Source organism: Pseudomonas sp. FG35, assembly GCF_057809295.1.
In genome coordinates this window covers 283,830-340,928 of sequence record NZ_JBMDJR010000006.1, presented here as the reverse complement: position 1 = coordinate 340,928, position 57,099 = coordinate 283,830, and the positions used below count along the sequence as shown (strand labels likewise).

Annotated in this window: 51 protein-coding genes and 1 pseudogene (2 of these 52 running past the window's edge); 34 read left to right on the top strand and 18 right to left on the bottom strand. The window is 62.6% G+C overall.

The features are described 5' to 3' along the window. Window positions 1-769 carry the 5' portion of a ParA family protein gene (locus ACODTD_RS14935; protein ID WP_064382864.1) on the bottom strand. It extends 2 nt beyond the left edge of the window, so only the first 769 of its 771 coding nucleotides appear in the window; its start codon is at window positions 767-769; its stop codon straddles the left edge of the window (only 1 of its three bases is visible, at window position 1). 369 nt (window positions 770-1,138) lie between these two features. On the opposite strand from ACODTD_RS14935, the gene ACODTD_RS14930 reads away from it, so the two are divergent. The 21 genes from ACODTD_RS14930 to ACODTD_RS14830 are packed head-to-tail and all read left to right on the top strand — an operon-like array spanning window position 1,139 to window position 19,574. Beyond that, window positions 1,139-1,864, top strand: coding sequence for a beta-ketoacyl synthase chain length factor (locus tag ACODTD_RS14930; protein ID WP_489104970.1), 726 nt, complete (start codon window positions 1,139-1,141; stop codon window positions 1,862-1,864). Next, window positions 1,840-2,649, top strand: coding sequence for a lysophospholipid acyltransferase family protein (locus tag ACODTD_RS14925; RefSeq protein ID WP_041475120.1), 810 nt, complete (start codon window positions 1,840-1,842; stop codon window positions 2,647-2,649). Before ACODTD_RS14930 ends, ACODTD_RS14925 begins: the two co-directional genes overlap by 25 nt. Continuing rightward, on the top strand, window positions 2,630-2,890 hold the full coding sequence (locus ACODTD_RS14920; protein ID WP_007952344.1) for a phosphopantetheine-binding protein: 261 nt from the start codon (window positions 2,630-2,632) through the stop codon (window positions 2,888-2,890). The genes ACODTD_RS14925 and ACODTD_RS14920 overlap by 20 nt, the downstream gene beginning before the upstream one ends. A gap of 9 nt (window positions 2,891-2,899) precedes the next feature. Beyond that, a complete protein-coding gene (locus tag ACODTD_RS14915; RefSeq protein WP_007947135.1) occupies window positions 2,900-3,154 on the top strand; it encodes an acyl carrier protein in 255 nt (84 codons plus the stop codon). Further along, window positions 3,151-3,696 carry a COG4648 family protein gene (locus ACODTD_RS14910; protein WP_011332105.1) on the top strand — a complete coding sequence of 182 codons (546 nt, stop codon included), beginning with the start codon at window positions 3,151-3,153 and terminating at the stop codon, window positions 3,694-3,696. Before ACODTD_RS14915 ends, ACODTD_RS14910 begins: the two co-directional genes overlap by 4 nt. Continuing rightward, the gene (locus tag ACODTD_RS14905) at window positions 3,693-5,372 is read left to right on the top strand and encodes an ApeI family dehydratase (RefSeq protein ID WP_489104969.1); all 1,680 of its coding nucleotides are present in this window, start codon (window positions 3,693-3,695) and stop codon (window positions 5,370-5,372) included. The genes ACODTD_RS14910 and ACODTD_RS14905 overlap by 4 nt, the downstream gene beginning before the upstream one ends. Then, the gene (locus ACODTD_RS14900; protein WP_011332103.1) at window positions 5,365-6,099 is read left to right on the top strand and encodes a glycosyltransferase family 2 protein; all 735 of its coding nucleotides are present in this window, start codon (window positions 5,365-5,367) and stop codon (window positions 6,097-6,099) included. The genes ACODTD_RS14905 and ACODTD_RS14900 overlap by 8 nt, the downstream gene beginning before the upstream one ends. Beyond that, window positions 6,096-7,043 carry a lysophospholipid acyltransferase family protein gene (locus ACODTD_RS14895; RefSeq protein WP_221615506.1) on the top strand — a complete coding sequence of 316 codons (948 nt, stop codon included), beginning with the start codon at window positions 6,096-6,098 and terminating at the stop codon, window positions 7,041-7,043. The genes ACODTD_RS14900 and ACODTD_RS14895 overlap by 4 nt, the downstream gene beginning before the upstream one ends. Beyond that, window positions 7,024-8,568: an HAL/PAL/TAL family ammonia-lyase gene (locus ACODTD_RS14890; RefSeq protein WP_201817132.1), complete on the top strand. Its 1,545-nt coding sequence runs from the start codon at window positions 7,024-7,026 to the stop codon at window positions 8,566-8,568. Before ACODTD_RS14895 ends, ACODTD_RS14890 begins: the two co-directional genes overlap by 20 nt. Further along, window positions 8,561-8,986, top strand: coding sequence for an acyl-CoA thioesterase (locus tag ACODTD_RS14885; protein ID WP_201817131.1), 426 nt, complete (start codon window positions 8,561-8,563; stop codon window positions 8,984-8,986). Before ACODTD_RS14890 ends, ACODTD_RS14885 begins: the two co-directional genes overlap by 8 nt. Next, the gene (locus tag ACODTD_RS14880; RefSeq protein WP_201817129.1) at window positions 8,983-9,585 is read left to right on the top strand and encodes an outer membrane lipoprotein carrier protein LolA; all 603 of its coding nucleotides are present in this window, start codon (window positions 8,983-8,985) and stop codon (window positions 9,583-9,585) included. Before ACODTD_RS14885 ends, ACODTD_RS14880 begins: the two co-directional genes overlap by 4 nt. Beyond that, window positions 9,569-11,908: an MMPL family transporter gene (locus ACODTD_RS14875; RefSeq protein ID WP_489104968.1), complete on the top strand. Its 2,340-nt coding sequence runs from the start codon at window positions 9,569-9,571 to the stop codon at window positions 11,906-11,908. The genes ACODTD_RS14880 and ACODTD_RS14875 overlap by 17 nt, the downstream gene beginning before the upstream one ends. Next, on the top strand, window positions 11,905-13,065 hold the full coding sequence (locus ACODTD_RS14870; protein WP_489104967.1) for a cation:proton antiporter: 1,161 nt from the start codon (window positions 11,905-11,907) through the stop codon (window positions 13,063-13,065). Before ACODTD_RS14875 ends, ACODTD_RS14870 begins: the two co-directional genes overlap by 4 nt. Continuing rightward, complete coding sequence (locus ACODTD_RS14865; RefSeq protein WP_489104966.1) at window positions 13,052-14,299, top strand: NAD(P)/FAD-dependent oxidoreductase; 1,248 nt, start codon at window positions 13,052-13,054, stop codon at window positions 14,297-14,299. The genes ACODTD_RS14870 and ACODTD_RS14865 overlap by 14 nt, the downstream gene beginning before the upstream one ends. Then, window positions 14,296-15,021, top strand: a complete 726-nt coding sequence (locus ACODTD_RS14860; protein ID WP_127796691.1) for a class I SAM-dependent methyltransferase — start codon at window positions 14,296-14,298, stop codon at window positions 15,019-15,021. The genes ACODTD_RS14865 and ACODTD_RS14860 overlap by 4 nt, the downstream gene beginning before the upstream one ends. Continuing rightward, on the top strand, window positions 15,021-15,503 hold the full coding sequence (locus tag ACODTD_RS14855) for a hypothetical protein (protein ID WP_108559220.1): 483 nt from the start codon (window positions 15,021-15,023) through the stop codon (window positions 15,501-15,503). Before ACODTD_RS14860 ends, ACODTD_RS14855 begins: the two co-directional genes overlap by 1 nt. Next, entirely contained in the window at window positions 15,500-16,696 is a 1,197-nt protein-coding gene (locus tag ACODTD_RS14850; protein WP_489104965.1) for a beta-ketoacyl-[acyl-carrier-protein] synthase family protein, read from the top strand. Before ACODTD_RS14855 ends, ACODTD_RS14850 begins: the two co-directional genes overlap by 4 nt. Further along, complete coding sequence (locus ACODTD_RS14845; protein WP_011332093.1) at window positions 16,693-17,157, top strand: hotdog family protein; 465 nt, start codon at window positions 16,693-16,695, stop codon at window positions 17,155-17,157. Before ACODTD_RS14850 ends, ACODTD_RS14845 begins: the two co-directional genes overlap by 4 nt. After that, window positions 17,150-17,878, top strand: coding sequence for a 3-ketoacyl-ACP reductase FabG2 (locus ACODTD_RS14840; RefSeq protein WP_011332092.1), 729 nt, complete (start codon window positions 17,150-17,152; stop codon window positions 17,876-17,878). Before ACODTD_RS14845 ends, ACODTD_RS14840 begins: the two co-directional genes overlap by 8 nt. Then, the gene (locus ACODTD_RS14835; protein WP_074689577.1) at window positions 17,878-19,113 is read left to right on the top strand and encodes a beta-ketoacyl-ACP synthase; all 1,236 of its coding nucleotides are present in this window, start codon (window positions 17,878-17,880) and stop codon (window positions 19,111-19,113) included. The genes ACODTD_RS14840 and ACODTD_RS14835 overlap by 1 nt, the downstream gene beginning before the upstream one ends. 20 nt (window positions 19,114-19,133) lie before the next feature. After that, entirely contained in the window at window positions 19,134-19,574 is a 441-nt protein-coding gene (locus ACODTD_RS14830; protein WP_489104964.1) for an excinuclease, read from the top strand. Between the two features lie 48 nt (window positions 19,575-19,622). On the opposite strand, the pseudogene ACODTD_RS14825 reads toward ACODTD_RS14830, so the two are convergent. Next, window positions 19,623-19,742 (bottom strand): annotated as a pseudogene (locus ACODTD_RS14825) (helix-turn-helix domain-containing protein); the annotation flags it as partial. 32 nt (window positions 19,743-19,774) lie between these two features. Here ACODTD_RS14825 and ACODTD_RS14820 point away from each other — a divergent pair. Next, window positions 19,775-20,212 carry a hypothetical protein gene (locus ACODTD_RS14820; protein ID WP_064382846.1) on the top strand — a complete coding sequence of 146 codons (438 nt, stop codon included), beginning with the start codon at window positions 19,775-19,777 and terminating at the stop codon, window positions 20,210-20,212. Here ACODTD_RS14820 and ACODTD_RS14815 read toward each other — a convergent pair whose 3' ends face one another. After that, window positions 20,213-21,109, bottom strand: a complete 897-nt coding sequence (locus ACODTD_RS14815) for a LysR family transcriptional regulator (RefSeq protein ID WP_039766450.1) — start codon at window positions 21,107-21,109, stop codon at window positions 20,213-20,215. A 178-nt stretch (window positions 21,110-21,287) separates the two neighbouring features. On the opposite strand from ACODTD_RS14815, the gene ACODTD_RS14810 reads away from it, so the two are divergent. Then, window positions 21,288-22,502, top strand: coding sequence for an MFS transporter (locus tag ACODTD_RS14810; protein ID WP_489104975.1), 1,215 nt, complete (start codon window positions 21,288-21,290; stop codon window positions 22,500-22,502). Between the two features lie 69 nt (window positions 22,503-22,571). Here ACODTD_RS14810 and hemE read toward each other — a convergent pair whose 3' ends face one another. The 11 genes from hemE to ACODTD_RS14755 all read right to left on the bottom strand — a co-directional run bounded on the left by hemE (window position 22,572) and on the right by ACODTD_RS14755 (window position 38,333). After that, on the bottom strand, window positions 22,572-23,639 hold the full coding sequence (hemE, locus tag ACODTD_RS14805) for a uroporphyrinogen decarboxylase (protein ID WP_007952372.1): 1,068 nt from the start codon (window positions 23,637-23,639) through the stop codon (window positions 22,572-22,574). Between the two features lie 190 nt (window positions 23,640-23,829). Then, window positions 23,830-25,248, bottom strand: a complete 1,419-nt coding sequence (locus ACODTD_RS14800; RefSeq protein WP_007909438.1) for an FAD-dependent oxidoreductase — start codon at window positions 25,246-25,248, stop codon at window positions 23,830-23,832. Between the two features lie 33 nt (window positions 25,249-25,281). Then, window positions 25,282-29,727, bottom strand: a complete 4,446-nt coding sequence (gene gltB / locus ACODTD_RS14795) for a glutamate synthase large subunit (protein WP_201817100.1) — start codon at window positions 29,725-29,727, stop codon at window positions 25,282-25,284. A gap of 353 nt (window positions 29,728-30,080) precedes the next feature. Continuing rightward, window positions 30,081-31,682 carry an AAA family ATPase gene (locus ACODTD_RS14790; protein WP_011332083.1) on the bottom strand — a complete coding sequence of 534 codons (1,602 nt, stop codon included), beginning with the start codon at window positions 31,680-31,682 and terminating at the stop codon, window positions 30,081-30,083. Between the two features lie 10 nt (window positions 31,683-31,692). Continuing rightward, window positions 31,693-32,793, bottom strand: a complete 1,101-nt coding sequence (aroB, locus tag ACODTD_RS14785; RefSeq protein ID WP_201817093.1) for a 3-dehydroquinate synthase — start codon at window positions 32,791-32,793, stop codon at window positions 31,693-31,695. Between the two features lie 152 nt (window positions 32,794-32,945). Continuing rightward, window positions 32,946-33,464 carry a shikimate kinase AroK gene (gene aroK / locus ACODTD_RS14780; protein WP_011332081.1) on the bottom strand — a complete coding sequence of 173 codons (519 nt, stop codon included), beginning with the start codon at window positions 33,462-33,464 and terminating at the stop codon, window positions 32,946-32,948. A gap of 4 nt (window positions 33,465-33,468) precedes the next feature. Next, the gene (locus tag ACODTD_RS14775) at window positions 33,469-35,547 is read right to left on the bottom strand and encodes a type IV pilus secretin PilQ (RefSeq protein WP_201817092.1); all 2,079 of its coding nucleotides are present in this window, start codon (window positions 35,545-35,547) and stop codon (window positions 33,469-33,471) included. Window positions 35,548-35,561: 14 nt separating this feature from the next. Beyond that, window positions 35,562-36,086 (bottom strand): pilus assembly protein PilP, encoded by a 525-nt coding sequence (locus ACODTD_RS14770; protein WP_197869308.1) that lies wholly within the window; start codon window positions 36,084-36,086, stop codon window positions 35,562-35,564. Beyond that, window positions 36,083-36,706 (bottom strand): type 4a pilus biogenesis protein PilO, encoded by a 624-nt coding sequence (gene pilO, locus ACODTD_RS14765; RefSeq protein WP_011332078.1) that lies wholly within the window; start codon window positions 36,704-36,706, stop codon window positions 36,083-36,085. Before pilO ends, ACODTD_RS14770 begins: the two co-directional genes overlap by 4 nt. Further along, complete coding sequence (locus ACODTD_RS14760; RefSeq protein WP_011332077.1) at window positions 36,703-37,269, bottom strand: PilN domain-containing protein; 567 nt, start codon at window positions 37,267-37,269, stop codon at window positions 36,703-36,705. The genes pilO and ACODTD_RS14760 overlap by 4 nt, the downstream gene beginning before the upstream one ends. Beyond that, the gene (locus ACODTD_RS14755) at window positions 37,269-38,333 is read right to left on the bottom strand and encodes a pilus assembly protein PilM (protein WP_011332076.1); all 1,065 of its coding nucleotides are present in this window, start codon (window positions 38,331-38,333) and stop codon (window positions 37,269-37,271) included. The genes ACODTD_RS14760 and ACODTD_RS14755 overlap by 1 nt, the downstream gene beginning before the upstream one ends. Window positions 38,334-38,550: 217 nt before the next feature. Between ACODTD_RS14755 and ACODTD_RS14750 the strand changes: the two genes are divergently transcribed. Continuing rightward, complete coding sequence (locus tag ACODTD_RS14750) at window positions 38,551-40,998, top strand: penicillin-binding protein 1A (RefSeq protein ID WP_201817091.1); 2,448 nt, start codon at window positions 38,551-38,553, stop codon at window positions 40,996-40,998. 201 nt (window positions 40,999-41,199) lie between these two features. On the opposite strand, the gene ACODTD_RS14745 is transcribed toward ACODTD_RS14750, so the two are convergent. The 3 genes from ACODTD_RS14745 to rpmE all read right to left on the bottom strand — a co-directional run bounded on the left by ACODTD_RS14745 (window position 41,200) and on the right by rpmE (window position 43,695). Then, window positions 41,200-42,468, bottom strand: coding sequence for a malic enzyme-like NAD(P)-binding protein (locus tag ACODTD_RS14745; protein ID WP_007952395.1), 1,269 nt, complete (start codon window positions 42,466-42,468; stop codon window positions 41,200-41,202). Window positions 42,469-42,652: 184 nt separating this feature from the next. Continuing rightward, on the bottom strand, window positions 42,653-43,435 hold the full coding sequence (locus tag ACODTD_RS14740; RefSeq protein ID WP_285357245.1) for a thermonuclease family protein: 783 nt from the start codon (window positions 43,433-43,435) through the stop codon (window positions 42,653-42,655). Between the two features lie 41 nt (window positions 43,436-43,476). Further along, complete coding sequence (rpmE, locus tag ACODTD_RS14735) at window positions 43,477-43,695, bottom strand: 50S ribosomal protein L31 (RefSeq protein ID WP_007952398.1); 219 nt, start codon at window positions 43,693-43,695, stop codon at window positions 43,477-43,479. 168 nt (window positions 43,696-43,863) lie between these two features. Here rpmE and ACODTD_RS14730 point away from each other — a divergent pair, with 168 nt between their 5' ends. The 10 genes from ACODTD_RS14730 (at window position 43,864) to ACODTD_RS14685 (ending at window position 56,659) form a co-directional block, all read left to right on the top strand. Beyond that, window positions 43,864-46,083 (top strand): primosomal protein N', encoded by a 2,220-nt coding sequence (locus ACODTD_RS14730; protein WP_285357247.1) that lies wholly within the window; start codon window positions 43,864-43,866, stop codon window positions 46,081-46,083. Between the two features lie 142 nt (window positions 46,084-46,225). Then, window positions 46,226-47,962 carry an arginine--tRNA ligase gene (gene argS, locus ACODTD_RS14725; RefSeq protein ID WP_011332071.1) on the top strand — a complete coding sequence of 579 codons (1,737 nt, stop codon included), beginning with the start codon at window positions 46,226-46,228 and terminating at the stop codon, window positions 47,960-47,962. A gap of 1 nt (window position 47,963) precedes the next feature. Continuing rightward, window positions 47,964-48,680, top strand: coding sequence for an SPOR domain-containing protein (locus ACODTD_RS14720; RefSeq protein ID WP_007952404.1), 717 nt, complete (start codon window positions 47,964-47,966; stop codon window positions 48,678-48,680). 257 nt (window positions 48,681-48,937) lie between these two features. Further along, the gene (gene hslV / locus ACODTD_RS14715) at window positions 48,938-49,468 is read left to right on the top strand and encodes an ATP-dependent protease subunit HslV (RefSeq protein WP_003196958.1); all 531 of its coding nucleotides are present in this window, start codon (window positions 48,938-48,940) and stop codon (window positions 49,466-49,468) included. 55 nt (window positions 49,469-49,523) lie between these two features. Further along, window positions 49,524-50,861, top strand: a complete 1,338-nt coding sequence (hslU, locus tag ACODTD_RS14710; protein WP_007952406.1) for an ATP-dependent protease ATPase subunit HslU — start codon at window positions 49,524-49,526, stop codon at window positions 50,859-50,861. Between the two features lie 76 nt (window positions 50,862-50,937). Beyond that, window positions 50,938-51,315 (top strand): gamma-butyrobetaine hydroxylase family protein, encoded by a 378-nt coding sequence (locus tag ACODTD_RS14705; protein ID WP_011332068.1) that lies wholly within the window; start codon window positions 50,938-50,940, stop codon window positions 51,313-51,315. 258 nt (window positions 51,316-51,573) lie between these two features. Beyond that, a complete protein-coding gene (gene phaC, locus ACODTD_RS14700; protein WP_011332067.1) occupies window positions 51,574-53,253 on the top strand; it encodes a class II poly(R)-hydroxyalkanoic acid synthase in 1,680 nt (559 codons plus the stop codon). Window positions 53,254-53,321: 68 nt separating this feature from the next. Beyond that, window positions 53,322-54,176 carry a poly(3-hydroxyalkanoate) depolymerase gene (gene phaZ / locus ACODTD_RS14695; protein WP_007952412.1) on the top strand — a complete coding sequence of 285 codons (855 nt, stop codon included), beginning with the start codon at window positions 53,322-53,324 and terminating at the stop codon, window positions 54,174-54,176. 151 nt (window positions 54,177-54,327) lie between these two features. Then, window positions 54,328-56,010 carry a class II poly(R)-hydroxyalkanoic acid synthase gene (gene phaC, locus ACODTD_RS14690; protein ID WP_011332066.1) on the top strand — a complete coding sequence of 561 codons (1,683 nt, stop codon included), beginning with the start codon at window positions 54,328-54,330 and terminating at the stop codon, window positions 56,008-56,010. Window positions 56,011-56,038: 28 nt separating this feature from the next. After that, window positions 56,039-56,659: a TetR/AcrR family transcriptional regulator gene (locus ACODTD_RS14685; RefSeq protein WP_007952414.1), complete on the top strand. Its 621-nt coding sequence runs from the start codon at window positions 56,039-56,041 to the stop codon at window positions 56,657-56,659. A gap of 70 nt (window positions 56,660-56,729) precedes the next feature. Here ACODTD_RS14685 and ACODTD_RS14680 read toward each other — a convergent pair whose 3' ends face one another. Further along, window positions 56,730-57,099: the final stretch of a phasin family protein gene (locus tag ACODTD_RS14680; RefSeq protein WP_221615516.1), read on the bottom strand. It continues 509 nt past the right edge of the window; the window shows 370 of its 879 coding nt (coding positions 510-879); its start codon lies beyond the right edge, outside the window; the stop codon is at window positions 56,730-56,732.

The following is a 57,099-nucleotide window of genomic DNA, read 5'->3' as shown; positions in this document are numbered from 1 at the left end:
AGGCGTCTTCGAGCAGGTTGTGCAGTTCGACGAACTGCTGCGTCAGCTTGTGCCGTGGATCGAGGTGGATCAGCGGCATGCTGGCCTGATGCGATTCGCGCATGCGCACTGAACTGGCGAGGTAGACCGGCAGCACCGGCAGGCCCTCGGCGATCAGTTCGTCGAGGATCTGCTGCGGCAGGCTGGCTCGGGCCTGGAACTGGTTGACCACAATGCCTTCAACTTCCAGGCCTTCGTTGTGGTCTTCCTTCAACTCGTCGATCTCGGCGATCAGACCGTACAGGGCCTGACGCGAGAAGCTGTCGCAGTCGAAGGGAATCAGTACCCGATCGGCGGCAATCAGGGCCGAGACCGCATAGAAATTCAGCGCCGGCGGCGTATCCAGATAGATCCGGTCGTAATCTTCCGACAACTCGTCGAGCAGCTTTCGCAGCTTGTTGATCTTGTGCTTGGCCTCAAGCTTGGGCTGCAGGTCAGCCAGCTCGGCGGTGGCGGTAATGATGTGGAGGTTGTCGAACGGCGTTTCGTAGATATCCGCCTGGTTCTTTTTCGAGAACGGCCCGGAAGACAGGGTCTGCTTGAAGAAATCGGCAATGCCCATCGGAATGTCATCACCCGTGAGCCCGGTCAGATACTGAGTGGAATTGGCCTGGGCATCAAGGTCGACCAACAGCGTGCGATAACCCTCGCTGGCGCTTACCGCCGCCAGATTGCAGGCAATGCTGGATTTGCCTACGCCACCTTTCTGATTGAACACCACGCGCCGCATGACAAAACCTCCGTGTATCAAAGAATGACCGAGTGTAGTGGTGCCCGGTGCCGATTCGCTACCTCGATGGACGCGGACTACAAAGTCAGGCGCCAATCTCCCAATGAATACGGCGCAAAGACACCCGTTGATCGCCGATTCGCCTGACAGACAGACACCCGGCAATCTGGATAATGGCCAAGTGACAGCTCATGCCGCGTACCATTCGGTTCATTTCGTCGTTCAAAATGTAACCAGCATTTGCTACACACTCGTCGCACCGGGATAATGCGCGCCACCCGGCGCCACGCGCCATGCCATTTCAGGCTAAATCAGCTCAGCGGCGACGTTGGCGAAACCGCGTCAACTCAGCCCGCAGGGGCGGGATAAATGTCCGTGATCAACTTCAACATCGCCCAATGGCGCGCCTGGGCTCCCGGGCTCGACAGTGTGGAAGCCTGGCAAGCCTGGAGCCGACAACCGGTCGTGCTCGAAAGCAGCGATGCCGCACCCGATGTGTCGTTTCTGCCGGCCATGCAGCGCCGTCGTCTCAGCCGTCTGGCGCGGATGGCGTTCAGTGTCGGCTGGCCGCTGGCCGACGGTCGGGAAAATCTGCCGCTGGTGTTCGTCTCCCGGCACGGCGAAACCCCGCGCACCTTTGAAATTCTCAGCGATCTGGCCAACGATCAGCCGCTGTCGCCGACCCAGTTCAGCCTGTCGGTGCATAACGCGATCATCGGCCTGTGGTCGATCATGCGCGGCGAAACCAGCGAAATGACCGCACTCGCCGCGGCCGGCGACGGCCTCGAACACGGCATGCTCGAAGCGGCGACGTTGTTGAACGAAGGAGCCCCGGCAGTGCTGCTGGTGATCACCGAGGAACAACCGCCCGAAGCCTATTCGACGTGGATCGACGACGTACCGTTTCCCTATGCAGTCGGGCTGTTGCTCACCGCCGGTACCGACTGGCGGCTGACCCTGAACAGCGCCCCCGAAGCACGGTCAAAAACGCAGTGGCCTCATGCGCTGAATCTGCTGCGAACCCTGCTCGATCAGCAACCCCATTGCCAACATGCCTGGAAGAATCGTCTATGGACCTGGCAACGCAACCCGTGATCGGAAAAAATCGCGATGCCTATTACTGGCGTCTGCTGGCGACTGCCACCAGCTTCGCCCTGTTCGGGCTCGGTGGTCTGTGCCTGCGCCTGCTGGTATTTCCATTGCTCGGTTTCCTGCCGGGCGACGCCATTGCGCACCGCGAGCGGGCGCGCCAGACCGTCAGTCGGCTGTTCTGGTTTTTTGTCCGCTTCATGGCCCGTACCGGCGTGCTGACCTACGACATTCAGGGCGCCGAACGTCTCGGCCGTCCGGGGCAGATGATCATCGCCAACCACCCGTCGCTGATCGATGTGGTGTTCCTGATCGGTCTGGTGCGCGGGGCCAATTGCGTGGTGAAGAAAAGCCTGTGGGAAAACCCCTTCACTCGCGGCCCGCTGCGCAGCACCGAATACATCAGCAACGACGGCAGCATGGACATGCTCGACGCTGCCGCCGGTGCCCTGCAAAGCGGGCAGACCCTGATCATTTTCCCTGAAGGTACCCGCACACAGCCGGGTCAGGCGCCGGCCTTTCATCGGGGGGCGGCGGCCATCGCGCTGCGCGGTGCGAAAATCGTCACCCCGGTAGTCATCAAGGTCAGTCCGACCACCCTGACCAAGGCCGAGCCCTGGTATCGCATTCCCGGTCGCCGCGTGCACTTCAGTTTTCACGTCGGGGCCGATATAGACCCACAGACTTTCGCCGCGCAGGGCCCCGCGCCTCAGGCTTCGCGCAAGCTCAACGACTATTTGCACCAATTCTTTATCAAGGAGCTCGCCGAAGATGAGCGATCTAAACCGTGACATCAAAGAGCTGATCATCGACGCCCTGGGCCTCGAAGACATCAGCGCAGAGGACATCGGCGACGACCAGACGCTGTTTGGCGAAGGCCTGGGCCTGGATTCCGTCGACGCTCTGGAACTCGGCCTGGCGATCCAGAAAAAGTACGGCATCAAAATCGACGCCGACGCCAAGGACACCCGCAACCATTTCTCCAACGTGGCGAGCCTTGCGGCGTTCGTCACGGCAAAACAGGCAGCTTGAGACCGGACCATGCAAACTCGTGACGACATCTTCAACACCCTGCGCGATGCCCTGGTCGAGCTGTTCGAACTGGACCCGGCCCGCGTGAGCCTGGAATCCAACCTGTATCAGGATCTGGAAATCGACAGCATCGACGCCGTCGACCTGATCGATCACATCAAGCGCCAGACCGGCAAGAAAATCGCCGCCGAGGAGTTCAAGTCGGTGCGCACCGTCAGCGACGTGGTCGAGGCGGTCTACCGTCTGGTTCAACCGGCGGCATGAGCCGACTGATCGGTCTCGGCCTGCTGCTGGCGGGCCTGCTGTATCCCTTTGCGGTGTATTTCGGCATGGAGCATTTCGCCCCATGGCAGTTCGGCCTGCTGCTGGGCGGCCTGTGGCTGGCCCGCGCGCTGACCGGCGAACGCAAGCCCGGCAGCCTGTGGATGGCCTTTGTGGCGATCGTGTTCTGCCTGCTGCTGGCGGTGTTCGACAGCCCTTTGCTGCTGCGTTGGTACCCGGTGCTGATCAGCGGCTTCATGCTGGTGCTGTTCAGCCTGAGCCTGAAATACGGCCCGCCGATGGTCGAACGCCTGGCTCGCCTGCGTGAGCCGCAACTGCCGCCCAAGGCGATTCGTTACACCCGCCAGGTCACCGTGGCCTGGAGCGTGTTTTTCTTTTGCAACGGTTTGTGCGCCGCCCTGCTGACACTGTGGGCGCCGCTGAACTGGTGGATGTTGTACACCGGTCTGATCTCCTACGGATTGATCGGCCTGATGTTTGCCATTGAATGGCTGATACGACAACGGGTAAGAGGTCGCCCATGAACTGGATAAAACTTGAGCAGCTGTTGCTCAAGGCCCTGCCGGCGCGCGCAGTAACAAGCGCACCGGCACTCGATCACGCACAACTGCGCGAACAGGCCCTGAGCCTGGCCGCCGGTCTGCAAGCACGCGGCGTGAAGCGTCTGGCGGTGCATCTGGAAGATGCCGCCGACCTGGCCGTCGCCCTGCTCGGTGCCTGGCGTGCCGGCGTCAGCGTGTTGCTGCCTTCGGATCTGCAAGCGCAGACCCGTCAGCGCTGGTCGAACGACGTCGATCTGTGGCTGACCGATCAGGCCGATGACGCTCGCCTGAGCGATCTGCAGCAACCGGCCCTGCCCGCCGCCGAACTGGATCTCGACCAGTGCCGCCTCAGCCTGTGCACCTCCGGCTCCAGCGGCGAGCCCAAGCGCATCGACAAATCCCTGCGGCAACTGGCCAACGAAGTCGAAGCCCTCGAACAGCTGTGGGGTGCGGATCTCGGTGAGGCCTGCATTCTTGGCAGCGTCGCCACCCAGCACATTTACGGTTTGCTGTTCCGCGTGCTGTGGCCGCTGTGCGCCGGGCGTCCGTTCCTGCGCAAGCAACTGGCCTTCCCGGAAGACCTGCAACGCGCCAGCCGCGAGCACCCGGCCTTCGCCTGGGTCGCCAGCCCGGCGCTGCTCAAACGCATGGGCGACAACCTCGACTGGCCAGCGCTGAGCGCCGTGCGCCGGGTGTTTTCCTCTGGCGGCGCATTGCCGGCAGACGCCGCGCAAAGCCTCTATCAGCGCCTGGGACAGTGGCCGACAGAAATCCTCGGCAGCTCGGAAACCGGCGGCATCGCCTGGCGTCAGGGCGAATCGTTGTGGCAGCCGTTTGCCGGTGTCGAGTTGAGCCAGGACAGCGACGGCGCCCTGCTGATCGCTTCGCCTTACCTGCCCGCCGGGCAGGTCGAACACACCGCCGATGCGGCGCGCATTCAGGCCGATGGCCGCTTTGAACTGCTCGGGCGGCTCGACCGGATCGTCAAACTCGAAGAAAAACGCATATCCCTGCCGATGCTTGAACAGGCGCTGGTGGCCCACGACTGGGTCGCCGAAGCGCGTTTGGGCGTGGTGCAGGAAAACCGTGCGTCGCTCGGCGCCCTGCTGGTGCTCAGCGAATCCGGCCTGTTTGCCTTGCGCGAACATGGCCGGCGCAGCCTGACCGAAACCCTGCGCCGTCATCTCGGCGACCACTGCGAAGCCCTGGCCCTGCCCCGCCGCTGGCGCCTGCTGCGGCAATTGCCGCTGACCTCGCAGGGCAAGTTGCCTCAGGCCGACGTCGAAGCCTTGCTGCTGGCACCACGACCGAAGGCGCCGGAGATTCTGGAACAGGCCGAAACCGAGGGCGAATGGAACCTGCAGTTGAGCGTTCCGCCGGACCTGGCCTACTTCAGCGGCCACTTCCCCAAGGCCCCGGTGCTGCCGGGTGTGGTGCAGGTTGAATGGGCGCTGAACCTGGGTCGGCAACTGCTGAACCTGCCCGGCGCGTTCGCCGGCATGGAAGTGCTGAAGTTCCAGCAACTGGTGCGCCCCGGCGATGAAATCCAGCTGCATCTGCGCTTCGATCCGGAACGCGGCAAGTTGTATTTCGCCTACCGCAACGACACCGCCACCTGCTCCAGCGGGCGGATTCTGCTGGGGGCTGGCGATGCATAACCCTTGCGCCGTGATTCCGGTCTACAACCACGAAACCGCCATCGGCACGGTGGTCGACGCCCTGCTCGCCGAGGATCTGCCGTGCATTCTGGTGGACGATGCCAGCAGCAAATCCTGCGCGGCGGTGCTCGACGCCCTGGCCGAGCGCGAACGGGTTTATCTGGTGCGCCTCACTGCCAATCAGGGCAAGGGTGGCGCGGTGATGACCGGTCTGCGTGAAGCGGCGCGGCTGGGCTTCAGCCATGCCTTGCAGGTCGACGCCGACGGTCAGCACGACTTGCAGGATGTCGCGCGTTTCATCGAAGAATCCCGCGCTCACCCCGAGTCGCTGGTCTGCGGCTATCCGCTGTATGACGCCAGCGTGCCCAAGGGCCGTTTGTATGCGCGTTACCTGACCCATGTAATGGTGTGGATCAACACCTTGTCGCTGCAGATTCGCGATTCGATGTGCGGCTTCCGGGTGTATCCGCTGGAACCGACGCTGGGCGTGATCGACTCGGCGCGGATCGGCAAGCGCATGGATTTCGACTCGGACATTCTGGTGCGCCTGGCCTGGCGCAATCAGCCGATGCGCTGGTTGCAGACCAGCGTGCACTACCCGCTGGACGGCGTGTCGCACTTTCGCCTGTTCCACGACAACGTGCTGATCTCGAGCATGCACACGCGCCTGTTCTTCGGCATGTTGCTGCGTCTGCCCGTGATCCTCTGGCGACGGTGGCGTCCATGACCGTCGAGACCGACAAGAAGCACTGGGCCGACCGCGAAGAGCGTGGCAGTTTCCTGCTGATGAAATTCACCGCACTCGCCGCCAAGGTTCTCGGCCGACGCCTGCTTAGCCCGTTGCTGTACGGCATCGTCCTGTACTTTTTCCTGTTCGGCCGCACTGCGCGGCGCAGTGCCTGGCAGTATCAGCAGCGCCTCGCCGACTGGAGCGGTCGCCACGAATTGCGTCCGACCCGGTGGCGGGTGTTCCGCCAGTTCATGGCCTTCGCCGATTCGCTGCTCGACAAGCTCGACGTGTGGAACGGCAAGCTGAAGATCGAGCAGATCGAAATCATCGACCCGGCGCTGTTGCGCAACCAGTTGCGCGGCAGTCGCGGGCAAATGCTGGTGGGCGCGCATCTGGGCAACCTCGAAGTGTGCCGGGCGCTGGCGGAGCTGGGCGAGAAAGTCACGATGAACGTGCTGGTGCACACCAAGCATGCCGAGCAGTTCAATCGCCTGCTGGGCGAGGCCGGGGCGACCAATCTGCGACTGATTCAGGTCAGCGAGCTGGACCCGGTGATCATGCTGCAACTGCACGAACGCCTGGAGCGCGGCGAGTGGCTGGCGATTGCCGGCGACCGCGTGCCACTGCATGGCGGGCGCAGCGTGACCGTGGACTTTCTCGGCCACCCGGCGCCGTTCCCGCAAGGGCCGTGGCTGCTGGCCGGCCTGCTGAAATGCCCGGTCAACCTGCTGATGTGCCTCAAGCAGCCTGACGGCCACTATCGCCTGACCCTCGAACCCTTCGCCGACGCCGTGGTGTGGTCACGCCGCGAGCGCGAACAGGTCATTCATCAGTGGGCCACCCGCTATGCGCAACGCCTGAGTCACTATTGCCTCGAAGCACCGTGCCAATGGTTCAACTTTTACCCATTCTGGAAAACCGATGACAACGCCAACTCCTGAGCCGGTTACCTTCGGCGAACGCCCTTTGCGCATCGAAGACGTGCTGGCTCTGGCCAACCGTCAGGCGCCCGTGCAGTTGCAGAGCGACGCGCCTTATCGCGAACGCATCGCCAAGGGCGCGCGGTTCCTCGATTCGCTGCTGGACAAGGAAGGCGTGATCTACGGCGTGACCACCGGTTACGGCGACTCCTGCGTGGTCGCGGTGCCGTTGCATCACGTCGAGGCGCTGCCGCGTCATCTCTACACGTTCCACGGTTGCGGACTGGGCAAACTGCTCGACCCCCAGGCCACTCGTGCAGTGCTCGCAGCGCGTTTGCAGTCGCTGTGCCACGGCGTGTCCGGGGTGCGCATCGAGCTGTTGGAACGTCTGCATGCCTTCCTTGAACACGACATTTTGCCGCTGATCCCTGAAGAGGGTTCGGTGGGCGCCAGCGGCGACCTGACGCCGTTGTCCTACGTCGCCGCAACCCTGTCCGGCGAGCGTGAAGTGATGTTCCGTGGCGAACGCCGCCAGGCTGCCGATGTGCACCGTGAACTGGGCTGGACGCCGCTGGTGCTGCGCCCGAAAGAGGCGCTGGCGCTGATGAACGGCACCGCCGTCATGACCGGCCTCGCCTGCCTGGCCTACGCCCGCGCCGATTACCTGCTGCAACTGGCCACCCGCATCACCGCGTTGAACGTGGTGGCGCTGCAAGGCAATCCGGAACACTTCGACGAGCGCCTGTTCGCCGCCAAGCCGCATCCGGGTCAGATGCAGGTGGCCGCGTGGCTGCGCAAGGATCTGGCAATCGACGCGCCGACCGCGCCGCTGCACCGCTTGCAGGATCGCTACTCGCTGCGCTGCGCACCGCATGTACTAGGCGTATTGGCCGACAGCCTGAACTGGCTGCGCTCGTTCATCGAAACCGAACTCAACAGCGCCAACGACAACCCGATCATCGACGCCGAAGCCGAGCGCGTGCTGCACGGCGGACACTTCTACGGCGGGCATATCGCGTTCGCCATGGACAGCCTGAAAAACCTCGTGGCCAACGTCGCCGACCTGCTCGACCGACAATTCGCGCTGCTGGTGGACGAGCGTTACAACCACGGTTTGCCGAGCAACCTGTCCGGCGCCAGCGCCGACCGCGCGATGCTCAACCACGGCTTCAAGGCCGTGCAGATCGGCGCCAGTGCCTGGACTGCCGAAGCGCTGAAAAACACCATGCCGGCCAGCGTGTTCTCACGCTCCACCGAGTGCCACAACCAGGACAAGGTGAGCATGGGCACCATCGCCGCCCGCGACGCCATTCGTGTGCTGGAGCTGACCGAACAGGTGGCCGCCGCCACACTGCTCGCGGCCAATCAGGGTGTATGGCTGCGCGGCCGTGATGAAGACGCTCGCCCACTGCCACCGTCGCTGGCCGCCATGCATGAACAACTGGCCCAGGACTTCCCGCCAGTGATCGAAGACCGTGCTCTGGAAGGCGAACTGCGTCTGTGCCTGCAACGCATCGCCGAGCAACACTGGAGGCTGCATGCGTAGTGCCGGAGTGCTTCACGCCGATACGGAAATCCTCGTGCCGTTCTTTGACGTCGACACCATGCACGTCGTCTGGCACGGCCATTACGTGAAATACCTGGAAGTAGCGCGTTGCGCGTTGCTCGACAGGATCGGCCACAACTACAACCAGATGGTCGACTCGGGCTACGCCTGGCCGGTGATCGACCTGCAATTGCGATACGTGCGCGGCGCGGTGTTCGGTCAGCGGCTGAACGTGCGCGCCAGTCTGGTGGAGTGGGAGAACCGCCTGAAGATCCACTACCTGATCACCGATGCCCAGACCGGCGAACGCCTGACCCGCGCCAGCTCGGTTCAGGTCGCCGTCGAGATGAGCAGCCGCGAGATGCAACTGGCCTCGCCGAAAGTCTTCACCGATGCCGTGGAAAGGATGCTGCGATGAATGTGCTGTTGAAATCCCTCGGGGCCCTGGCGCTGCTGACGCTGTCGTCACTGGCCAACGCCTTCGACCTGCAACAGTTGAGCGAGCAACTGGCGAAACCGGACGTGATCCACGGCCAGTTCATCCAGGAAAAACACCTGCGCGCCCTGCCTCAGCCACTGATCAGCAAGGGCAGCTTCGTGCTGGCGAAAAACCACGGTTTGCTCTGGCTGCTGAAAACCCCGCTGCAACAGGATTACCGCATCAGCGCCAAGGGCATCGCCCGACGTGATGCCACCGGCTGGCAACTGCTGCCGAACAAGAGTGCCGGTGCCGAACAGAACCGACTGTTCCTCGCCGTGCTGCAAGGCGACAGCAGCGGTCTGCAACGGGATTTCGAACTGGCCCTGAGCGGCGATGCGCAGAAATGGCAACTGACCCTGACCCCGCGTTCGGTGCTGCTCAAGCAGGTCTTCAACCAGATCAACATCAGCGGCGGCACGTTGGTGAACACCATCGAACTGCTGGAAACCCAGGGCGACAGCACCGTATTGCGCATGCAGGACAGCACCGCCGGCCAACCTCTGAGCGACGCGGAGCAACATGACTTTGCCGAGTGAACGCAGGCTGCCCTGGCTGTTCCTGATCCTGCTGCTGGCGGTCGTCGCACTGGGCGCCTGGCAGTGGCGCGACGGCGCGCCGCTGTCGGCCAACCTGATGGAGCTGGTGCCCGGCACCCACCCGGACGCCCTCGAACTGCGCGCCGAACAACGCATGCAGGAACCGCTCAACCGCGACATGCTGGTGCTGGTCGGCCACACCGATCGCCAGCAAGCCGTCGCCATGGCCCAGACCCTGGGCGAGCAATGGCAGGCCAGCGGGTTGTTCGAAAAGGTCCAGTGGAACCTGCAGGCCGATCTGCCGGCCCTGCGCACGCAATTGCTGCAAGGGCGGCTGGCGATGCTCTCGGCGGATGACCGGCAACTGCTGACCGAACACCCCGACGCCTTCATCCAGCAACGGGTGCAGGCACTGTTCGACCCGTTCACCGGGTTCAGTCTGGTGCCGAGCCAGGACGACTGGCTGGGCCTGACCGGGCGCATCCAGAACAGCCAGCCACAACATGGCGCGGTGCAGCTGGACATCGGCAGCGGTGCGTTGATCGCCGACGCCGACGGCAAGAGCTGGGTGCTGCTGCGCGCACGCACCACCGGCAGCGCCTTCGACATGAATCAACCGCTGCAAGTCGCCGCCCTGCTGCAACACAGCCGTGAGCAAGCAGCTCGCGCCGACGTGCAACTGTTGGCCGCCAGCGGCTTGCTGTACGCCGCCAACGGTCAGCAGCAGGCGACCCGGGAAATGACCTGGGTCGGCGGCGGCGCCACCGTCGGCATCCTGTTGCTGTTGCTGCTCGCCTTCCGCCGCTGGCGGGTGCTGCTGGCGTTCATTCCGGTGCTGGTGGGCATGCTGTTCGGCGCGGTGGCCTGCGTCGCGCTGTTCGGGCACATGCATGTGATGACGCTGGTGCTCGGTTCGAGCCTGATCGGGGTGGCGGTGGATTACCCGCTGCACTATCTGTCCAAGAGCTGGAGCCTCAAGCCGTGGCACAGCTGGCCGGCGTTGCGCCTGACCCTGTCCGGGCTGACGCTGAGCCTGATCACCAGCGCCATCGGTTACCTGGCACTGGCCTGGACGCCCTTCCCGGCGCTGACCCAGATCGCCGTGTTCTCCGCCGCCGGTTTGCTCGGCGCCTACCTGTCGGCGGTTTGCCTGTTGCCGGCGCTGCTGAAAAACGTCGAACTGCGCCCGGCGCAATGGCCGCTGCAACTGGCCGAGCGCTTGGTGCGGTTGCGGGAAAACCTGCTCGAACACGTCAGAACGCCGGTCTTGCTGGCCCTGCTGATCGCCTTCTGCGTCGGCGGTCTGCTGCAACTGGAGAGCAGGAACGACATTCGCCAGTGGGTCGGCGCGCCGCAACGCCTGACCGATGAGGCGCAGACCATCGCGCGGATTACCGGCTATCAGCCGACCAGCCAGTTCTTCCTGGTGCGCGCCGCCGATCAGCAGCAATTGCTGGAGCGGCAAGCGGCCCTGAGCGAGCGCCTGGATCAATTGGTCAACCTCGACAAGTTGCAGGGATATCTGGCGCTCAATCAACTGGTCAGCCCGCCGGCCCAGCAGCAACAAGTGCGTGAGGCGCTGAGCAAGTTGCCGCAGTTCTGGCAGCCGTTGCTGGAGGTCGGCGTGCCGCTGGCGGCGCTGCAAACCGAGCTGCAACAGTTGCAGGCCCTGCCCGCCGAAGACATCGATGCGGCGCTGGCCGGCCCGCTCGGCGAGCCCTACCGCACGCTGTGGCTGGGGCCGACCGAGGACGGCGTGGCGGCGATGATCAGCCTGCAAGGCCTGAACAATCCGTCGCTGCTGCGGGTGCAGGCGCTGGATCTGCCGGGGGTGATGCTGGTGGATCGGCTCGGCGAACTGAACAAGGTGTTCGCCCAGACCCAGATCAGCGCCGCGGAACTGAAACTCGCGTCCTGCGTGTTGATCGTGCTGGTGCTGATGCTGCCGTTCGGTCTTGGTGGCGCGCTGCGGATCGTCGCCCTGCCGCTGCTCGCTGCGCTGTGCAGCCTCGCCAGCCTGGGCTGGCTCGGCCAGCCGCTGACCCTGTTCAGCCTGTTCGGCCTGCTGCTGGTAACGGCGATCAGCGTCGACTACGCGATCCTGATGCGCGAGCAGGTCGGCGGCGCGGCCGTCAGCCTGCTCGGCACTTTGCTCGCAGCCGCCACCACCTGGCTGTCGTTCGGCCTGCTGGCGGTGTCGAGCACCCCGGCGGTGAGTAACTTCGGCCTGTCGGTGAGCCTCGGCCTGGCGTTCAGCTTCATGCTCGCGCCGTGGGCCGGGCGTCAGACCCATGCGGTTGCCGTCACGGAGCCTGCAGCATGATGGTGGTGATTTTCTGGCTGATGGCCCTGGCGCTGTTCTTCGTCGCCACCCGGGTCGGCCGGCACTTCGGGCTGATCCCGATCGTCAGTCAATTGCTGCTGGCCAGCTTCGGCCTGCCGCTGCTGATGTACTTCTGGATCGAGCCGGGCTGGCAACTCAACGGCGCCGCACTGATCGCGCCGGGCTGGTTGAAAAATCTCTACAGCCTGAGCTTCGCCCTGTTGCTCGGGCACATTCTCAGCGACGTGATCGACCTGCGCCTGGACCGCCAGAGCGTGAAGATCGCCCTGCCGAGTTTCGCCGTGCCATTCGTCTGCGGCCTGGCGACGGCGTACTGGCTGCTGCCGACGCAGCCATGGATCAACTCGCTGGCCATCGGTCTGGTGTTCGCCATCACCGCGATCCCGGTGTTGTACCTGTACCTGCGCCACATCGACTACCCGCCCGCCGCCACCCGGCGTCTGGTGCAGACCGCGATCCTGATCGACCTGACTTGCTGGACGCTGTTCGGTCTCGCTCAGGGCAGCCTGCACCTTAGCAGTCTGTTGCTGCCGCTGGGGCTGGCCTGCGTGCCGGTGCTGCTGCGGGTGTTCGGCATACGCCGACCATTGACCTACAGCCTCGGTTTTTTTGCGCTGTTGGTGCTGGCCGAACACTACAAACTCAACGCGCTGATTTTTGGCATCGGCTATCTGCTGTGCATGGCCGCGCTCAAAGTGCCACTGGTATTGCCGATCCCGGCGCACTGGATGAACCGCTTGCAGACGTGGGTGGCGATTCCGCTGATCCTGACTTTCGGCATCGGCCAGATCGACGTGCACAGCGCCCTCGCCAGCCTCGGCGCCGTGCAATGGGCGGCGCTGCTGCTGTTGCCGGTCGCCAGCAAAATCCTGGGCAACTGGCTCGGCCTCGGCTGGGCCGGCGCGTCGTTCGCAGGCGCCAGTCGCTGGCGCGAAAGCGTGCTGCTGAACATTCGCGGCTTGAGCGAAATCGTCTTTCTCAACCTGCTGTTGCAACAACAACTCATCAGCCCGGCGCTGTACTTTGCGCTGATGCTGATGGGTCTGATCGCGACGCTGCTGCCGGCCTTCATCGGCCTGCACCGGGCGTCGCTGAACCCTATTGCCGTACCCAGGAGCTCACGTGCCAATCGTTGAAATGGAATCCCGTCAGGTCGTGATCATCGGCGCCGGCCCCTCCGGCGCCATCGCCGCCGCATTGCTCAAGCGCAAGGGGCACGACGTGCTGGTGATCGAGCGTCAGCATTTCCCGAGGTTCTCCATCGGTGAAAGCCTGCTCTGCCATTGCCTGGATTTCGTCGAAGAGGCCGGCATGCTCGAGGCGGTGAATGCCGCCGGGTTCCAGCGCAAGAACGGCGCGGCATTCGCCTGGGGCGAGCGCTACAGCGCCTTCGATTTTGCTGACACCTTCACCGCCGGCAAGCCCACGACGCTGCAGGTGCAACGCGCCGACTTCGACAAGTTGCTGGCCGATCAGGCCTCGTTGCAGGGCGCGGAAATCCGCTACGGCGACGCGATTGTCAGCGTCGATTTCGAACGTCCGAGACCGCAGCTGAATGTGCGCCGCGAAGACGGCAGCGAGTACCGCGTCGAAGCCGATTTTGTCCTCGATGCCAGCGGTTACGGCCGCGTGTTGTCACGTTTGCTCGACCTGGAAGCACCATCGAATTTCCCGGTTCGACAGGCCGTCTTCACTCACGTTGAAGACCACATTGATCATCCCGGCTTCGACCGCGAGAAGATCCTCATCACCACCCACCCGCAGCACCGCGATATCTGGTTCTGGTCGATCCCGTTCAGCAACGGTCGCTGCTCGGTGGGCGTGGTGGCTGCCGCTGAACATTTCGCAGGTCGCGATGCCGACCTCGACGCCTGCCTGCGCGGGTTCATCGCCGAAACCCCGAGCCTGGCCAAAGTGCTGAACAACGCCGTATGGGATACCCCGGCGCGCACTCTCGGCGGGTATGCGGCCAACGTCAAAACCCTGCACGGCCCGGGCTTCGCGCTGCTGGGCAACGCGGCGGAATTTCTCGACCCGGTGTTCTCCTCGGGCGTGACCATTGCCATGCGTTCGGCGAGCATGGCCGCCGCTGTGCTGCATCGACAGTTGCAGGGCGAAACGGTGGACTGGCAACGGGAATTCGCCGAGCCGCTGAAACGCGGGGTCGACACGTTCCGCTGCTACGTCGAAGGCTGGTACGCCGGCACCTTTCAGGACGTGATTTTCCACGAGCAAGGCTCCCCGGAAATCCGCCGCATGATCTGCTCGATCCTCGCCGGTTACGCCTGGGACGAACGCAACCCGTTCGTCAGTGAAGCGCGCCGTCGGCTGAAGACGATCTCCGAACTCTGTGCAAGGGACGACACATGAATTACCTGAGCGACAACTACGTCGAGGAAACCCGCTTCGGCTTCTGGTTCCTGCGCAGTCACACCTGGCAGCACCATGTGCTGCGCGTGGCGATCAACGATCTGCGCGGACTGTTCAGCGAATCGTTGCCAGCCAGTCCGGTGCTGCTGGATGCCGGTTGCGGCCAGGGCAAGTCGTTCGGTCACCTGCGCCAGACCTTCGCGCCTCAGCGCCTGATCGGGGTCGATGCCGATCCGCACAGCCTGGAATTGAGCGCCGCCGAGGCCGCGCGCCTGGGCTTCGACGTCGAGCTGATCGGCAGCGACTGTGCGACGCTCAATGTGCCGGACGCCAGCGTCGATCTGCTGTTCTGTCACCAGACGTTCCATCATCTGGTGGAGCAGGAAAAAGCCCTCGCCGAGTTCTATCGGGTGCTCAAGCCGGGCGGTTATCTGCTGTTCGCCGAGTCCACCGAGGCTTACATTGATACGTGGGTGATTCGCTGGCTGTTCCGTCATCCGATGCACGTGCAAAAGAGCGCGGCGCAGTACCTGGAGATGATTCGCCAGCAGGGTTTCGAGTTCGCCGAACAGAACGTTTCGTACCCGTATCTGTGGTGGAGCCGGTCGAAGGATTTCGGTCTGCTCGAACGTTTTGGATTGCGCCAGCCCAAGCCCTTTGGCCAGCGGGAAGAAACCCTGGTCAACGTGGTGGCCCGCAAACCTTTGAACGAGGCTGTCTGATGTTGCGTGTTCTACTGCTCGCCTGCGTCCTGCTGCTCGGTGCCTGCGCCAGTCAGGCGCCGCTGCCGGCCGGCAACCCGAGCCTGCCGCTGCCGATGCAACTGCATATCGAGCGGCACCTGGCCGGACAACAGCAAGACTGGTTGCTGGTGATCCAGCGCGAAGGGCCGGGCATCCGCTGGTCGATGATGGATCCGCTGGGCATTCCCCAGGCGCGTCAGCAGTTGATCGACGGGCACTGGCAGGCCGACGGCCTGCTGCCGCCCAACCCGGAAGCCCGGGAGCTGTTCGCCGCGCTGCTGTTCGCCCTGACCCCCGCGGGCGAGCTGTCGCGCAACTACCCCGACGCGCAGCAACAGGGCGGCCGACGGTCCCTGCCGGCGCGCTGGGACATCCGTTACACCCAACCCTTGAGTTTCGAATTGAACCTGCCACAAGGCCCGCACTATCGCGTAACGCCACTCGGTGAACCGACGTCATGACCGCCTACCTCAATGCCCTCGGCGTGATCTGCGCCCTGGGGCGCGACAAGCAAACCGTGGCACGCAACCTGTTTGCCGGCGACTGCTCCGGCATGCGCCGCGAGTCCGGCTGGGTGCCGGAGCGCGAACTGCCGGTGGCCGCCGTACACGGCGATCTGGCGCCGATTCCCGAGGCGCTGGCCGACCAGCGCAGCCGCAACAATCAACTGCTGCTGGAAGCCGCGTTGCAGATTCGCGATGACATCGAGCAGGCGATCCAGACTTACGGTCGCGAGCGCATCGGCGTGGTGCTCGGCACCAGCACTTCGGGCATCGACGAAGCCAGCCGAGGCCTTGCGCACTACATTCGCGACCAACAGTTCCCGGCCGATTACGACTACCGGCAACAGGAACTCGGCGCCCCGGCGAATTTCCTCGCCGACTGGCTGCAACTGAGCGGCCCGACCTATGTGATTTCCACTGCCTGCACCTCCAGCGCACGCGCGCTGATGAGCGCCCGACGCCTGCTCGATCTGGGCCTGTGCGACGCGGTGCTGTGCGGCGGTGTCGACAGCCTGTGCAAACTGACCCTCAACGGTTTCAGTGCGCTGGAAGCGGTGTCGGACGAGCGCTGCAACCCGTTTTCCGCCAACCGCAACGGCATCAACATCGGCGAAGCGGCGGTGCTGTTCGTGATGAGCAAAGAACGCGGCGCAGGGCCGGGCATCGCCTTGCTGGGCGCTGGCGCCAGCTCCGACGCGCACCACATTTCCGCACCGGAACCGACCGGCCGCGGCGCGCTGCAAGCGATGCAAAAAGCCCTCGATCAAGCCCACCTGCAAGCCGACGACATCAGCTACCTGAACCTGCACGGCACCGCGACCCAGCACAACGACGCCATGGAAAGCCAGGCCGTCGCCGCGCTGTTCGCCGACGGCGTGGCGTGTTCCTCGACCAAACCGATGACCGGCCACACCCTCGGTGCCGCCGGTGCACTGGAAGCAGCGTTCTGCTGGTTGAGCCTGAGTGCCGACAATCCCGACCACGCCTTGCCGCCGCACGTCTGGGACGGCCAGCCGGATCCCGACCTTCCACCGCTCAAGTGGGTGACCGCAAGCGAACGCCTGGCGTCCATTGCACCCCGCTACCTGATGAGCAACTCGTTTGCCTTCGGTGGCAATAACGTCAGCCTGATTATCGGAGACGCCCCATGACCCACTGGCCGCTCGCCGAATTGCTGCCCCACGCTGGCGACATGATCCTGATCGACCGGATCCTGAGCTTTGACGACGAACAGATCCACACCACGCTCACCGTCCGGCCCGGCGGCCTGTTCAGCCTGCCCGACGGCAGCCTGCCGGCGTGGGTCGGCGTTGAGCTGATGGCGCAAAGCGTCGCCGCGTTTGCCGGCTGCCATGCGCGGCAGAAAGGCAACCCGGTGGAGCTGGGCTTTCTGCTCGGCACACGCAAGTTCGAATGCAATGTCGCGGCCTTTCCGGTTGGCAGCGAACTGACCATCCATGGCCTGCGCTCGCTGGAAGACGACAACGGCATGGGTGTATTCGAATGCCATATCAATGCGCCCGGCATCGAGGCCAGCGCCCGGTTGAACGTGTTCCGCCCGCCCCAGGCAGCGGACTATCTGGAACAATCCAAGGAGTCGAACGATGACTGAATCCATCCTGGTCACCGGCTCCAGCCGTGGCATCGGCCGCGCCATCGCCCTGCGCCTGGCCAGCGCCGGCCACGATATCGTCCTGCATTGCCGCAGCGGCGTGACGGAAGCACAAGCAGTGAAAGCCGAAGTCGAAGCCCTCGGCCGCACCGCGCGCATCCTGCAATTCGACGTGGCGGATCGCGAAACCTGCAAAGCCATCCTCGAAGCCGACGTTGAAGCCCACGGTGCCTACTACGGCGTGGTGCTCAATGCCGGGCTGACCCGCGACGGTGCCTTTCCGGCCCTGAGCGACGATGACTGGGACGTAGTGCTGCGCACCAACCTCGACGGTTTCTACAACGTCCTGCACCCGGTGATGATGCCGATGATCCGCCGCCGCGCCGCTGGTCGCATCGTTTGCATCACCTCGGTTTCGGGGCTGATCGGCAACCGTGGCCAGGTCAATTACAGCGCCTCGAAGGCCGGCGTGATCGGCGCGGCAAAGGCGTTGGCGATCGAACTGGCCAAGCGCAAAATCACGGTGAATTGCGTCGCGCCCGGTCTGATCGATACCGCCATGCTCGATGAAAACGTGCCGGTGGAAGAACTGCTGAAAATGATCCCCGCACAACGCATGGGCACGCCTGAAGAGGTGGCCGGTGCGGTGAATTTCCTGATGTCGGCGGAAGCGTCGTACATCACCCGCCAGGTGCTGGCGGTCAACGGAGGCTTGTGCTGATGAAGCGCGTCGTCGTCACCGGCATGGCCGGCATTACCTCGCTGGGCAGCGACTGGGACACCATCGCCGGCAATTTCGCCGCCAACCGCAGCGGCATCCGCCGGATGGACGAGTGGGATCGCTTCAGCGAGCTCAACACGCGCCTGGCCGGGCCTATCGATGATTTCCAGGTGCCGGCGCACTGGACCCGCAAACAGCTGCGCAGCATGGGCCGTGTCTCGCGGCTGGCTGTCGGCGCGGCGGAAAAAGCGCTGGCCGATGCCGGCCTGCTCGGCGACGAATCGATCAAGGACGGGCGCATGGGCGTGGCCTGTGGTTCGTCCACCGGCAGCACCGACGAGATCAAGGCGTTCGGCAACATGCTGCTCAACTCGGTGGCCGAAGGCCTCAACGCCAACTCCTACGTGCGCATGATGCCGCACACCACGGCGGCGAACATCAGCATCTTCTTCGGCCTCACTGGCCGCTTGATCCCGACCTCCAGCGCCTGCACCAGTGGCAGCCAGGGCATAGGCTACGCCTACGAGGCGATCAAATTCGGACGCCTGCCGCTAATGCTCGCCGGTGGCGCCGAAGAGCTGTGCCCGACCGAAGCCATGGTGTTCGACGCGCTGTACGCCACCAGCCTGAAAAACGATGCGCCACACACCTCGCCACGCCCGTACGACAAGGGCCGCGACGGTCTGGTGATCGGTGAAGGCGGCGGCATGCTGGTGCTTGAAGAACTGGAACATGCCCTGGCGCGCGGTGCGCACATTCACGCCGAGATCGTCGGTTTCGGCAGCAACGCCGACGGCCAGCACACCACCCGCCCCGAACAGATCACCATGCGCCGGGCAATGGAACTGGCGCTGGAAGATGCAGGCCTTGCGCCGGACGTCATCGGCTACGTCAACGGCCACGGCACCGCCACCGAACAGGGCGATGTCGCTGAAACCCTGGCCACCAGTGCCCTGTTCGGCGAACGCATGCCGATCAGCTCGCAAAAGAGCTTCCTGGGCCACACCCTCGGCGCCTGCGGGGCGCTGGAGTCGTGGTTCAGCATCGAGATGCTCAACCGCGACCTGTACGTGCACACGCTCAACCTCGACGAGGTCGACCCGCACTGCGGCAAACTCGACTACCTGCGCGGCGAGTTCCGCCAGATGAGCCACGAATACGTGATGAACAACAACTTCGCTTTCGGCGGGGTCAACACCTCGCTGATTTTCCGTCGCTGGTCACAACCGAATTAATCCAGGTCAAGGAGACCTCCATGCACTTCAAGAAACTCGCTGCCACCCTGCTCATCTGCGCCATGCCGGCCGTCAGCCAGGCCCGTGACACGGCGGTCTACCTGCCGTTCGACAAGGCCGTCGCCGAAGCGACCCGCACCGGCAAGATCGACGGCAGCGTGAAGTTCTATCTGGCGGGCAACGCCCCGGCCGGCAAAGTCACCATTGTCAGCCCCGGCGCCGTGACCAACAAGAAGACCAACGCCTTCAACAAGACCGACCAGGAAGCCTGCGAGTGGGTTGTGCAATCGGCGATCATCAGCCTGCACCAGGCCGCAAAAAACGCCGGCGTCAACGCCGTGACCAACATCGTCAGCTTCTACAAGAGCAACGAGCGCAAGGATGCGAAAACCTACGAATGCCACGCGGGCGCCATCATGGCGGGCGTAGCGTTGAAGGGCGATCTGGCGACGGTTCAGTAACGGCCGGAAACGACAAAGGGCGCCTTTCGGCGCCCTTTTCAATTCAGATCATGTGCTGGCATGCAACTTCAGCCCCAGCGCTTTCATGACTTTGAGGATCGTTCCAAACTCGGGATTTACCTCGCCTGACAGTGCGCGATATATGGCGTCTACACTCGTCATACCCCTGATTTGCTGCGCGTTACGTCAAGGAGACGACCATGCAAGCGAAAGCCCTGATCACCGCCGCCCTTCTCGGTCTGCTGCCCGGCGCCAGCCACGCCACCAATCTGATGTACATGCCGTTCGAAACCGTCGTGTCGGATGCAATGCGCGCCGGGCGGCTGGATGGCAGTGTGAAGTTTTATCTGGTCGGCAACGGACCTCAGGGCACTCAGCGGTTGTTACAACGCGGGGTGGTCAGCGACTTGAAGACCAACGGCTTCAACAAGAGCGATCACGACTCGTGCGAGTGGGTGTTGCAGTCGAATCTGATTGCGCTGCAGGCCGAGGCCAAGCGTGTCGGGGCGAATGCGGTGACCAACATCGTCAGCTACTACGACCAGCATGTGCGCAAGGATCTGAACACTTACGAATGTCGGGCCGGCATCTTTGTCACGCGGGTGGCGTTGAAGGGTGATCTGGTGCGGCTGCCCTGATCAACCGGCTTCGACCTTGCGCGTGAGCAGTTCGACAAACGCCTTGGCCATCGGCGATTTCTGGTCCTTGCGCTGCACCAGCCAAACCGCCGTCACGGCCTCGGGATCGAGCAGCGGTCGGTAGACCACGCCGTCGATGCGCATCCGTTGATACGAGGCCGGCATGACTGACACGCCCAGGCCGGCTGCCACCAGACCGATGATGGTCATGGCTTCGCCGGCCTCCTGGGCAAAGTGCGGACTGAATCCCGCGTCGCGGGCCAGGCTGATCAACTGTGAATACAGACCACTGCCGTAACTGCGCGGGAAAAACACGAACGGCTCCAGGGCCAGCGCCGAGAGGAACAGCCCTTCTTCAGAGCCCTGCGCCAGCGGATGCTTGGAACTGAGCACCGCTACCAAGGGCTCGCGCATCAGTTCGACCACGCTGAGCGAATCCGGCAAACCCAGCGGTCGCATGATGCCGACTTCGATCGATTCGTCCACCAACGCGTCGGCCACCATGGTGCTGCTCATCTCCCGCAGATTCAGGTGCACAGCCGGGAAACGCTGACGGAAGGAAAATATCGCCTGGGGAATGGTCGAGTTGAACGGCGCCGATGAGGTAAAGCCGATCTTCAGCTCACCCAACTCACCAAGTTGCGCGCGGCGAGCCACGTCGGCCGCTTTATCGACTTGCGCGAGCACCAGCCGCGCTTCCTCCAGAAACAGTCGCCCGGCCTCGCTGAGCTCGACCCGACGATTGGTCCGCTCGAACAGTCGCGCGCCGACTTCCTGTTCCAGCGCCTGGATCTGCTGGCTCAGCGGTGGCTGGGAGATGCCCAGCACCTGAGCGGCGCGGCCGAAGTGCAGTTCTTCGGCGACGGCGATGAAGTAGCGCAGATGACGCAATTCCATGGGCACCCCATTAGGTCGTAAAAGCTATCAAACAGGTCGAACAATATATTGGATAGAAATATTAGCCAGCTATATGATTTTTTCATTGCCTGTCTGCCCGCGCCCTCCGAGGTCTGATGTGAAAACCGCCGTCGCTCCACTGGCCCATGAAGTCCCGCCCGCTGCGGCGGACGATGTGATGACCGAACTGCAAGAGATCTACATCGAGAAAGGCACGCCCGCGTTCATGCGCACGGTGCTCGCGCTGTTCAGCGGAGGCTTCGCCACCTTCGCCCTGCTGTACTGCGTGCAGCCGATGATGCCGCTGCTGTCCCACGAGTATTCGATCAACGCTGCGCAGAGCAGCCTGATCCTGTCGGTGGCCACCGGCATGCTGGCGTTCGGTCTGCTGATCACCGGCCCGATTTCCGATCGGGTCGGGCGCAAACCGGTGATGGTCGCCGCGCTGTTTGCTGCTGCGCTATGCACCATCGCCAGTTCGATGATGCCGAGCTGGCACGGCGTCTTGATCATGCGCGCGCTGACCGGGCTGTCATTGAGTGGCCTGGCGGCGGTGGCGATGACGTACCTGAGCGAGGAAATCCATCCGCAGCACATCGGTCTGGCGATGGGTCTGTACATCGGCGGCAACGCGATTGGCGGGATGAGCGGGCGGTTGATCACCGGTGTGCTGATCGACTTCGTCAGCTGGCACACGGCGATGATGGTGATCGGCGGTCTGGCGCTGATCGCGGCGGCGGTATTCTGGAAAATCCTGCCGGAATCGCGCAACTTCCGCTCCCGCTCGCTGCATCCGCGCAGCCTGCTCGACGGCTTCACCATGCATTTTCGCGATGCCGGCCTGCCGCTGCTGTTCCTTGAGGCGTTCGTGCTGATGGGTGCGTTCGTCACCCTGTTCAACTACATCGGTTACCGCCTGCTGGCCGAGCCGTATCACATGGATCAAGTGTTCGTGGGACTGCTGTCGGTGGTGTACCTGTCGGGCATCTACAGCTCGGCGAAAATCGGTTCGCTGGCCGACAAACTGGGACGCCGCAAAGTGCTGTGGGCCACCATCGCCCTGATGTTCGCCGGCCTCGCCCTGACCATGCTCACACCGCTGCCGCTGGTGATCATCGGCATGCTGATCTTCACCTTCGGCTTCTTCGGCGCCCACTCGGTGGCCAGCAGCTGGATCGGCCGCCGGGCGCTGAAGGCCAAGGGCCAGGCGTCGTCGTTGTACCTGTTCAGCTATTACGCCGGGTCGAGCATCGCCGGGACAGCGGGCGGGGTGTTCTGGCACATGGCCGGGTGGAACGGGATTGGCCTGTTCATCGGCGCGCTGTTGCTGGTGGCGCTGTTGGTGGCGTTGAAACTGGCGAAGCTGCCGCCGCTGGGTGGCGTCAAAGCCTGATTCACGCCCACAAAAACGCCCGGCATAAGCCGGGCGTTTTTGTTTTCTAGCATTAGAGCTGAGCGTCGATTACTCGTGATACTGCGCCGACAACTCATGCACCGCACGCAGGAACGCGCCGGCGTGTTCCGGGTCGACTTCCGGGGTGATGCCGTGGCCGAGGTTGAATACGTGGCCGCTGCCCTTGCCGTAGCTGGCGAGGATGCGCCCGACTTCGGTGCGGATCGCTTCTGGCTTGGCGTACAGCACGGTCGGGTCCATGTTGCCTTGCAGCGCGACCTTGTCGCCGACGCGGGCGCGGGCGTTGCCGATGTCGCAGGTCCAGTCCAGACCCAGTGCGTCAGCGCCTGCGTCGGCGATGCTTTCCAGCCACAGTCCGCCGTTCTTGGTGAACAGGATCACCGGCACTTTGCGACCGTCGTGCTCGCGGATCAGACCGCTGACGATTTTCTTCATATAGGCCAGGGAGAATTCCTGATACGCCGCCGCCGACAGGTTGCCGCCCCAGGTATCGAAGATCTGCACCGCTTGCGCGCCGGCCTGGATCTGGCCGTTCAAGTACGAAGTCACCGACTGCGCCAGCTTGTCCAGCAGCAGGTGCATGGCTTGCGGGTTGTCGTAGAGCATCGCCTTGGTCTTGCGGAAGTCTTTCGACGAGCCGCCTTCGACCATATACGTGGCGAGGGTCCACGGGCTGCCGGAGAAACCGATCAGCGGTACGCGACCGTTCAGTTCACGGCGGATGGTGCTGACCGCGTCCATCACGTAGCCGAGGTCTTTGTGCGGATCCGGGATCGGCAGGGCTTCGATGTCGGCCAGGGTGCTGACGACTTTCTTGAAGCGCGGACCTTCACCGGTCTCGAAGTACAGGCCCTGGCCCATGGCATCGGGAATGGTGAGGATGTCGGAGAACAGGATCGCCGCGTCCAGTTGCGGATAGCGGTCGAGGGGCTGCAGCGTGACTTCGCAGGCGAATTCCGGATTCATGCACAGGCTCATGAAATCACCGGCCTGGGCGCGGCTGGCGCGGTATTCCGGCAGGTAGCGGCCGGCCTGACGCATCATCCACACAGGGGTGACGTCTACGGGTTGCTTGAGCAGGGCGCGGAGGAAACGGTCGTTCTTCAGGGCAGTCATGTCGGCATCCGGAAAAAAAGTGCGGGCATTTTCTCAGAGCGCGACGCAAAAGGCACGGATGCAGGTCAGCCTTTTGTCTATCGGGTCAATTTGTCGCAATGATTTCGCGGGTTTCAGCAACACCCTGAAAACAATGTGGGAGCTGGCAAGCCAGCTCCCACAGGTATTGCGGTGCAGTTTCGAACCGGGTTTAGACGCCCAGGTAATCCAGGATCCCTTCAGCCGCATTGCGGCCTTCGAAGATCGCCGTCACCACCAGGTCGGAACCGCGCACCATGTCGCCACCGGCGAAGATTTTCGGGTTGCTGGTCTGGTGCTTGTACTGACCTTGCTCAGGCGCAACGACACGGCCCTGGCTGTCGGTCTGGATCTCGAACTGCTCGAACCACGGCGCCGGGCTTGGACGGAAACCGAAAGCGATGACCACGGCGTCAGCCGGGATGATCTCTTCGGAGCCCGGGATCGGCTCGGGGCTGCGACGGCCACGGGCGTCCGGTTCGCCGAGACGGGTCTCGACCACTTTCACGCCTTCGACCTTGTCCTCGCCAACGATGGCGATCGGCTGGCGGTTGTAGAGGAATTTCACGCCTTCTTCCTTGGCGTTCTTCACCTCTTTGCGCGAGCCGGGCATGTTCGCTTCGTCACGGCGATAGGCGCAGGTCACCGACTTGGCACCCTGGCGGATCGACGTGCGGTTGCAGTCCATCGCCGTGTCGCCGCCACCCAGCACCACGACCTTCTTGCCTTTCATGTCGACGAAATCTTCCGGCGACTTTTCAAAGCCCAGGTTGCGATTGACGTTGGCGATCAGGAAGTCCAGCGCGTCATAGACGCCCGGCAGGTCCTCACCGGCAAAACCGCCTTTCATGTAGGTGTAGGTGCCCATGCCCATGAACACGGCATCGTATTCGGCGAGCAGTTGCTCCATGGTCACGTCCTTGCCGACCTCGGTGTTGAGGCGGAACTCGATGCCCATGCCGGTGAAGACTTCGCGGCGATTGCTCAGTACGGTCTTCTCAAGCTTGAACTCGGGGATGCCGAAGGTCAGCAGACCGCCGATTTCCGGGTTCTTGTCGAACACCACCGGCGTCACGCCACCACGCACCAGCACGTCGGCACAACCCAGACCCGCCGGGCCTGCGCCGATGATCGCGACACGCTTGCCGGTCGGTTTGACCTTGGACATGTCCGGGCGCCAGCCCATGGCGAACGCGGTGTCGGTGATGTACTTCTCGACCGAACCGATGGTCACCGCACCGAAGCCGTCGTTGAGGGTGCAGGCACCCTCGCACAGACGATCCTGCGGACACACCCGACCGCAGACTTCCGGCAGGGTGTTGGTCTGGTGCGACAGCTCGGCGGCCTGGAGGATGTTGCCCTCGGCCACCAGCTTCAGCCAGTTCGGAATGAAGTTGTGCACCGGGCACTTCCATTCGCAATACGGGTTGCCGCAACCCAGACAGCGGTGAGCCTGGTCGGCCGACTGCTGGGGTTTGAACGGTTCGTAGATTTCCACGAACTCTTTCTTGCGTTGACGCAACAGTTTCTTCTTCGGATCCTTGCGCCCGACATCGATGAACTGGAAGTCGTTATTCAGACGTTCAGCCATTGTTAAAACCTCATCAAACTCTTCAGGCGCATATCACTGCGGGTTGGCACGGGTGCTGGAAAGCAACGACTTCAGGTTGGCAGCCTTCGGCTTGACCAGCCAGAAACGACGCAGGTAGTCATCGAGGTTCTCGGCGAGCTCACGACCCCACTCGCTGTCGGTTTCCGCGACGTACTCGTTCAGCACGTTCTGCAGGTGGCTGCGGTAGGCTTCCATCGCCTCGCCGCTGATCCGCTGGATTTCCACCAGTTCGTGGTTGACCCGGTCAACGAAGGTGTTGTCCTGGTCGAGCACGTAGGCGAAACCGCCGGTCATGCCAGAGCCGAAGTTGTAACCGGTCTTGCCCAGAACGCAGACAAAACCACCGGTCATGTACTCACAGCAGTGATCGCCAGTGCCTTCCACAACCGTGTGGGCACCGGAGTTGCGCACGGCAAAACGCTCGCCTGCGGTGCCGGCGGCGAACAGCTTGCCGCCCGTGGCGCCGTACAGGCAGGTGTTGCCGATGATGGCGCTTTCCTGAGTCTTATAAACGCTGCCCTTCGGCGGCACGATGGTCAGCTTGCCACCGGTCATGCCTTTGCCGACGTAGTCGTTGGCGTCGCCTTCCAGGTACATGTTCAGACCGCCGGCGTTCCACACGCCGAAGCTCTGACCTGCGGTGCCCTTGAAGCGGAAGGTGATCGGCGCTTTCGCCATGCCCTGGTTGCCGTGCTTGCGCGCGATTTCGCCGGAGATCCGTGCGCCGATCGAACGGTCGCAGTTACAGATATCCAGATCGAACTCGGCGCCGCTGAGGTCGTTGATCGCCGACGTCGCCATCTCGACCATTTTCTCGGCCAGCAGGCCCTGGTCGAAGGGCGGGTTGCGCTCGACGCCGCAGAACTGAGGCTTGTCCGCCGGGATGTGATCGCTGCCCAGCAGCGGAGTCAGATCCAGGTGATGCTGCTTGGCGGTCTGGCCTTCGAGGACTTCCAGCAGATCGGTACGGCCGATCAGCTCTTCGAGGGAGCGCACGCCGAGCTTGGCCAGCCACTCACGGGTTTCTTCGGCGACGTAGGTGAAGAAGTTCACCACCATGTCGACGGTGCCGATGTAGTGATCCTTGCGCAGCTTCTCGTTCTGGGTCGCGACGCCGGTGGCGCAGTTGTTCAGGTGGCAGATACGCAGGTATTTGCAGCCCAGCGCGATCATTGGCGCGGTACCGAAGCCGAAGCTTTCGGCGCCGAGGATCGCAGCCTTGATCACGTCGAGGCCGGTTTTCAGGCCGCCATCGGTCTGTACCCGAACCTTGCCGCGCAGGTCGTTGCCGCGCAGGGTCTGGTGGGTTTCGGCCAGGCCGAGTTCCCACGGAGCGCCAGCGTATTTGATCGAGGTCAGCGGCGAAGCACCGGTGCCACCGTCGTAGCCGGAGATGGTGATCAAGTCGGCATAGGCCTTGGCCACACCGGCGGCGATGGTGCCGACGCCTGCTTCAGCCACGAGTTTCACCGAGACCAGCGCCTTCGGGTTGACCTGTTTCAGGTCAAAGATCAGCTGCGACAAGTCTTCGATCGAATAGATGTCGTGGTGCGGCGGTGGCGAAATCAGGGTCACGCCTGGCACTGCGTAACGCAGTTTGGCGATCAGCCCGTTCACTTTACCGCCCGGCAGTTGCCCGCCCTCGCCCGGCTTGGCGCCCTGTGCGACCTTGATCTGCAACACTTCGGCGTTGACCAGGTATTCCGGGGTCACCCCGAAACGGCCGGTCGCGACCTGCTTGATTTTCGAGCTCTTGATAGTGCCGTAGCGCGCCGGGTCTTCGCCGCCTTCGCCGGAGTTGGAACGCGCACCGAGGCGGTTCATGGCTTCGGCCAGGGCTTCGTGAGCTTCCGGCGACAGGGCGCCCAGCGAGATACCGGCGGAGTCGAAGCGCTTGAGCACCGATTCCAGCGGTTCCACTTCACTGATGTCCAGCGGCGTGTCGAGAGTCTTGACCTTGAACAGGTCGCGGATCATCGACACCGGACGGTTGTCCACCAGCGAGGTGTATTCCTTGAATTTGGCGTAGTCGCCCTGCTGCACGGCGGCTTGCAGGGTGTTGACCACATCCGGGTTGTACGCGTGATATTCGCCACCGTGGACGAACTTCAGCAGACCGCCCTGCTGGATCGGCTTGCGCGGACTCCAGGCTTCGGTGGCCAGTGCTTTCTGCTCGGCTTCGATGTCGACGAAACGCGCCCCTTTGATACGGCTCGGCACGCCACGGAAGCTCAGCTCGCAAACTTCCTCGGACAGGCCGATCGCTTCGAACAACTGAGCACCGCGATACGACGCGATGGTCGAGATGCCCATCTTCGACAGGATCTTCAACAGACCTTTGGTGATGCCTTTGCGGTAGTTCTTGAACACCTCGTAGAGGTCGCCCAGCACTTCACCGGTACGGATCAGGTCACCCAGCACTTCGTACGCCAGGAACGGATAGACCGCCGAGGCGCCGAAACCGATCAGCACCGCGAAATGGTGCGGATCGCGTGCAGTGGCGGTTTCCACCAGGATGTTGGAGTCGCAGCGCAGGCCTTTTTCGGTCAGGCGGTGGTGCACCGCGCCGGTGGCCAGCGAGGCGTGGATCGGCAGTTTGCCCGGAGCGATATGGCGGTCGCTCAGGACGATCTGGGTACGACCGGCACGCACGGCTTCTTCAGCCTGATCGGCGACGTTGCGGATCGCCGCTTCGAGGCCGACGCTTTCGTCGTAATTGAGGTCGATGATCTGCCGCTCGAAACCCGGGCGGTCTAGATTCATCAGCGAGCGCCACTTGGCCGGGGAAATGACCGGCGAGCTGAGGATCACGCGCGAGGCGTGTTCCGGCGACTCCTGGAAGATGTTGCGCTCGGCACCGAGGCAGATCTCCAGCGACATCACGATCGCTTCACGCAGCGGGTCGATCGGCGGGTTGGTCACCTGCGCGAACTGCTGGCGGAAATAGTCGTACGGCGTGCGCACGCGCTGGGACAGCACGGCCATCGGCGTGTCGTCGCCCATCGAGCCGACGGCTTCGTAGCCTTGTTCGCCAAGCGGACGCAGTACCTGATCGCGCTCTTCGAACGTGACCTGATACATCTTCATGTACTGCTTGAGCTGATCGACGTCGTAGAAAGCCGAACCGTGATCGTTGTCTTCCATGGTCGCCTGGATGCGCAGGGCATTCTTGCGCAGCCATTGCTTGTACGGATGACGGGATTTGAGACGGTTGTCGATTGCGTCGGTGTCGAGGATCTGCCCGGTTTCGGTGTCCACGGCGAAGATCTGGCCCGGGCCGACACGGCCCTTGGCGAGCACGTCTTCAGGCTGGTAGTTCCAGACGCCGATTTCCGACGCGAGGGTGATGAAACCGTTCTTGGTGGTGACCCAGCGTGCCGGGCGCAGACCGTTACGGTCGAGCAGGCACACCGCGTAGCGGCCGTCGGTCATGACCACGCCGGCCGGGCCGTCCCACGGCTCCATGTGCATCGAGTTGTACTCGTAGAACGCACGCAGATCCGGGTCCATGGTTTCGACGTTCTGCCACGCTGGCGGAATGATCATCCGCACGCCACGGAACAGGTCGATGCCGCCCGTCACCATCAGTTCGAGCATGTTGTCCATGCTCGATGAGTCGGAACCGACACGGTTGACCAGCGGGCCGAGTTCTTCCAGATCCATCAGATCGTTGGTGAACTTGGTCCGACGGGCCTGCGCCCAGTTGCGGTTGCCGGTGATGGTGTTGATCTCGCCGTTGTGGGCAAGGAAGCGGAATGGCTGAGCCAGCGGCCATTTCGGCAGGGTGTTGGTGGAGAAGCGCTGGTGGAACACGCAGATCGCGGTTTGCAGGCGTTGGTCACCCAGGTCCGGATAGAACGCGGCCAGGTCGGCCGGCATCATCAGGCCTTTATAGATGATGGTCTTGTGGGAAAAGCTGCAGATGTAGTGGTCGGTGTCGGCGGCGTTGGCCACGGACGAACGACGACGGGCGCTGAACAGCTTGACCGCCATGTCCTGATCGCTCAGGCCTTCGCCGCCGATGTACACCTGCTCGATCTGCGGCAGGCGCTCAAGGGCCAGGCGGCCGAGGACGCTGGTGTCGATTGGTACTTTGCGCCAGCCGATCAGTTGCAGGCCTTCGGCCAGGATCTCGCGGTTCATGTTCTCGCGAGCGGCTTCGGCCTTGGCCGGATCCTGATTGAAGAAGACCATGCCCACGGCATATTGCTTGGGCAGCTCGACGCTGAAGGTTTCCTGGGCAATGGCACGCAGGAACGCGTCGGGCTTTTGAATCAGCAGACCGCAACCGTCACCGGTCTTGCCGTCGGCATTAATCCCACCGCGGTGGGTCATGCAGGTCAGGGCCTCAATGGCCGTTTGCAAAAGGGTATGACTGGGCTCGCCCTGCATATGGGCTATCAGGCCGAAACCGCAGTTATCCTTGAATTCATCTGGTTGGTACAGACCTGCTTTCATAGACACTTTCTCACCAGGCTGCCTCTTACCGAGGCAAATTTCTTTTCAATTCAACCACTTGCTTGCCGCGCCGAACGTACGCCGGCTTTGCGGGGGCAAAAGGGTGGTCATTGTACACAGCGACACAGAGGCTCACAAATTTGACGACGAAATGTCGCAAATTCATGTCGCATTTGTGAAAGGTTTAAAGCGATCTGCTGTGCTAGTCAAAAATTTTTTAATTTTGACCGCAACGACTCAAAGACTACTGTGACGCAGACACCACAAGGCACGCGGTCTGTAGAGAAGACGGCGCGCACTTGTAGAGATTTTGAGGTGCTTGGAGAGGCGGCCTGGGTAAGGCCGCCGAATCTTCAGCGAGTTGTTGCCAGTTCCTGTTGGACGCTGGCGACAGTGCGAGGCCAAGGTTTACCAGCCTGAACCTTCGCTGGCAAGGCCTTGATGGCAGAAACGGCTGCATCACGATTGGCGAAGTTGCCGTAGGTGATCACGTAGAGAGGCTTGCCGTTGAGGACTTTCTTGAAATAACGGTACTCGCCGCCCTGCTCCTTGACGAAGTTTTGCGCGGTCGCTTCGGAGCTGGTACCGAGGATCTGCACCACGTAGTTGCTGGTCGGCTGACCGGCGTACCAGCTGCCACCGGCAGCCTTGGCGACGGTGACCGGCTTCTCGGCAGGTTTCGCGGCGGCAACAGGCTTGGCAGGTGCCGGAGCCGGTTTGGCCACTGGAGCGGCCGGAGCAGGCTTGGCGGTCGCGACCTGGGTCGGCGCCGGGGTCGGCTTGGCCGCCGGGACTGGAACCGGAACCGGTGTCGGCGCAGGGCCGGCCTGAACGCCCGCAGGTGGCGCGGTGGTGGTCACGGTCGGTGGCGTGTTGCTGGAACCTTCGACCGGCACGCCGTCGTCGCCTTCAGTGATGCCCCCAGCGGCTTCAGCCAGCGGACCGCGCATTACCGGCTGCGAGTTGCCGACCAATGGCAGCGGCATCGGCTGGGTATTGCCGTTGAATTCGACGGACGGTGCGCCACCCGCTTGCGGCGCACCCTGGCCCAAGGGCAGTTGCGCCTGCTCGTTGGCCGGCGCACCGGTGGTCGGTGCCTTGTTGCGACCCGGCATCAGCCAGGCGGCAGCGACCGCGACCACAACGACGGCGGAGATCGCCAATACGTGTTTCTTCGGCATGTTGAACCCCATACTTGGACGCTTGACCGCAGAGCGGCTGGCAATCATGACTTCGATCAGAGCATCGCGAGCGACCTGGTTGATGTTGCCCGGCCAACCCTCTGAGCTTTCGTGAATATCAGAGATCTGATCCGCGGTGAAAAGTTCGACACCGCGGCCGGCGCCTTCGAGCCGCTGGTCAAGATACTCGCGGGTTTCTTCTTCGGTGTACGGCTGCAGTTCGATGACGTGAAAGCGCTCTTCCTCAAGGTGCAAAGCCTCGAGCTGCGCGATCAGTGACGACTCGCCGAACAGGAACACATGCGGGCGACCTTCCGGCGCGCCGGCGCCCAGCGCCATCAGTGCTTCAAGCGCGGACTCGTCGAGCTGCTCGGCATCATCCACCAGCAGATAGACTTCCTGACCGGTCAGCGCGAGCTGCACGACCTGATCGAGGATCGCCCCGACTTCGGCCTGGGCCACATCCAGCGCCTGGGCAATCTGACGCAGCACACCGGCTGCATCGCCTGCGCCACGGGCGGAAACGACGACGCTCTGCACCGATTGCTTGTTGGTGCTGGCCACCAGCGCCTGACGCAGCAGGGTCTTGCCGCTACCCTGCGGGCCGGTGACCACCAGCAGCAACTGGCTGTAACGCGCCAGATGATGCAGCTGACCCAGCACCGGCTTGCGCTGGGCCGGGAAGAATTTGAAGCCCGGCACCCGCGGCGCGAAAGGGTCGTGACTTAACTGGAAATGGCCGAGGAACGCCTCGTCGGCATGCAAACTAGTCATCGGAATCTTATTAACCTTTAAGCTGAGCCAGAGCGCGGTAATCCGCTCCCAGCGTGGCCTGTAGAACCTCTTTCGGATAATCGTCGGTCACCACCGCTTCGCCCATCCGGCGCAGCAGCACCAGGCGCAAGCGACCGTCGATCACTTTTTTGTCAATTGCCATGTGTTCAAGAAAATCGGCTTCGGTCATCTCTTCCGGCGGGATCACCGGCAGACCGGCACGCTGGAACAGGCGGATGCCGCGATCACGCTCCTGCTCGCTGATCCAGCCCAGGCGCGCGGACATTTCCAGCGCCATCACGGTGCCAGCGGCGACCGCTTCACCATGCAACCAGACACCATAGCCCATGTGGGTTTCGATGGCGTGACCAAAGGTGTGACCGAGATTGAGCGTGGCGCGCACGCCGGTTTCCTTCTCGTCAGCGCCGACCACCGCCGCCTTGGCGGCACAGGAGCGCTCGATGGCATAGGTCAGGGCCGTTTGATCCAGCGCACGCAGGGCGTCGACGTTGTCTTCAAGCCAGGTCAGGAACGGTTCATCGCAGATCAGACCGTACTTGATGACTTCCGCCAGGCCGGCCGACAGCTCACGCGCTGGCAGGGTTTTCAGGGACGCGGTATCGATCAGCACCACGTTCGGCTGATAGAACGCGCCGACCATGTTCTTGCCCAGCGGATGGTTGATCCCGGTCTTGCCGCCCACCGACGAATCGACCTGGGACAGCAGCGTGGTAGGAATCTGGATGAAATCGACGCCGCGCTGGTAGCAGGCGGCCGCGAAACCGGCCATGTCGCCGATCACACCGCCACCGAGGGCGATCACTGTGGTGCGGCGATCATGACGGGCGGTCAGCAGGCCGTCGAAGATCAGTTGCAGGGTTTCCCAGTTCTTGAAGGCTTCGCCGTCGGGCAGCACCACGGAAACCACCGAGAACTGCGCCAGGCTGCGGGTCAGACGCTCGAGATAGAGCGGCGCAACGGTCTCGTTGGAGATGATTGCCACTTGCCGCCCATGGATATGCGGGGCCAGCAGCCCTGGCTGGTCCAGCAGTCCCTCGCCAATGTGAATCGGGTAGCTGCGCTCGCCTAGGTCGACCTTGAGTGTCTGCATGTGTCCCCACAGTGAAGATGGAAGCAGGCGTCCTGCCCTGAATTATTGGTTGTCTGCGGCCTATAGCGGGTATGACGCCGCTCGCTCGCCATCCGCCACAACCTCGGCGGGCTGTAACAGGACGCCGAGGATAGCGCATTTCGAGCGATGCTTTAACGGGGCGGAAGCTGCGCCAGGCGGTCGAGAATATCGAGCACGACCATGCGCGGTGGCCGCTCGTCGGTTTCCACCACCAGATCGGCAATTTCCCGATAGAGCGGATCACGGATCGCCAGCAGGTCGCGCAGAGTTTTCTCCGGATTGGCGGTGCGCAGCAACGGCCGGTTGCGGTCGCGAGAGGTGCGTCCGACCTGCTGCTCGACGGAGGCGTGCAGATACACCACCCGCCCGCCCTCGTGCAGGGCCTTGCGGTTGGCATCGCGCATCACCGCGCCGCCGCCGGTCGCCAGCACCACGCCGTCGAACGCGCACAGCTCGGCGATCATCGCTTGCTCACGGTCACGAAAGCCGGGCTCGCCTTCCTTGTCGAAGATCCACGGGATATTGGCGCCCGTACGCAGTTCAATTTCCTTGTCGGAATCCTTGAACGGCAGGCGCAGCTCTTTGGCCAGTAATCGGCCGATGGTGCTTTTTCCAGCCCCCATCGGTCCTACAAGAATCAAATTTCGCACAGAATCAACGACTCACAGCAATCGCCTGGTTATTCATGATACGCGGAGTGAGAAATACCAGCAGCTCGGATTTTTTCTCCGAAACCACATCACGCCGGAAAAGGCGGCCAAGATACGGCACATCGCCAAGAAATGGCACCTTATCTACGACCTTGCTTTGAGTATTTGAGAAAACGCCCCCGATCACGATGGTCTCGCCGTCGTTCACCAGCACCTTGGCATTGACCTCGTTCTTCTTGATCGGCGGTACATCCTGCACTTTGTTCAGGTAGTCCGGTTCGTCCTTGGTGACCTTGACCTCCATGATGATGCGGTTGTCCGGGGTGATCTGCGGCGTCACTTCCAGCGACAGCGACGCCTCCTTGAAGGACACCGACGTAGCACCGCTGGAGCTGGCTTCCTGATACGGAATCTCGGTGCCCTTGAGGATCTTCGCGGTTTCCTTGTCGGACGTGACCACCTTGGGCTGCGAGACGATTTCGCCATTGCCGGTCTTCTCCATCGCGGTCAGCTCAAGGTCGAGCAAGACGTTGTCGGTGATGAACGCGATGCCGATCCCGGAGGTGTTGTTGACCGTGCCCATGTCGACGAACGGCGAGTTGGTGCTGGTGCTGCCCGGCGTGCCGATGGTGGTCGAGGAACCGTTGCTGACCCCGGACGTGTTCCAGTTGCCCTTGTTCTGGATCGAGCCGCCCCAGCGCACGCCCAGGCTCTTGTCGTAGTCGACGTTGGCCTCGACGATCCGCGCCTCGATCATCACCTGACGCACCGGAATATCCAGCTGCGCCACGATCCGCCGCAGTTCATCGAGCCGATCCTGGGTCTGATAGGCAATGATGTTGTTGGTCCGCTCATCGACGGTGATCGAACCCCGTTCGTCGACCTTGGCCTCGGCACTGGTGACCGACTGGAACAGCTTGGCGATGTCCGCAGCCTTGGCGTAGTTCACTTGCAGCAGCTCGCGGCGCAGCGGTGCCAGCTCGGCGATCTGTTTTTGCGATTCCAGTTCCTGCCGTTCGCGGGCGGCGATTTCATCCGCCGGCGCCACCAGCAACACATTGCCGACCTTGCGCTTGTCCAGCCCCTTGGTCTTGAGCACCAGATCCAGCGCCTGATCCCACGGCACGTTTTGCAGGCGCAAGGTGATCCCGCCCTGTACCGTATCGCTGGCTACCAGATTGAGGTTGGTGAAGTCGGCGATCAGTTGCAGCACCGAACGCACATCGATGTCCTGGAAGTTGAGAGAGAGCTTTTCGCCGTTATAGCTGTTGCGGTCGGCGTTGCGCTTTTGCAGGTCATCGACGGTCAACGGCCGGATACTGACGGTCAGCTTGTTGTCGGTCTGGTAGGTGGAATAGTCGAACGTACCGCTGGGTTCGACGGTGATCGTCGCCCGATCACCGCTGACACCGGCATTGACGAACTGCACCGGGGTGGCGAAATCCTTGACGTCGAGGCGCACCCGCAGCGGTTCGGGCAATTGGGTACGCGTGAAGTTGAGGATGATCTTGCCGTCGTGTTCCTGGATGTCCGGAGCGATAGCCGGGTCGGACAAGTCGATGACCACATTGCCCTCACCCGCCGTGCCACGCTGGAAATCCACGCCGCGAATGGCCCTGGCGGTCGGCGTATACGTGCGGACCGGCGCTGCCGCAGGTGCCGCACGCGGTGCACGAGCCGCCGTACGCGGGGCAGCGGCTTTGCTGCCCTGCCCGACCACCACAAACACCGTATTGCCTTCGACCCGGGTGTCGTACGGCGCCAGTTGCGTCAGGCTGATGATCAGCCGCGTCCGGTTATTGGCCTCGACCACCGTGGCCGTGCGGGCATTGCCACTGCCCAGGTCACGGGTCTTGCTCGCCAGCTGACTGGCGACACCCGGCAGATCGAGGGCGATCCGCGCCGGCGAATCGGTGGTGTAGCCTTTGGGCTGCGGAGGCGGGCCGTCGAACGACAGCTTCAACTCGACCCGGTCGCCCGGCAGTGCCGCGACGTCCAGCGCCTTCAGATTGGCTGCCTGTACCATCGGCGAAAGCAGCGCTATCCATAGCGAGAAACCGAGGGTGGAGAAAATCCTGTTCATTGTTCGACTTCCACTTATGAATGCTCTTTCAAAGGAATGGTGCGCGGCCGCTCAAGCCAGGCGCCCTGGCCATCCGGAACGATTTCCACCACATCGACCTGTGAAGCGCTGATGGCGACGATGCGCCCGTCGTTGCGCCCCAGATAGTCGCCGACCTTGAGCCGATGAACCCCGCCCGCGCCTCGCAGCAGGGCGAAGGAACCGGAGGCGTTGGCAATCGTGCCGACCATTTCAAACTGCTCGATGTTGAAACCTTCGAGGTATTGCTTGACCCGGTTGGGATCGGGTTTCACGTCGCGCGAACCGTGTTTCTGCCCGGCCAGATCGACCCGCAACTGGCGCGAAAACGGACTGCGCAGATTGGCGGCGCTGTAGGTGAACGTCGGGTAGGAGCGGAAGGTCGGAGTCGGCTCGATCTTGCCCGGTGGACGCAGGCGCACTTCATTCATGTAGGCGTCGAGGTCGCTGAAGTCATCGCCGCCACAGCCACCGAGCACCAATAACAATGCCGACAAGGCGATAAAACGGATCGGGCTCATTTCTGCAGCCCCTTGTCGTTGTAGCGGTAGGTCTTGGCGAGAATGCTCATGCGCAACTTCGGCCCGCCTTCGGGATTGGCCGGCGCCAGCTCGAAATCGTGCAGGGTGACGATCCGTGGCAGCCCGGCCACGCCGCTGACGAAGGTGGCAAGGTCGTGATAGGCCCCGGTCACGGTGATCTGGATGGGCAGCTCGATGTAGAACTGCTGGGTGACCTCCGGCAGCAGTTTGATCTCTTCGAATTCAAGACCGCTACCCAACCCGGTACGGGTGATGTCTTCCAGCAACCCTGGCACCTCGGTGTCACTGGGCAGTTGTCGCAACAGCACGCCGAACGAGTTTTCCATCTCCTTCATCTGTTGGGTGTACAGCTCGAGATTGGCCGCCATGTGTGCCTTGCTCGCGAATTGCTCCTTGAGGGTGACCTCCTCCTCACGCTTGAGCTCGAGCTGGCTCTCCAGATCACTGATGAAAAAGTTATAGCCAAGCGCCAGGACCAGCACCATCAACAGCCCGCCGGCCAGACCTTTGACCACTGGCGGCCAGGAGCCGATGTTGCTGGTGTCGAGGTCGTTGAAATCGACATTGCGCAGGCTGTCCAGCCACTCGGACGGCTTCATTGGTCGTCCTCCTCGAGCCGGGGACGAGTCTGGCGAACGGTCAGCTGAAAGACGTTGGCCTGATCCACTTGTCCGGCTGTGGTGGCTTTCACTTCATTGAGGTTGGGCGCATCGAACCAGTCCGAGGCATCAAGATTGCGCATCAGGTCGGACACCCGATTGTTCGACTCCGCCGCGCCGCTGATCGACAGGGTCTTGCCGACCATTTTCACGTCGGTGAAATACACCCCGTCAGGCAAGGTGCGCGCCAGCTGATCGAAGATCCGTCCGCTGATCTGCCGGTTGCCCTGCAAGTCCTGGATGATGCGCATGCGCTCCACCAGTTGCTGGCGATGAGCCTTGAGCTCGCTGATCTGTTTGATCCGCTCGTCGACCACGGCGATCTGCTTGCCGATGTAGTCATTGCGCGCGACCTGCCGCGCGATGGCGGCGCTGATGATCTGGTCGGCAATGAGCACCGCCCCCACCGAACCGACCACCACACCGGTCAAGGCCAGCAGGAAGCGTTTGCGCCGTTCTTCGCGACGCTCCTCGCGCCAGGGTAAAAGGTTGATCCGCGCCATCAGTCGAAACTCCTGAGCGCGAGCCCGCAGGCAATCATCAGGGCCGGCGCATCGCTCGCCAGGGCCCCGGCGTTGACCTTGCTGCTCAAGGCCATGTCGGAAAACGGGTTGGCAACCTGGGTCGGGGTGTGCAGGCGCTCTTCGATCAGCCGGTCAAGGCCGGGCACTGACGCCGTGCCGCCGGCCAGCAGAATGTGATCGACAGCGTTGTACTGGCCGGAGGCGAAAAAGAACTGCAGGGAGCGCGACACCTGCTGTACCAGCGCCTCGCGAAATGGCTGCAGCACCTCACTGACGTAGTCGTCCGGCAGGCCGCCCTGCTTCTTGGCGAGCCCCGCCTGCTCAAGGGTCAGGCCGTAACGGCGCTGGATTTCCTCGGTCAGTTGTCGACCGCCGAACAGCTGTTCGCGGGTATAGATGATCCGGCCGTTGTGCAGGACGCTCAGGGTGGTCATGGTGGCGCCAATGTCGACCACCGCCACCGTCAACCGATCCTGGGACGCGGCCAGTTGCGTGGCCAGCAGGCCGAACGAGCGCTCCAGCGCATACGCCTCTACATCCACCACCCGCGCGGTCAGCCCGGCGAGAGCGAGCGCCGCTTCGCGGACTTCGACGTTTTCCTTGCGACAGGCGGCCAGCAGCACGTTGACCCGTTCGGGGTTGCGCGGCGAAACGCCCTGGACTTCGAAGTCGATGGCGACCTCGTCCAGCGGATAGGGAATGTATTGATCGGCTTCGATCTTGAGCTGGTTTTCCAGCTCGTCGTCGGACAGCCCGGCGTCCATCTCGATGACCTTGGTGATCACCGCAGATCCAGCCACCGCCACCGCCACGGTTTTCAGCCCGGTGCGCGCCTTGACCAGCACCCGGGACAGAGCCTGGCCAACGCCCTCGAGCTCGGCGATGTTCTTTTCGACCACGGCGTTCGCCGGCAACGGCTCCACCGCGTACGCCTCAACCCGGTAGCGCTCACCCTGACGGCTCAGCTCCAGCAGCTTGACCGATGTGGAGCTGATGTCGATCCCCAGTAACGTATTGGCCTTTTTATTGAAGAGTCCTAGCACTACCAATTCCCTATGACTTTCCGTGAGTTACGGACTCTGTAATGCGCATTGCGTTCCCTCGCCCCGTCTTGACAGAAGCGCAAATGACGCCCCCAGCGGAAAAGTGCTTATAATGCCCAGCGTTTTTTTCCGCTTTTTACTGCCGGCGCGGGTCGTTCTGTGTGTTAGCCGGGACCCTGTCGCCCAATTCATTCTTTGCCGTGGATGTCCAAAAGCCTTGATTCGTCTGCTGAAATTTTTCGGTTGGTCCATCGTCGCCGTTTTCTGCGGACTGCTTTTAGGTCTCAGCGGCGCGTTTCTTTACCTTAGTCCGGGTTTGCCATCTGTGGAGGCGCTGAGAAGCATTCAGTTGCAGATTCCGCTCCGGGTCTACAGCAGCGACAACAAGTTGATCGCAGAATTTGGCGAAATGCGCCGCACACCGATCCGTTTCGCCGACATTCCCCCCAATTTCATCAATGCGTTACTAAGTGCTGAAGACGACAACTTCGCCAACCACTACGGCGTTGATCCGAGCAGCCTGATGCGTGCCGCGACCCAACTGGTCAAGAGCGGGCACATCCAGTCCGGCGGCAGCACCATCACCATGCAGGTGGCGAAGAACTTCTTCCTGACCAGCGAGCGCAGCTTCTCGCGCAAGACCACTGAAATCCTTCTCGCCCTGCAGATCGAACGCCAACTGACCAAGGACGAGATCCTTGAGCTGTACGTGAACAAGATCTATCTGGGCAACCGCGCCTACGGCATCGAGGCGGCGGCACAGGTGTATTACGGCAAGTCGATCCGCGAAGTCAGCCTGGCGCAGATGGCGATGATCGCCGGCCTGCCGAAAGCCCCGTCGCGCTTCAACCCGCTGGCCAACCCGGCGCGCAGCAAGGAGCGTCGTGACTGGATCCTTGGCCGCATGTACAAGCTCGGCAAGATCACCGAAGCCGACTACACCGCCGCGATCAACGAGCCGCTGAATGCCAGCTATCACGTGCCGACCCCGGAAGTGAACGCGCCGTACATCGCCGAGATGGCCCGTGCGGAAATGGTCGGTCGCTACGGCAGCGACGCCTATACCGAAGGTTTCCGCGTTACCACCACGGTGCCGAGCAACCTCCAGGAAATGGCCAACACCGCGCTGCATGAAGGCCTGATGACCTACGACCAGCGTCACGGCTACCGTGGCCCTGAATCACGCCTGCCGGGCAAGACCCGTGAAGCCTGGGCCACCGAACTGACCAAGCAACGCACCATCAGCAGCCTCGAGCCGGCCATCGTCACCCAGGTCGACAAGACCGGCCTGCAAGTGCTGACCCGCACCGGCGAAGAGCATGTGGCGTGGGACACCATGAAATGGGCGCGACCGTTCCTCAACACCAACAGCATGGGCGCCGCGCCGCGTCAGCCGTCGGATGTGGCACAGATCGGCGACCTGATTCGCGTGCAGCGCCAGCCGAACAATTCGCTGAAGTTCAGCCAGATTCCGCAGGCGCAAGGCGCGCTGGTGTCACTGGATCCGCAGAACGGCGCGATCCGTTCGCTGGTCGGTGGTTTCGCCTTCGAGCAGAGCAACTACAACCGCGCGATGCAGGCCAAGCGTCAGCCGGGCTCGAGCTTCAAGCCGTTCGTCTACAGCGCCGCGCTGGATAACGGCTACACCGCCGCCAGCCTGGTCAACGACGCACCGATCGTGTTCGTCGACGAGTACCTGGACAAGGTCTGGCGTCCGAAGAACGACACCAACACTTTCCTCGGCCCGATCCGCCTGCGTGAGGCGCTGTACAAGTCGCGCAACCTGGTGTCGATCCGCCTGTTGCAGGCGATGGGCGTAGGCAAGACCATCGACTACATCACCCGCTTCGGCTTCAACAAGCAGGACCTGCCGCCAAACCTGTCGCTGGCGCTGGGCACCGCGACCCTGACGCCAATGGAAATCGCCACTGGCTGGAGCACCTTTGCCAACGGCGGCTACAAGATCACCCCGTACATCATCGACAAGATCGAAAGCCGCAACGGCGATACGCTGTTCGTCGCCAACCCGCCGACCGTACCTCAGGGCGCCGCAGCTACCGACGGCATTGCCGCACCCGCCACCCAGGCGTTCACGGTCAATGCAGCGCCGGTTCCAGGTGAAGCGCCGGGCAACGCTGCCGTGCCCCAAGCACCAGCCGTCGCCGAGCGCATCGTCGATGGCCGTACCACCTACATCCTCAACAGCATGCTGCAGGACGTGATCAAGCTCGGCACCGGCCGTCGCGCACTGGCTCTGGGCCGCAGCGACATCGCCGGCAAGACCGGTACCACCAACGAATCCAAGGATGCGTGGTTCTCTGGCTATAACGCCGACTACGTGACCACCGTGTGGACCGGTTTCGACCAGCCGGAAAGCCTCGGTCGCCGGGAATTCGGCGGCACCGTGGCACTGCCGATCTGGATGAACTACATGGCCGCCGCGCTCAAGGACAAGCCGCCGCATGTCCAGCCGGAGCCGGAAGGCATCCTCAGCCTGCGGGTGGATCCGGTCAGCGGTCGTGCGGCATCGCCGAGCACGCCGGGTGCGTACTTCGAGCTGTTCAAGGCTGAGGACACGCCGCCGTCGGTCAACGAGATCGGCAATGGTGCCGTGCCGGGTAGCCCGCTGCCGGCGGATGAACAGGCGCCGATCGATTTGTTCTGATCCTGATCCTGAATCGCTAAAAAGCCCCGCCTTCGATTGAAGTGCGGGGCTTTTTATTACCTGTTCATTTTTGTGTTGTCTGGGCCGGCCTCTTCGCGAGCAAGCTCGCGAAGAGGCCCTTAAGATCACCCCAAAATCAACAGGCATAAAAAAGCCCCGACTCTCACGAGTCAGGGCTTTCGCTTGAAGCGCTACAACGACTTAGCCGTTGAACACGTCATCCACGCTTTTCAGCGGGTAGTTCTTCGGATACGGCAGGGTCGCCACACCAGTCTCGATCGCGGCCTTGGCCACGGCGTCGGAGATCACGGTGATCAGGCGTTTGTCCATTGGCTTCGGAATGATGTACTCACGGCCGAATTCCAGGGAGATACCGCCGTAGGCGTCGCAGACTTCCTGCGGGACCGGCAGCTTGGCCAGTTCGCGCAGGGCGTTGGCGGCAGCGATCTTCATTTCTTCGTTGATGCGCTTGGCGCGAACGTCCAGGGCACCACGGAAGATGAACGGGAAGCCCAGTACGTTGTTGACCTGGTTCGGGTAGTCCGAACGGCCGGTGGCCATGATCACGTCGTTACGGGTGGCATGAGCCAGTTCCGGGGAGATTTCCGGATCCGGGTTGGAGCAGGCGAAGACGATCGGGTTGGCCGCCATGCGCTTGAGTTGCTCGGCGCTCAGCAGGTTTGGACCCGACAGGCCGACGAATACGTCAGCGCCTTCGATGGCGTCGTCCAGGGTGCGCTTCTCGGTAGGGTGAGCGAACACAGCCTTGTACTGGTTCAGGTCGTCACGGCCAGCGTGGATCACGCCGGTACGGTCAACCATGAAGATGTTTTCGACCTTGGCGCCCATGCTCACCAGCAGTTTCATGCAGGAGATGGCGGCGGCGCCAGCGCCCAGGCAGACGATCTTGGCGTCGGCCAAGGTTTTGCCAGCGATTTCCAGGGCGTTGATCATGCCCGCAGCGGTCACGATTGCGGTGCCGTGCTGGTCATCGTGGAAGACCGGAATGTCGCACTGCTCGATCAGAGCGCGTTCGATCTCAAAGCACTCAGGTGCCTTGATGTCTTCCAGGTTGATGCCACCGAAGGTGATGGAAATGCGTTTTACGGTGTCGATGAAGGCTTGCGGGCTCTCGGAGTCGACTTCGATGTCGAAGACGTCGATGCCGGCGAAGCGCTTGAACAGCACGCCTTTACCTTCCATGACTGGCTTGGAAGCCAGTGGGCCGAGGTTACCCAGGCCCAGAATCGCGGTGCCATCGGAAATGACTGCAACCAGGTTGCCCTTGCCGGTGTACTTGTAGGCCAGTTCAGGATCGCGGGCGATCTCGCGCACTGGTTCAGCTACGCCGGGGCTGTAGGCCAGCGACAGGTCGCGGGCGGTAGCAGTGGCCTTGGTGAGCTCGACACTCAGCTTTCCTGGACGAGGATTGGCATGATATTCGAGAGCGGCAGTTTTCAGATCAGACATTTTGGCATTCCGCTTTTTACTGTTGGACAGACTGGTCAGCGAGGATACGCGCCTCGCAAAGTCCCCACAAGACTGCCCGGTCACCCCTGTCAAGCGCCCTGCCCTAAGACTTTGGGCCAAGAGCCACGGCGCACAAGGGTTAGACTGTTCACAATCGACAGAAAAAATGTCTACAACTTTTTATTCAACGGGACGGCTGGAGCATCAAAGGATCGGTCAGCGGCAACAGCCAGCGCGCCTGACCTGATTTCAGTCCACCGCGCCGGGAACGGTCGACCACCCAGCCACGGGCCTCGATCTGCTTGCCCTTCAACGCCTGCAGAGCAGCGCCATCGAAGCGATCCAGCAGATTGGGTGCAACGCGCAGTACAAGCTTGTCCTGCAACTCGATCCAGATTCCGCCGCGATTGCGTTGAACCTTGCTCACACGACCGCTGACCAGCGCGAAACCCGAGCGCTCGATCTGCTCCGCTTTCAGTACAGGTGAGCGCTTCCACAGGCCGAGCCCGGCCTGTCGCGCGCGGTGTTCGGCCGCTTGCTGGCAATCGACCAGATCGACATTCGGCGCCACCGCGACCTGAAAACCGAGGCCATCGGCGAGCATCTGCGCTTCGATGTTCTCACCCTTGGCGCTGAACACATGGGCCAGGGTTCGGCCGTAACGGTCCTTGGACTCGGCGCCCAGTCGCAGACTAACCCTCCCGTCGCTCTCGGCGACCAGGGCTTCCAGGCGCTTGCGCGCCGCTACCGCAAACGGCTCGTCGCTACGACCCTGCTTGCCGAGTTCGGGCGTATTGAGGCCGATCATCCGCACATTGCGCCCGTCGCTCAGGCGCAGGGTGTCGCCGTCGACCACCCGCTGCACCGTGGCGCTGTCCAGCCTGGCCGGCACGGGGCAGAAGGCCTGGGCGGCGGAGAGCCAAATCGCGGACACAAAAAAGGCGCCCGCAAGGGACGCCTTTTTCATCAGACCGGAAAAGCCGCTGAGGTTTTCCAGAATGAAGGGCCTTAGGCCTTTTTCGCGCCGAAAGCACCGAAACGGTCGGCGAACTTCTGAACGCGACCACCGGTGTCCAGAGTCTTCTGCTTACCGGTGTAGAACGGGTGGCACTCGTTGCAAACGTCGATCGCCAGGGCTTTGCCGAAGGTCGAACGGGTTTCGAACTTGTTGCCGCAGCTGCAAGTTACTGCAACTTCTGGGTAATTCGGGTGGATATCGGCTTTCATGGTGTTTTCCTCAGCTGGCGTGCCGCCATCCAACACGATTGTTGAATACCGCACGTAATTAGGCCGCGGATTCTACCAGACAATGCCAATCACGCAAGCTGTCACTGAGACCGACCGTCTGCTAGGCTCCCGCCCTTCTCCACCGCCCCGCCTATGAGAATCCTCCGCGTGCCCGACGCCATTCTGCGCCTCGCCCTGCCTTCGCCCCTGCGCCGCCTGTTCGACTATCGGGCCCCGGCCGGCGTGCTGCGTTCGCAGTTGCAACCGGGCATGCGCCTGCGGGTGCCGTTCGGCCGACGGGAGATGATCGGGATTCTGGTGGAGGTCGCTGACACCAGCGAAGTGCCAGTGGAGAAGCTCAAACCGGCACTGGCGCTGCTCGACGTCACCGCACCACTGCCGCCAGCGCTGTTCAAGCTGTGCCTGTGGACGTCTCAGTATTATCAGCACAGCCTCGGCGACACGTTGAGCTGGGCGCTGCCGGTGCTGTTGCGCCAGGGCGAACTGGCCGAAGTTCGGCAGGAACGCTTCTGGTCCGCCGCTCCCGGCGCCAGCCTCGATGACCCACGCATCGCCCGCGCCCCGCGCCAGCGTGAAGCCCTGGCGACTTTGGCCCAGCACCCTCACGGCGTGGCCCATCAGTTGCTGAGCAAACTGATGCTGAGCAAGGACAGCCTTGATCTGCTGCTGGCCAAGGATCTGGTGCAGGTCGAAGTGCGCCGCCACGCCCCCGGCGCACGCCATGAACACTGGCTGGCCCAGCCGGAACTGCCGCTCAACAGCGAACAGCGCGCCGCCTATGAAGCGATTCGCGCCGGGTTCGACAGTTATCACGCGTTCCTGCTGGCCGGGGTCACTGGCAGCGGCAAGACCGAAGTCTATTTGCAGCTGATCCGCGAAACCCTCGAGGCCGGCAAGCAGGCGCTGGTGCTGATCCCGGAGATCAACCTCGGCCCGCAGACCCTCGCGCGGTTCGAACAACGCTTCAACGCCCGCATCGCCCTGCTGCACTCGGCGGTCAACGATCGTGATCGTCTGGATGCCTGGCTCGCCGCCCGCGATGGCGAGGCCGACATTATTATCGGCACCCGCTCGGCGCTGTTCACCCCGATGAAGAATCCGGGGCTGATAATCATCGACGAAGAACACGACGGCTCTTATAAACAGCAGGAAGGCCTGCGCTACCACGCGCGGGATCTGGCGCTGGTGCGGGCGCGGCAGGAAAACATCCCGATCGTGCTCGGCTCGGCGACGCCATCCCTGGAAAGCCTGCACAACGCCTACACCGGTCGTTACGGACTCCTGCGACTGAACGAGCGGGCCGGTGGCGCCAAGCAGCCACGCTTCCTGCGCCTGGATGTGAAAAGTCGTCCACTGGACAGCGGCATTTCCGGGCCGATGCAGCAAGCCATCGGCCAGACCCTCGCCGCCGGCCAGCAGGTATTGGTGTTCCTCAACCGTCGGGGTTTTGCCCCTACTCTGCTGTGCCACGATTGCGGCTGGATGTCCGAATGCCAGCGCTGCGATGCGCGGATGACCGTGCACCAGCGCTACGGCGAATTGCGCTGCCACCACTGCGGTTACGTGGAGCGCGTGCCGCGCCAATGCCCGAAGTGCAACAAGGTCGATCTGCGCCCCGTGGGCGCCGGCACCGAGCGGGCCGAGGAAAGGCTGGCGATTCTGTTCCCGGACTATCCGGTGTTGCGCGTCGACCGGGACAGCACGTCGCGCAAGGACGCGATGAACCAGTTGTTCGCCACGATCCAGAAAGGTCAGCCGTGCATTCTGGTCGGCACCCAGATGTTGGCCAAGGGGCACCATTTCCCTCGGGTGACGCTGGTGTCGATCCTCGATGCCGACGGTGGGCTGTTCTCCGGCGACTTCCGCGCCAGCGAGCGTATGGCGCAACTGATCGTGCAGGTTGCCGGGCGCGCCGGGCGTGCGGAGGAACCGGGCAAAGTGATCATCCAGACGCATCTGGCCGACCATCCTTTATTGGTGCAACTGACCGAGCAGGGTTACTTCGCCTTCGCCGAACAGGCGCTGAGCGAACGCCGCGCCGCCGGCCTGCCGCCGTTCGCCCATCTCGCCCTGCTGCGCGCCGAAGCCCACAAGCCAGGGCAGGCCGAAGGTTTTCTCGATGAGGCATGCAGCGAGGCCGAGCGCTTGCTGGCCGAACAGAACCTGACCGGCATCGAATTGCTGGGGCCGGTGCCGGCACCGATGGAACGTCGGGCCGGACGCTTCCGCGCGCAGCTGCTGTTGCAGGCCACGGCCCGGGCGCCGCTGCACCGATTGCTGGCGAGCTGGCTGCTGGTGCTGGAGCAGATGCCAAGCGGTCGGGCGGTGCGCTGGTCGCTGGATGTCGATCCGGTGGATCTGTACTGACCGGGCAAAACCGGCCGAATTGTCACCACACATCCACATCCTGCCTGCTAAGGTTGGCAAGCCCGTCTTCGCAACGGATAATGCCCAGTTTTTCCACCCGCGCATCGATGCGCCGCCGCGCTTGCGGTCGAAAGAGAAGACCATGAAAGACACCATTCGCCAGCTGATCCAACAAGCCCTCACCCAACTCGTCAACGAAGGTGTGTTGCCTGAAGGCCTGACGCCGGCGATCCAGGTGGAAAACGCCCGGGACAAGACCCACGGCGACTTCGCCAGCAACATCGCGATGATGCTGGCCAAGCCTGCGGGCATGAAGCCACGCGACCTGGCGGAGAAAATCATCGCCGCCCTGCCGGCTGACGAGAACGTCACCAAGGCCGAAATCGCCGGTCCTGGCTTCATCAATTTCTTCCAGAACACCCAGGCGCTGGCCTCGCGCCTCGACGCGGCTCTGGCCGACGCTCACGTCGGCGTGCGCAAGGCCGGCCCGGCACAACGCACCGTGGTCGACCTGTCGGCACCGAACCTGGCCAAAGAGATGCACGTCGGCCACCTGCGCTCGACCATCATCGGCGACGGCGTGGCGCGGGTACTCGAATTCCTCGGCGACACCGTGATCCGTCAGAACCACGTCGGCGACTGGGGCACCCAGTTCGGCATGCTGATGGCGTACCTGCAGGAAAACCCGATCACCAGCGACGAGCTGTCGGACCTGGAAAACTTCTACCGCGCCGCCAAGCAACGCTTCGACGAATCGCCGGAATTCGCCGACCGCGCCCGTGGCCTGGTGGTCAAGTTGCAGGCCGGCGACGCTGAATGCCTGGCGCTGTGGACCAAGTTCAAGGACATCTCGCTGTCGCACTGCCAGAAGATCTATGAACTGCTCAACGTCAAACTGACCATGGCCGACGTGATGGGCGAAAGCGCCTACAACGACGACCTGATCAACGTGGTCAACGACCTGAAAGCCGCCGGCATGCTGGTCGAAAGCAACGGCGCCCAGTGCGTGTTCCTCGACGAATTCAAGAACGCCGAAGGCGAGCCGCTGCCGGTTATCATCGTCAAGGCTGACGGCGGCTACCTGTACGCCACCACCGACCTGGCGGCCGTGCGTTATCGCAGCGGCAAGCTGAAGGCCGACCGTGCGCTGTACTTCGTCGACCAGCGTCAGGCCCTGCACTTCCAGCAAGTGTTCGCCGTGGCGCGCAAGGCCGGTTTCGTGACCCATCCGATGGAAATGGAGCACATGGGCTTCGGCACCATGAACGGCGCCGACGGTCGTCCGTTCAAGACCCGAGATGGCGGCACCGTGAAGCTGATCGATCTTCTAACCGAAGCGCAGGAACGTGCCTACGCATTGGTAAAAGAGAAAAACCCGACACTGGCCGACGACGAACTGCGCAGCATCGCCAAGGTTGTGGGCATCGGCGCGGTGAAATACGCCGACCTTTCGAAGCACCGTACCAGCGACTACAGCTTCAACTTCGACCAGATGCTCAACCTCGAAGGCAACACCGCCCCGTACCTGCTGTACGCCTACACCCGCGTGGCCGGTGTGTTCCGCAAGCTTGAAAAGGAATACAGCGAAGTCGATGGCCAGATCGTCCTCGAAGCGCCGCAGGAACACGATCTGGCAGCCAAACTGGCGCAGTTCGGTGAAGTGCTGAACAACGTTGCGGAAAAGGGCACGCCACACACCCTGTGCACCTACCTGTACGAGGTGGCCGGCCTGTTCTCCAGCTTCTACGAGAAATGCCCGATCCTCACCGCCGAGACCCCGGCACAAATGCAAAGCCGTCTGCGCCTTGCCGCGCTGACCGGCCGTACCCTCAAGCAAGGCCTGGAACTGCTCGGCCTGGAAACCCTGGAGCGCATGTAAGTTGGCTGCCAAGAAAAAACCTGCACCCAAGCGTGGCGCCAGCCGTTACCAAGCTCCAGCGAAGCAACCGATCCCGGGTTGGCTGTGGATGGCCATCGGCCTGACGGTCGGCGCGTTCATCGTGTTTCTGATGAAACTGGAGCCGGGCAAGGGCAGCGACACGGTCAAGCGCGAGAAGATCGAGCAACAGCAACAACAGAAAGCCTCCAAGATCGCCGAGGCCAACAAGACCCCGCCGAGCCCGACGCAACCGGTGAAGCCGAAGTACGACTTCTACACCTTGCTGCCGGAATCGGAAGTGATCGTGCCGCCGGACGCGGTGCCTGAGAAAACCCTGCCGACGCCACAGGTGCCGGCAATCCCGACCACGCCGGTGACCCCGGCGGAAGCGGCGAAGATCGACACCGCACGGGCACAGGCTGCACTGGCCGGGATCACCCCGCCGCCAGCGCCGCCGGTGACCAAGGCTGCACCGGTGACCAAGTTCTTCCTGCAAGCCGGCTCGTTCCGCAAAGAGACGGATGCCGACAAGGTCCGCGCGCAGATCATTCTGCTCGGTCAGGCGGTCGCGGTTGAATCCGGGACGGTGAAGGATGAAACCTGGTATCGCGTACTGGTCGGCCCGTTCAGCAACCGCGAACAGTTGACCACCGCCCAGAAACAACTGGCGGGCGCCGGCTTCAGCAACCTGTTGTTACAACAACGCCAGAGCCGCTGATCCTCCTCACCGATCGTTCCCACGCTCTGCGTGGGAATGCAGCCCGGGACGCTCCGCGTCCCTTGCCGCAGGGACGCGGAGCCTCCATTGAGGCATTCCCACGCGGAGCGTGGGAACGATCACGTTGCTTTGCGTGGGAACGCCCCCGCGCAAACCACCGCTCGTCCCCTCTCCCGCCCCGCAGTTGAAATCCTCTCCACCACCCCCATATGAATGGGCATAAGGCATTTTCGCCCCGCAGTGTGGAGACTCTTCCCTTGACCACCATCGTTTCAGTCCGCCGCCACGGCAAAGTCGTCATGGGCGGCGACGGCCAGGTTTCTCTCGGCAATACCGTGATGAAAGGCAACGCGAAGAAAGTTCGTCGCCTGTACCACGGCGAAGTCATCGCCGGGTTCGCCGGTGCCACCGCCGACGCCTTTACCCTGTTCGAACGTTTCGAAGGCCAGCTTGAAAAACACCAGGGTCACCTGGTTCGCGCCGCCGTCGAACTCGCCAAAGAATGGCGCACCGACCGCTCCCTGAGCCGCCTCGAAGCGATGCTCGCGGTCGCCAACAAGGACGCATCCCTGATCATCACCGGCAACGGTGACGTGGTCGAACCCGAAGACGGCCTGATCGCCATGGGTTCCGGTGGCGCCTATGCGCAAGCCGCCGCCAGCGCGCTGCTGAAAAAGACCGACCTGTCGGCCCGCGAAATCGTCGAGACCGCTCTCGGCATCGCCGGCGACATCTGTGTATTCACCAACCACACCCAGACCATTGAGGAGCAGGATCTCGCTGAATGAGCCTGACGCGGCCCCTGTGCCACGGCTTGTTTCTGCTTGAGGACCGTCAATTATTATGTCCATGACTCCCCGCGAAATCGTCCACGAACTCAACCGCCACATCATCGGCCAGGACGATGCCAAACGCGCCGTCGCGATTGCCCTGCGCAACCGCTGGCGCCGCATGCAGCTGCCTGAAGAGCTGCGCGTTGAAGTGACCCCGAAGAACATCCTGATGATCGGCCCGACCGGTGTCGGTAAAACCGAGATCGCCCGTCGCCTGGCCAAACTGGCCAACGCGCCGTTCATCAAGGTCGAAGCGACCAAATTCACCGAAGTCGGCTACGTCGGCCGTGACGTCGAATCGATCATCCGTGATCTGGCCGACGCCGCGATCAAGATGCTGCGCGAGCAGGAAATGACCCGCGTTCGCCACCGTGCCGAAGACGCCGCCGAGGACCGTATTCTCGACGCCCTGCTGCCACCGGCACGCATGGGCTTCAGCAATGAAGAAGCGCCGACCCAGGATTCCAATACTCGCCAACTGTTCCGCAAGCGCCTGCGCGAAGGTCAGCTGGACGACAAGGAAATCGAGATCGAAGTCGCCGAAATGGCCGGCATCGAAATCGCCACGCCTCCGGGCATGGAAGAAATGACCAACCAGTTGCAGAACCTGTTCGCCAACATGGGCAAGGGCAAGAAGAAGGCCCGCAAGCTCAAGGTCAAGGAAGCGCTGAAACTGGTACGCGATGAAGAAGCCGGTCGCCTGGTCAACGAAGAAGAGTTGAAGGCCAAGGCCCTGGAAGCCGTCGAGCAGCACGGCATCGTATTCATCGACGAGATCGACAAGGTCGCCAAGCGCGGCAATGTCGGCGGCGCTGATGTGTCCCGCGAAGGCGTGCAACGTGACCTGCTGCCGCTGATCGAAGGCTGCACCGTCAACACCAAGCTGGGCATGGTCAAGACCGACCACATCCTGTTCATCGCCTCCGGTGCGTTCCACCTGAGCAAGCCGAGCGATCTGGTGCCGGAACTGCAAGGTCGTCTGCCGATCCGTGTGGAACTCAAGGCCCTGAGCCCGCAGGACTTCGAACGCATCCTCAGCGAACCGCACGCCTCGCTCACCGAGCAGTACTGCGCGCTGCTGAAAACCGAAGGCCTGAACATCCAGTTCCAGCCGGAAGGCATCAAGCGTCTGGCGGAAATCGCCTGGCAGGTCAACGAGAAGACCGAGAACATCGGTGCCCGTCGCCTGCACACACTGCTCGAGCGTCTGCTGGAAGAGGTGTCGTTCAGTGCCGGCGATCTGGCCAGCGCCCACGACGACAAAGCGATCCAGATCGACGCCGAGTACGTCAACAGCCACCTGGGCGAATTGGCGCAGAACGAAGACCTGTCCCGTTATATCCTGTAAGCCATACTTACAGTGGTCGTGAAACTGTGGGAGCCATCGGCTCCCACAATTTTTTCCACCTGACGGAACGCCGGCAATGACCCAACTCCCCACCGACATCAAACTGCACAAAGCCTCGAAAACCCTGTCGCTCAAATACGCGTCCGGCGAGGAGTACACCCTGCCCGCCGAATTCCTGCGCGTGCACTCCCCCTCCGCCGAGGTCCAGGGTCACGGAAAACCGATCCTGCAATTCGGCAAGCTGCACGTCGGCCTGACCAAGGTAGAACCGGCCGGTCAGTACGCACTGAAACTGACCTTCGACGACGGTCACGACAGCGGTCTGTTCACCTGGGATTACCTGTACGAGCTGGGGCGACGTCATGACGCACTCTGGGCGGATTATCTGGCCGAACTCAAAGCCGCCGGCAAAACCCGCGACCCGGACCAGTCCGTCGTCAAGCTGATGCTCTAGTCCGCGCCTCGGACTGTTTAGAGGGCATTTTCTAGATTCATCTGTTTGAATGCTCCGTTAAAGCGGCCCGGGATCGGCTGCTTGCGAAAAAAATCAATCTCGGGTAACCAATGGAACTGGCAAGTTCCCTGCAGTGCTCTACGACTGTAAAGCAGCTATGCAGAATCAACGGTCACCCGAGCAGTAGTACCTGGCATTGGCTGTGGAACTGCACAGCAGAAAACCGGGTACTCGTCTCAGGACAATGGAGCGTCGTAGATGAGTAACAAGAATAACGATGATTTGAAGTACCAGGCCTCGGAGAACACCCTGGGGCTGAATCCTGTCGTTGGGCTACGCGGAAAGGATCTGCTGGCCTCTGCTCGAATGGTGCTGACCCAGGCCATCAAACAACCGATCCATAGTGTCAAACACGTCACCCAGTTCGGCCTTGAACTGAAGAACGTGCTGTTCGGCAAATCAGATCTGCAACCGGCGGGCGATGACCGTCGCTTCGTCGATCCGGCGTGGAGTCAGAACCCGCTGTACAAACGTTATCTGCAAACCTATCTGGCGTGGCGCAAGGAACTCCATGCCTGGATCGACGACAGCAGCCTCTCGCCCAAGGACATCGCGCGCGGCCACTTCGTGATCAACCTGATGACCGAGGCCATGGCCCCGACCAACACGGCGGCCAACCCTGCGGCGGTCAAACGTTTCTTCGAGACCGGCGGCAAGAGCCTGCTCGACGGCCTCTCGCACCTGGCCAAGGATCTGGTGCACAACGGCGGCATGCCGAGCCAGGTCAACATGGGCGCGTTCGAGGTCGGCAAGAGCCTGGGCGTGACCGAAGGCGCGGTGGTGTTTCGCAACGATGTGCTGGAGCTGATCCAGTACAAGCCGATCACCGAGCAAGTGCACGAGCGCCCGCTGCTCGTCGTGCCGCCGCAGATCAACAAGTTCTATGTATTTGACCTGAGCCCGGACAAGAGCCTGGCGCGTTTCTGCCTGCGCAACAATGTGCAGACCTTCATCGTCAGCTGGCGCAACCCGACCAAGGAACAGCGCGAGTGGGGCCTCTCGACCTACATCGAAGCCCTGAAGGAAGCGGTCGACGTGGTCACCGCGATCACCGGCAGCAAGGACGTCAACATGCTTGGCGCCTGCTCCGGCGGCATCACCTGTACCGCCCTGCTCGGCCACTATGCCGCCACGGGCGAGAACAAGGTCAATGCCCTGACCCTGCTGGTCAGCGTGCTCGACACCACCCTCGACAGTGATGTCGCACTGTTCGTCGACGAGCAGACGCTGGAAATGGCCAAGCGACACTCCTATCAGGCCGGCGTGCTCGAAGGCAAAGACATGGCCAAAGTCTTTGCCTGGATGCGTCCCAACGATCTGATCTGGAACTACTGGGTCAACAACTACCTGCTCGGCAACGAGCCGCCGGTGTTCGACATCCTGTTCTGGAACAACGATACGACTCGACTGCCGGCCGCGTTCCACGGCGACCTGATCGAGATGTTCAAAAACAACCCACTGATCCGCCCCAATGCACTGGAAGTGTGCGGCACGCCGATCGACCTCAAGCAGGTGACCGCCGACATCTTCTCGCTGGCCGGCACCAACGACCACATCACGCCGTGGAAGTCCTGCTACAAGTCGGCGCAGCTGTTTGGTGGCAAGGTCGAATTCGTGCTGTCCAGCAGCGGACATATCCAGAGCATCCTGAACCCGCCGGGCAACCCGAAATCGCGCTACATGACCAGCGATGAAATGACCGCCAATGCCGATGACTGGCAGGAAAACTCGACCAAGCACGCCGACTCCTGGTGGCTGTACTGGCAGGCGTGGCAGGCCGCGCGCTCGGGCGAGCTGAAAAAGGCGCCGACCAAGCTGGGCAACAAGGCGTATCCGGCAGGCGAAGCTTCACCGGGCACTTACGTTCACGAGCGGTAACCGACACCCCTCACTCCCTGCGGGGAGTGAGGTGATCACTGAGATTGCGACCCACAGGGCCTTGAAGCATGCCGCACCCGTTCATCTTTCGAACTGTCGAGCTGGATGGCCAGACCATCCGCACGGCGGTCCGCCCCGGCAAGCCTCACTTGACGCCCTTGCTGATATTCAACGGCATCGGCGCCAACCTGGAGCTGGTGTTTCCTTTTGTCGCGGCGCTGGATCCGGATCTGGAAGTGATCGCCTTCGACGTGCCCGGTGTCGGCGGTTCCTCGACGCCGAGCCGGCCGTATCGCTTTCCGGGGCTGGCGAAGCTCACCGCGCGGATGCTCGATTACCTCGACTACGGACAGGTCAACGTGATCGGCGTGTCCTGGGGTGGCGCGCTGGCGCAACAGTTCGCCTACGACTATCCCGAGCGCTGCAAGAAGCTGGTGCTGGCGGCGACCGCTGCCGGTGCGGTGATGGTGCCTGGCAAGCCGAAAGTGCTGTGGATGATGGCCAGCCCACGGCGCTACATCCAGCCGTCACATGTGATCCGCATTGCCCCGATGATCTACGGCGGCTCGTTCCGCCGCGACCCGACACTCGCCGCCAGCCATGCGGCCAAGGTGCGCTCGGCGGGCAAGCTCGGTTACTACTGGCAACTGTTCGCGGGCCTGGGCTGGACCAGCATTCACTGGCTGCACAAGATCCACCAGCCGACCCTGGTGCTGGCCGGTGATGACGATCCGCTGATCCCGCTGATCAACATGCGCATGCTCGCCTGGCGAATCCCCAACGCGCAGCTGCACATCATCGACGACGGGCATCTGTTCCTGATTACCAGGGCCGAGGCGGTGGCGCCGATCATCATGAAATTCCTCCAGGAGGAACGTCAGCGTGCGGTGATGCATCCGCACCCGACACCGCTGGGCGGATAACCGTCCCGGCACGGATTTCTGGACAGCGTTTTGCAGCGCGTCTGGACAGGTGCGTGGCAGGAGGCCGCGCAAGCAGCAACCCGCAACAGCGTCTATGGTGTTCTGGTTCGGTGTGTTTGTTTTTGGCCTGAAGACGAAGGAGTGTTGAGTCATGCGTGACAAACCAGCGACGGGCGTCGTGCCCAGCCCCGCCGTGTTCATCAATGCACAGAGTGCCATGACCGGTCTGCGTGGCCGCGACCTGATCTCGACCTTGCGCAGCGTGGCAGCCCACGGCTTGCGCAATCCGATCCACAGTGCAAAACACGCCTTGAAGCTGGGAGGTGCGCTCGGACGCGTGCTACTCGGCGAAACCCTGCACCCGACCAATCCGCAGGACAGCCGCTTCGCCGATCCGGCGTGGAGCCTGAACCCGTTCTATCGGCGCAGCCTGCAGGCTTATCTGGCCTGGCAGAAACAGGTCAAGAGCTGGATCGACGAGAGCAGCATGAGTGACGACGACCGCGCCCGCGCGCATTTCGCCTTCACCCTGCTCAACGACGCCGTGGCGCCTTCCAACACCCTGCTCAATCCGCTGGCTGTGAAAGAACTGTTCAACTCCGGCGGCCACAGTCTGGTGCGCGGTCTCAGCCATCTGATTGATGACCTGCTGCACAACGACGGCCTGCCACGCCAGGTCACCAAACAAGCTTTCGAAGTCGGCAAGACCGTCGCCACCACCACCGGCTCGGTGGTGTTTCGCAATGAAATGCTCGAGCTGATCCAGTACCGGCCGATGAGCGAAAAACAGTATTCGAAACCGTTGCTGGTGGTGCCGCCGCAAATCAACAAGTACTACATTTTCGACCTCAGCCCGAGCAACAGCTTCGTCCAGTTCGCCCTGAAGAATGGTTTGCAGACCTTCATGATCAGCTGGCGCAACCCGGATGTGCGGCATCGCGAATGGGGCCTCTCGACCTACGTCGAAGCCGTGGAGGAAGCGATGAACATCTGCCGGGCGATCACCGGCGCCCGCGAGGTCAACCTGATGGGCGCCTGCGCCGGCGGGCTGACCATCGCGGCGCTGCAAGGGCATCTGCAGGCCAAGCGGCAGCTGCGGCGAGTCTCCAGCGCCACCTATCTGGTGAGCCTGCTCGACAGTGAGATGAACACCCCGGCCACCCTGTTCGCCGATGAGCAAACGCTCGAAGCGGCCAAGCGGCGTTCCTATCAGAAAGGCGTGCTGGACGGCCGCGACATGGCCAAGGTGTTCGCCTGGATGCGCCCCAACGATTTGATCTGGAGTTATTTCGTCAACAACTATCTGCTGGGCAAGGAGCCGCCGGCGTTCGACATTCTCTACTGGAACAACGACAGCACCCGCCTGCCCGCCGCGTTTCACGGCGACATTCTGGACTTCTTCAAGCACAACCCGTTGACCCATCCGGGGGGCCTGGAAGTGTGCGGCACGCCGATCGACCTGCAGAAGGTCACGGTCGACAGTTTCAGCGTGGCCGGCATGAACGACCACATCACGCCGTGGGACGCGGTGTATCGCTCGACACTGTTGCTGGGCGGCGAGCGGCGCTTCGTGCTGTCCAACAGCGGCCACGTGCAGAGCATCCTCAACCCGCCGGGCAACCCGAAAGCCCATTACGTCGAGAACGGAAAGCTCAGCAGCGATCCGCGCGCCTGGTACTACGACGCCAAGAAAGTCGACGGCAGCTGGTGGCCGCAATGGCTGGAGTGGGTGCAGCAGCGCTCCGGCACCCTGCACGAAACCCGGATGACCCTCGGCAACGCCAATTACCCACCGATGGAAGCGGCACCCGGCACCTATGTGCGTGTGCGCTGACTGACCCAAGCCCTTTTAAGAAGACTGGATGAAAACAAGCGAACGGATCCTCGAATGTGCCCTGCAGTTGTTCAATGAAAAGGGCGAGCCGAACGTCTCCACCATGGAGGTTGCCAATGAGATGGGGATCAGCCCCGGCAACCTCTACTACCACTTCCACGGCAAGGAACCGCTGATTCTCGGGTTGTTCGAGCGTTTCCAGAACGACCTCGCCCCGCTGCTCGACCCGCCCGCTGATGTCGAACTGGCGCCGGAGGATTACTGGCTGTTCCTGCACCTGATCGTCGAACGGCTGGCGCAGTACCGCTTCCTGTTCCAGGACCTGTCGAACCTGGCCGGGCGTCTGCCGAAACTGGCCAAGGGCATTCGCCAGTTTCTCAACGTGCTCAAGCGTACGCTCGCGTCATTGCTGGCGCGGTTGAAGGCGTCGGGGCAGTTGGTCAGCGACACCCAGGCGCTGGGGCAACTGGTGGAGCAGATAACCATGACGCTGCTGTTCTCGCTGGACTATCAGCGGATTCTCGATCGCGAAGGGGAAGTGCGGCTGGTGGTGTACCAGATCATGATGCTGGTGGCGCCGCATCTGTTGCCACCGGTGAAGGTGGCGACGGAGAGGATGGCTTTGCAGTACCTCGAAGATCACGAGTAATCCGACGGCGTTTACCCAAACAAAAACGCCCGACCTTCACAGGCCGGGCGTTTTTTTGAGCCCTGAAAAATCAGGACTGACTGGTTGGCGTCGACGGAGTCGATGCAGCAGTCGGAGCAGGCGCCGGGGTTGGAGCCGAGGCGGAGTTCGACGTGCTTGCCAGTGCTTGCGGTGTGGTCACCGGTTTTGGTGCTGCAGCTTTCGGCGCAGCGGCTTTCGGCGCGGCCGGTTTTTTCACTGCCGGTTTTTTCGCCGCAGCCGGTTTGGCGGCAGGCTTGGCAGCGGGTTTGGCGGCAGCGGTTTTCGCTGCTGGCTTGGCTGCTGACTTGGCCGCAGGTTTGGCGGCTGGTTTTGCTGCCGGCTTGGCGGCGGCCTTGGCGGCAACCGGTTTGGCCGCGGCTTTCGCTGCAGGCTTGGCGGCAGCGGTTTTGGCTGCTGCT

Excerpts from the sequence above, each read along its gene's own strand:
- ACODTD_RS14930 (WP_489104970.1), top strand. The coding sequence starts at position 1,139 with ATGTCCGTGATCAACTTCAACATCGCCCAATGGCGCGCCTGGGCTCCC.
- ACODTD_RS14925 (WP_041475120.1), top strand. The coding sequence starts at position 1,840 with ATGGACCTGGCAACGCAACCCGTGATCGGAAAAAATCGCGATGCCTAT.
- ACODTD_RS14920 (WP_007952344.1), top strand. The coding sequence starts at position 2,630 with ATGAGCGATCTAAACCGTGACATCAAAGAGCTGATCATCGACGCCCTG.
- ACODTD_RS14915 (WP_007947135.1), top strand. The coding sequence starts at position 2,900 with ATGCAAACTCGTGACGACATCTTCAACACCCTGCGCGATGCCCTGGTC.
- ACODTD_RS14910 (WP_011332105.1), top strand. The coding sequence starts at position 3,151 with ATGAGCCGACTGATCGGTCTCGGCCTGCTGCTGGCGGGCCTGCTGTAT.
- ACODTD_RS14905 (WP_489104969.1), top strand. The coding sequence starts at position 3,693 with ATGAACTGGATAAAACTTGAGCAGCTGTTGCTCAAGGCCCTGCCGGCG.
- ACODTD_RS14900 (WP_011332103.1), top strand. The coding sequence starts at position 5,365 with ATGCATAACCCTTGCGCCGTGATTCCGGTCTACAACCACGAAACCGCC.
- ACODTD_RS14895 (WP_221615506.1), top strand. The coding sequence starts at position 6,096 with ATGACCGTCGAGACCGACAAGAAGCACTGGGCCGACCGCGAAGAGCGT.
- ACODTD_RS14890 (WP_201817132.1), top strand. The coding sequence starts at position 7,024 with ATGACAACGCCAACTCCTGAGCCGGTTACCTTCGGCGAACGCCCTTTG.
- ACODTD_RS14885 (WP_201817131.1), top strand. The coding sequence starts at position 8,561 with ATGCGTAGTGCCGGAGTGCTTCACGCCGATACGGAAATCCTCGTGCCG.
- ACODTD_RS14880 (WP_201817129.1), top strand. The coding sequence starts at position 8,983 with ATGAATGTGCTGTTGAAATCCCTCGGGGCCCTGGCGCTGCTGACGCTG.
- ACODTD_RS14875 (WP_489104968.1), top strand. The coding sequence starts at position 9,569 with ATGACTTTGCCGAGTGAACGCAGGCTGCCCTGGCTGTTCCTGATCCTG.
- ACODTD_RS14870 (WP_489104967.1), top strand. The coding sequence starts at position 11,905 with ATGATGGTGGTGATTTTCTGGCTGATGGCCCTGGCGCTGTTCTTCGTC.
- ACODTD_RS14860 (WP_127796691.1), top strand. The coding sequence starts at position 14,296 with ATGAATTACCTGAGCGACAACTACGTCGAGGAAACCCGCTTCGGCTTC.
- ACODTD_RS14855 (WP_108559220.1), top strand. The coding sequence starts at position 15,021 with ATGTTGCGTGTTCTACTGCTCGCCTGCGTCCTGCTGCTCGGTGCCTGC.
- ACODTD_RS14850 (WP_489104965.1), top strand. The coding sequence starts at position 15,500 with ATGACCGCCTACCTCAATGCCCTCGGCGTGATCTGCGCCCTGGGGCGC.
- ACODTD_RS14845 (WP_011332093.1), top strand. The coding sequence starts at position 16,693 with ATGACCCACTGGCCGCTCGCCGAATTGCTGCCCCACGCTGGCGACATG.
- ACODTD_RS14840 (WP_011332092.1), top strand. The coding sequence starts at position 17,150 with ATGACTGAATCCATCCTGGTCACCGGCTCCAGCCGTGGCATCGGCCGC.
- ACODTD_RS14835 (WP_074689577.1), top strand. The coding sequence starts at position 17,878 with ATGAAGCGCGTCGTCGTCACCGGCATGGCCGGCATTACCTCGCTGGGC.
- ACODTD_RS14830 (WP_489104964.1), top strand. The coding sequence starts at position 19,134 with ATGCACTTCAAGAAACTCGCTGCCACCCTGCTCATCTGCGCCATGCCG.
- ACODTD_RS14820 (WP_064382846.1), top strand. The coding sequence starts at position 19,775 with ATGCAAGCGAAAGCCCTGATCACCGCCGCCCTTCTCGGTCTGCTGCCC.
- ACODTD_RS14815 (WP_039766450.1), bottom strand. The coding sequence starts at position 21,109 with ATGGAATTGCGTCATCTGCGCTACTTCATCGCCGTCGCCGAAGAACTG.
- ACODTD_RS14810 (WP_489104975.1), top strand. The coding sequence starts at position 21,288 with ATGACCGAACTGCAAGAGATCTACATCGAGAAAGGCACGCCCGCGTTC.
- hemE (WP_007952372.1), bottom strand. The coding sequence starts at position 23,639 with ATGACTGCCCTGAAGAACGACCGTTTCCTCCGCGCCCTGCTCAAGCAA.
- ACODTD_RS14800 (WP_007909438.1), bottom strand. The coding sequence starts at position 25,248 with ATGGCTGAACGTCTGAATAACGACTTCCAGTTCATCGATGTCGGGCGC.
- gltB (WP_201817100.1), bottom strand. The coding sequence starts at position 29,727 with ATGAAAGCAGGTCTGTACCAACCAGATGAATTCAAGGATAACTGCGGT.
- ACODTD_RS14790 (WP_011332083.1), bottom strand. The coding sequence starts at position 31,682 with ATGACTAGTTTGCATGCCGACGAGGCGTTCCTCGGCCATTTCCAGTTA.
- aroB (WP_201817093.1), bottom strand. The coding sequence starts at position 32,793 with ATGCAGACACTCAAGGTCGACCTAGGCGAGCGCAGCTACCCGATTCAC.
- ACODTD_RS14775 (WP_201817092.1), bottom strand. The coding sequence starts at position 35,547 with ATGAACAGGATTTTCTCCACCCTCGGTTTCTCGCTATGGATAGCGCTG.
- ACODTD_RS14770 (WP_197869308.1), bottom strand. The coding sequence starts at position 36,086 with ATGAGCCCGATCCGTTTTATCGCCTTGTCGGCATTGTTATTGGTGCTC.
- pilO (WP_011332078.1), bottom strand. The coding sequence starts at position 36,706 with ATGAAGCCGTCCGAGTGGCTGGACAGCCTGCGCAATGTCGATTTCAAC.
- ACODTD_RS14760 (WP_011332077.1), bottom strand. The coding sequence starts at position 37,269 with ATGGCGCGGATCAACCTTTTACCCTGGCGCGAGGAGCGTCGCGAAGAA.
- ACODTD_RS14745 (WP_007952395.1), bottom strand. The coding sequence starts at position 42,468 with ATGTCTGATCTGAAAACTGCCGCTCTCGAATATCATGCCAATCCTCGT.
- ACODTD_RS14740 (WP_285357245.1), bottom strand. The coding sequence starts at position 43,435 with ATGAAAAAGGCGTCCCTTGCGGGCGCCTTTTTTGTGTCCGCGATTTGG.
- rpmE (WP_007952398.1), bottom strand. The coding sequence starts at position 43,695 with ATGAAAGCCGATATCCACCCGAATTACCCAGAAGTTGCAGTAACTTGC.
- argS (WP_011332071.1), top strand. The coding sequence starts at position 46,226 with ATGAAAGACACCATTCGCCAGCTGATCCAACAAGCCCTCACCCAACTC.
- hslU (WP_007952406.1), top strand. The coding sequence starts at position 49,524 with ATGTCCATGACTCCCCGCGAAATCGTCCACGAACTCAACCGCCACATC.
- ACODTD_RS14705 (WP_011332068.1), top strand. The coding sequence starts at position 50,938 with ATGACCCAACTCCCCACCGACATCAAACTGCACAAAGCCTCGAAAACC.
- phaC (WP_011332067.1), top strand. The coding sequence starts at position 51,574 with ATGAGTAACAAGAATAACGATGATTTGAAGTACCAGGCCTCGGAGAAC.
- phaZ (WP_007952412.1), top strand. The coding sequence starts at position 53,322 with ATGCCGCACCCGTTCATCTTTCGAACTGTCGAGCTGGATGGCCAGACC.
- phaC (WP_011332066.1), top strand. The coding sequence starts at position 54,328 with ATGCGTGACAAACCAGCGACGGGCGTCGTGCCCAGCCCCGCCGTGTTC.
- ACODTD_RS14685 (WP_007952414.1), top strand. The coding sequence starts at position 56,039 with ATGAAAACAAGCGAACGGATCCTCGAATGTGCCCTGCAGTTGTTCAAT.